The sequence below is a fragment of the Streptomyces sp. NPDC000878 genome (assembly GCF_053599695.1).
In genome coordinates this window covers 1-57,671 of the sequence record NZ_JBSFMT010000025.1, presented here as the reverse complement: position 1 = coordinate 57,671, position 57,671 = coordinate 1, and the positions used below count along the sequence as shown (strand labels likewise).

Below are 57,671 nucleotides of genomic sequence, written 5' to 3'. Positions count from 1 at the left end.
GATGGCCAACCCCACGCGCGACACCACCGCCGGCCGCGTCTACAACGACCTGCGCAACCTGGCCCGCCGCACCAGCCGGTCCACGGACGAGATCATGGTCGAGTACGTCCTCGAACGCTTCCTCTACCGCTTGGCCGCATCGCCCCTCGGCCGGGAACACTTCGTCCTCAAGGGCGGCCTGCTGCTGGCCCAGTTCGGCGCCCGCCGGATGACCCGCGACATCGACATCCTCGGCCGCTCGTTCCCCGGCACCGAAACCGAGATCGTCCACAGGATCGCGGCCATCGCCGCTACCGAGATCGACGACGGAGTCGTATTCGATCCCGCGACGCTCAAGACCGTGCCCATCCGCGAGGAGGACGAGTACCACGGCCTACGCCTGTCCATGGCCGGCTCCATCGCCCGCGCACGACTCAAGCTCCAACTGGATGTCAGCTTCGGGGATCCCGTCACTCCCGGCCCCCGGATCATCGACTACCCACAGCAGCTCACGACGGACAGCTTCCAGCTCCTTGGCTACCCACTCGCCACCGTCATCGCCGAAAAACTCTCCACCGCCGTCTCACTCGGCGACCTCAACACCCGCGACCGCGACTACGGCGACCTCTACCGCCTGCTCACCCTCAACGACCTCGACGGCCAGGAACTCACCACGGCGCTGACCGCCACTGCCACACACCGCGGCATCACCCTGAAACCCCTCAGCACCACCATCAGTGACCTCGGTGAGCGTCGCCAGACCTCGTACGCCGCCTGGCGCCGTCGGCAGGGCCCCGCGGCAACCGGTTACCCCGAACGCTTCACCGATGTCGTCCGGCAGGTGGCCGCCTTCGCAGACACGCTCCTCAGCGGCGATGCCTCCACCCGCACATGGAATTCAGCGAGCCTCACCTGGTCCTGAAAAAAGTTCGGCCGATCGATAAAGCCTTCTGGGTCCAAAACTCCGAACCTACTTACCACAAGGCCGCCAGAGATCCTGCCGGATCGCGCCGTGTGATCTCACCAGATCCCGTTCCCCGGATCAGTGCAACATGTCGCGATTCGACTCACCGCAGCCCGTATCGCACGTTCCAAGACACCCTCGCTTTCGGAGAAACTGCCAAGGTTTCAGAACCTGAGCGCTCGACCATTTCTTCCATGTAGAAGTAGGGACTAAGTCCCGCAGAAACCTTCAGGAGCATCACGATCCTCCCTTGATAGTTGACCAGCTTGGATTCGGCAGTCACCCTGCGCGCCAAATCAGGATCCAGCCCCTTCGTCTGCAGTATCTGGCAGATCCAAGACCAGTAGTCATTAAGACTTTTTCCCTACAGGACGCTCTCCCGCTCGATCCCAACAACATGGAACTCACGACACAAGACAGAGCTAACGGAGTCCAGCGTCTCGACTCGCTTCGCATCACGAGCGTTATCGGCAATCCCAATTGCGACGTAGCCGGTAACGTTCGACCCCATATTTGCCATCGCCGTGATCGTTCGACAGATCTTGCTGAATGACTCTGCATCGAACTCTCGCGAGGAATCCAGCTTCAGAAAACCCTGCTTGCAGTCGAACGTCTGCTGCTCAACAAGGGCATTACCGAGCAGCCTCTCAAGCTGGCTCGCCGACGACCCCGCCGGAGACCCGGCCGCCCGGCTGCGAGTCACTGTCCGTCACCGACTACGGCTACGCCTACCGGAGCTCCATGGATGAGCTCGCCCAGGATGCGGAAGACGCTTACAACGACATCATCGAAAACGGCGGACTTCCCACCGCCGGAGGTTCGTGAGCGATCCCCGGTCCGTCGCCCGGTGCGGATCACCTCGGTGCGTCTCCGGAGACTCCGGGTGAGCTGGTCTCCTCAGCGCTCGCGCCTGCCCGCCGTGCCACCGAGACGAAGTCCAGCTTCGCGCGCTGCAGTTCGTCCGGCCTCTCGTGGCGCCGTAGGCAGTCAACGAGGTGCTGGGCCGCCGCGGCGGCGTCGGGCGGGCCTTCCAGAAGCACCCCGCTCAGGGCACGTTGCAGCAGGACGTCGTCGTCGGCCTGCCCCCGCCCGTTCCGTTCGGTGAGGATCCGGGCGTCCGCGGCTCCGAGGAACTCCGCGTAGGTCTGACGGCGGAGGACGAACTCACGGTGACCGGCCTCGGCCCGGAGCGTCATACGAACCGATTCGAGCAACGCCTCCGCCTGCCGGTCGCCCGCGTGGCGTGCCGCCGCGGCCTGCCGGAGGCCTGCGCTGCGGGCGTACCAGCCGGTTACCACGCTGCCCGCGATCGCCGATCCCGCAGCGATCAGCGCGATTCCCCAGTCACTCATGCGGCCATCCTCGCGATCAGCCGCGATATGCCATACCCCCCTTGCCGAATGTGCGGCGTGGATCACTCCCGGTGGCCCCTGAACAGCGCGCGATAGGATCGGATCATGTCGCCCGACGACGCGAATGAACCCACCTCGACCTGGGGAAACAGCTGCGTCCGCCCCTCGGCCACCAGTAGGCTGGAGACTTCGGGCGACGGGCGACGGGCGACGGGCGACGGGCGACGGGCGACGGGCGACGGGCGACGGGCGACGGGCGAGCGGTTCTGTTCGCGGTGCGGTCTGCGGTTGCCCTGTATCGCCTGCTCGACGTTCTCCCCGTCTTCTCCGGTGACGACCGGGTCACCCGCCTGTTCACCCTCGTTCCCGGGTCCGACTTCGGAGCCGACACCCTCTCCGCGATCGACGCCCTCGGAGGCCGTACGGTGCCGTGGAGCGAGGCGTGCGGTCGCACGTACGACCTGGTCGTCGCCGCGAGTCCCAAGGGCGAACTGCGGATGCTGCGCGGCCCGCGTGTCCTCCTGCCGCACGGCGCGGGCTTCAACAAGTCGATCCCCGGCGAGGGTTCGGCCGATTCGGCGTCGGGGCTGGACCCGGCGTATCTGCGACAGGCCGACCACGAGGACGCTCCGCTGGCGCTGCACGCCCTGGCCCATCCCGACCAGGTCACCAGGCTGGCCGCCACGGACCCGCGAACCGCCCGGCACGCCAAGGTGATCGGCGATCTCACTCTGGAACGTGTCCTCGCCTCCACGTCCCGACGTGACCACTACCGCGCGGCGTTGGGCACCGGGGCCCGCACACTGATCGTCCTGGTCTCCACCTGGGGGGAGGAATCCCTCATCCGGCGACACCCGGGACTGCCTGCCCAGCTCGCCGCCCAACTGCCCCACGACGAACACCAGTTGGCGCTCGTCGTCCACCCCAACGAGCGCAGCCTGCTGGGGACGTACGAGCTGACCCAACGCCTCGCACCAGCCCTCGACGCGGGCATGATCCTGCCGGACCCGCACGAGGAGTGGGCCTCCGTCCTGATCGCCGCCGACGCCCTCGTCACCGACCACGGATCCGCCGCCCTGTACTACTGCGCCGCCCAGGACCGGCCCGTCGTGAGCGTCCACCGAGGCGGCGGCGAACTGATCCCCAGCAGCCCGATGGGCGAACTCATCGCTCGAATACCGCAGTTGGGGCGCGCCGAGAACATCGCCGACGCGCTGCGGGCGTATCGGCCGGGTCTCGGGCACGCCGCCGCCCAGGCCGCGTTCGCGCCTCCCGGCGATGCCATGGACCGCCTGCGGACAGAGATGTACGCCCTGCTCGGTCTCGTACCACCTCCTCACCGAGTCACGCCCCGCTTGTTGCCTCTGCCCGCACCCGCCGTGCGGGTACCCACAGCCTTCGACGTCCATGTGGAGACCACCGCGACCGACGTACGGATCACCCGGCACCCGGCCGGCACCGGGCCGCCGGGCCACCACCTGGCCGTCGAGCACGGCGCCGCCGTTGAACAACTCGCCCGCTCCGCAGGCCTGTTGTACCGCCGTCCGCTCCCGGCGTCCGCCGCTCCCGTAGACCTGGCCTGGACCGCCGACGGATGGACCCGACACACCCTGTCCGCCTACCCGGGCTGCCGCTCCGCCGCGGTGCTGCTGCCGTCCGGCGGGTGCCTGCTCAGAGTCCGCGGCCATGAGCAGACGTACGCCGTCCAGGTCGAGCCTCGGTCCGAAGAAGGCCGGGTCGTACGGGTCGACCCGGCCGTCGCGCTGTCGGCCGTACACGCCCGGCTGCTCTCCCCTCAGCCCGTCCCCCCGGACAGCCGCATGGTGCTGGACTGCCTCGTCGGAGAGCGGACCTTCCGCATCACCCTGCGTCCGGCCACCGGCACCGAAGCAACCCAGGTGATCTAGACCAGGCCGTTGCGCTGCCGGAGGGTCCGGGCCGTCGTGCGGTGTGCCTCGGCCTCCAGCAAGTGGCCTTCCGCTGTGTCCAGTTCGGCGAGTGCGTCGTGGACGCGGGCCAGATCGAAGCCCGCGCGCCGCCTGTCGGCCCGCCCGAGCGACTCCTGGTACAGGTCGCGGGCCTCGCCCGTCCGGCCGAGGCGGTGCAGGACACCGGCGAGGGCGAACGCCGAACGCCCGATCAGCCTCTCGCGCTTCTGCGCCACGAACCCTGCATGCGCCTCGGACAACAGATCACGCGCCGTCTCCAGGTCACCCACCTTCGCGCTCGCCTCGCCCATCCGGTAGGTCTGGAGCAGGACGCCGTAGGGGTTGGGGATCGCCCGGTGCATGTCGCGGGAGACGGCGAAGTCGGCCAGGGCCGCATTCCAGTCCCCCCGTGCGCCCTTGAGCATGCCCCGGTGCTCTACGGCCGACGCGGCCAGCTTGCGGTCACGTTCGGAGTCCCCCAGGAGTTCGAGGGCGGCCATCGCACCGTCGATCTGGTCCTGAGCCTCGCTCAGTTCCGCCGACTCCCACAGCGGTCTGGCCAATTGGCAGCGCGTGCGGACCAGCCACGCCGCGTTCCCTCCGTGCCGGACCGCCGAGTCGACGGAGCGCCGGAAAACCTTGGTCACCTCGGACTGGTGGGGGTGGTCCAGAGCGTGCGTCCACACAGGCTCGGACAGGGCCACGACCTCGGTGTCCATCCCCCGGGCGTGGGCCAGGCGCGAGCACGCGAACAGCACATGGCGCTCCTCGTTCAGCCAGTGGGCCGCACGTTCAGCGCGTTCGGACCGGACCTCCTCGTTCTCGGTCGCCTTTGGGTCCTCCAGCGGAGCGTCCGGCGCACCGGGAATCTCGTCGAGAACGTCCACCACGGTCAGCCGACGGCCCGCTGCGAACCGATCTGCCAGCTGAGTCTGTCGTACGAACCAGCGCAGCAGCCTCGCCTGGGCCTCGGCCACCTCGTCGTCCGTCAGCTCCCGGCGGGACCGGCGCAGGGCGTGTGCGCGCAGCGGGCCCAGCAGCCTCATCTGGCCGGCCTCCGTCAGGGACAGCAGCCGCAGGTCCAGTAATCCGGCGCGGTGCAGCTCGTCGAGGGCGTCCTGGCAGGCCTCCGGTCCCAGTCCCGACAGCGCGGTGGCGGAGTGGAGCGTGAACGTCTCACCGGGATGGTGCGGAAGCAGTCGGTAGAGCAGGGCCGCCGGCCGGGACAGATCGGCGTAGGCCGTGTCCCAGAGGTGCTCCACGCCGGACACTCCCTTCTCGTCCAACTCCGCCCGGAGATCGGCGAGAAGACGGGAGAGCGGACGCAGCTGGTGCACACGTACCAACTGGCCCGCCACGTGCAGCGCCGCGGGGAGGCCGTCGCACAACCGGACCACCGCCCGTGCCGCCTCCGGATCGGCGGCCAGCCGACGGTCAGGGACGATCAGCTCCAGCAGCTCTGTCGCCGCCCGCTCGTCCAGTGGTGGCAGCGCCAGATCCTCCACGGCGCCGGCTTCGAACTCGTGGAGCGGGCCGTGGCTCGTGACGATCACCACGCTGCCGCCCGACGCCGGGAGCAGGGGGACGATCTCCGAGGCGTAGCGCGCGTTGTCCAGCAGGAGGATCAGTTTCGCCTCGGAGGTCCTGTTCCAGTACTGGGTGCACCGGGCCGCGTACTGGGCAGCCACCCTGTCCGGCTCCACGTCGAGGGAGTTCAGCAACCGGGAGAGCACATCGCCGGGGTCCAGTGTGCCGTCCACCCGGAAGTCGTCGAGGTCGACGGACAACACACCGTCGGGGAAGGGGAAGCGGTCGCACAGGGTACGGGCGATCCGGTTGGCCAGCTCCGTCTTGCCCAGACCGGTCGGCGCGCGCAGCCCCAGGACGGGCGGACGGGAGCGGCTCCGCCATTCCGTGACGGCGCGCAGGGCGCGTTCCTGCTCCTCGTCACGGTTGACGAAGTTCAGCGGCTCCGGCGGAAGTTCGACCCTCACACGGCCCCCTCGATCACCCGCAGTGCCCTGCGCGCACTGCCCGACGATCATGCACTCTAGAGACTTTCCCCGCCCGCTGTCCGGTATCCCCGATCCCGAGACGGCGGTCGACGGTCAACGGACGCGCCCGGTCGAGAACCTCGCCGAGTTGCCGGGTAGGTCGGGAGGTCGAGTAGGGCAGGTGCGGACAGCCCTCGCCAAATCGAGGTGATGCACGTCACATGGAACCCGTCGGTGGCCGGATGGCAGAGGCAGGTATGGAACCACCCTTCCGGGCCCGCATTCGCGCGGGCGACGAGAACTCCTTCCGTGTGCTTTTCCAGGAGCACGGGCGGGCCGTGTACAACCACTGTTTCCGGCTGACCGGGGACTGGTCGGTCGCCGAGGACTGTGTCTCGCTGGTGTTCCTCGAAACCTGGCGGATGCGGGAGAAGGTCGAGCCGCACGGCGGCAGTCTGCTGCCGTGGCTGCTGGGGATCGCCACCAACGTGGTGCACCACCGCAGACGTACGGCCCGGCGGCACCGGGCCCTGATGGAACGTATGCCTCCGCCCGGCCTGTTGCCGGACTTCGCCGACGAGGTGGTCGGCCGGCTGGAGGACCAGGAGCGGATAGCCGCGGTGCGCAAGGCGCTTGACCAGTTGTCGCGGCCGGACCGCGAGGTGCTGGCGCTGTGCGTGTGGGCCGGGCTGGACTACGCCGCGACCGCCGAGGCGCTGGGGATACCGGTGGGCACCGTGCGTTCCCGGCTGTCCCGGGCACGGCGAAGACTGGAGAAGCTGGCGCTGAAGAATCTTGAGCAGGACCTGGAACCTGCGGCTGCGGAACGGCAGCAGACAGGTGACCGCCACGAGGCGGTCCGGCCGAGCAGTGGGAAGGGAGAGGGACCGTGGTGAGCAGGGACCGGGAGCAGGACGGAGACGTACGAGAGCTGCGCCGGCTGCTGGCCGTGCCGGCCGAACGGGACTTCCCCGACGGCCGACGGATCCAGCGGGAGGAACACCTGATGCGCAGTTGGCGGACGATGGCGGGGCAGCGTACGGGCGGGCGCGGGCGCCGGGTGGGGCAGCGGCTGGCGATGGGGCTGGCGGCGGCAGCGATCGCGGCGGGCGTGACGGTGGCGATGCCGGGCGGGACGGAGAGCGGGACGGACAGCGGGAAGAAGGCAGAGAAGGGGACCGAGCAGGGGACCGAGCAGACGGGGCCCGGGAAGAACACCGAGGTGGCACCGGCCGGCTTCGCGGTGGAGAAGAACTCGGACGGCACCCTGACCATCTACCTCAAGGAAGTCAGCATGTGGAGCGAGGGGGACGCGAAGCACTTCGAGGAGATGACGGCCAGGATCCGGGCGGCCGGCTTCACCGCGGTCGTCGAGAACATCCCCCCGGACGAGACCTGCGGGCAGGACCGGGGAGAGGTCATGGAGCCGGAGAAGACCGGTGACGGCGACTGGGACTACAGGTACGTCATGACGCACGCGGACACGTATCTGGTCACGGTGACGGAGCCCGAAGCCGACCCGAAGGGGTCCGGCACGAAGCAGCCCACCTTCTTCAACGACAGGTTCATCAAGGGCGAGGTCAAGCCGTGCGACCCCTCGTGAGCCACCGTTGGAAGAACGCGTGAGTCACCCCTAGAAAAACCCGTGCGTGCCAATCGCATGTGCCTGCCGAATCACGTGTGCAAAGGTTGGGACTACACCAACTCCTGTCCCCCCACCCGCACTTCAGGGAGCACCGCATGCTGCGCGGCATCGACGTGAGCGCGTACCAGTCCGACGCCTACGACACGGACGGCCTCTCCTTCGTCTTCATCAAGGCGACGGAGGGCCGTACGTACGTCAACCCCAAGCTGACGGCCCAGACGAAGCGGGCCCGTGACGCCGGCTGCGTGGTCGGCTTCTACCACTTCCTGTGGCCCGGCAACCTGACCGCCCAGGCCGAGTACTTCGTCAGCCAGGCCCCGGAGCGGGGGAACGCCGACATCCTCGCCGTCGACTGGGAGACGACCGGCGACGGCACCCACGCGTCGAACGCGGAGAAGGACACCTTCATCCGCAAGCTGAAGGAGCTTCGGCCCGACTGCCGGGTCGTCCTCTACTGCAACCGGAACTACTGGCTGAACATCGACACGACGTCCTACGCGGGCGACGGACTGTGGATCGCCGACTACGTGACGGCCGGTGAGCCCCGTATCCAGGCGAAGTGGCTCTTCCACCAGTACACCGACGACCCGGTCGACACGAATGTCGGTGACTTCGCGACCAAGAAGGCGCTGCAGGAGTGGGCGGACTTCAAGTAGCGGGTTCATCGACTGACGGGTGACGGTCGACATATCCTCGGCACAGCCGTACACCTGACCGGGGGCGTCCCATGGCCGAGACGGGCACATCGTGAACGGCAGCCGCCGTCCGGCCACCTTCTGGGCGGCGCTGGCGCCCTCGGACCGGGACGCGCTGCTCCGGGTGGCGAGCCGGGTGTCGTTGCCCGCCGACGAGCAGTTCCTGGCGCAGGGCGAGGACTCCGACCATCTGGTCGTGCTGCTGCGCGGCTGGGTCAAGGTCGTCGCCCAGTCGCACGCCGGCTACCGTGCGCTGCTCGCCCTGCGCGGTCCCGGTGAACTCCTCGGTGAGCAGGCGGGGTTGGAGCGCACACGCCGCTCGGCCTCGCTGCTCACGGCGACGACGGTCGACCTGCTGCATCTGCCGGCCGCCCGCTTCCAGGCGCTGGCCCGGGCCAGCGCCGGAGTGTCGGCGGCGCTGGAGCAGACCTTGTCCGGGCGGCTGCGCGAGGCCGACGTGCAGCGCACCGGCATCACCGAACCGGTCCCGGTGCGTCTCGCCGCCCTCCTCCTCGACCTGGCCGAACGCTGCGGGCATCCCGACCCGGACGGCACCGGCGTACGCATCACCCTGCCGCTCTCCCAGGACGACCTGGCGGGGCTGGTGCTCAGCTCACGCCGTACGGTGAGCCGGGTGCTGGAGCAATGGCGGGGCCGGGGCTGGATAGTGACGGGGCGTCAGGCACTGCTGATCCGGTCGGTGGACCAGTTGAAGGGGCAGGCGTTCGGCGGGTGAGCGTCAGCAGGAGGTGTAACTCACCCCTTCCTTGGGCGCCTTGAGGATGCGGTAGCCCTTCGTGTGGGTCAGCTGGTAGGTGATCGTCCAGTCGTCGCAGGTGTCGTCGGGGTTCGAGGCGGGGCCGTAGCCGGGGTCCTGGTGGCTGCGGAAACTCATCGTGGCGAGGGTGTACGTGCCGTCGCTCGACAGTCCGGTCAGGGCGATGTCGGACTCCCGCGTCGTGCTCATCTGCCGCGTCCAACCCTCCCTGCTCTTGGCCGAGTCGGTGTTCACCACCTTGGAGTGGGGGTCGTAGCGGCGCATCGCCTTGGCGTAGTCGCGTTCGTTGATCGCCCCGTAGAAGTGGGCGAACATCGTCGCCACCTCGCGCGCCTGCGGATCGTCGGCGACCTGGGAGAAGTCGACGCTCGCTCCGGGGGCCTCGGCCCGGTCCTCCGCGACCGGTTCCGCCGAGGGCTCCGGCGGATCGGTGAGGCCGGGGCCCGACTTGACGCTCGCGTCCGACGACGAGCCGGACGAGGACTCGTCGGAGGGCGCGTCCCTGAGCGCCGGGACGTACCTCGCGGCGGCCAGCCCCACGCCCGCGATGATCAGCAGGGCCACGACCACGCCGATCGCACGGGCAGCCGCCGAGAGACCCGGGTAGGAGGGGCCGGGGGTTCGCTGCGGAGGCCTGTAGGGCGGGGTGTAGGGCGTGTACGGCGTCGGCTGTGTGGGCTGGGTGTGCTGCTGAGGGGCCGGTTGCGGGAACTGGAACCCGGTGTTCGGCCGCGTCACCGGTCGCTGTTGAGGAGGCGTGACCGGCGGCCGGCGTCGCTGTGTCGGCGGAGGTGGAGGCGGTGGCGGCTTCTGCTTCCGGTGGGCTCGTGCCTGCTCCAGGGCCCGCAGCCACTCCGCCATCGGCGGGCGCGCGGCCGGATCGGAGGACCTGCTCTGTTCGGCGAGGTTCGCCAGGCCGGACGACACCGTCCGCAGCCCGCTGAGGTCGGTGCTCGTCTGGTGCCGGTTGAAGAGCCTGGTGGCGATCAGACCGAACTTGTACGTGTCCGAGGCCGGCGTCGCCTTCGCCGCCTCCGGCACCGCCCAGTCGTCCGTCTCCACCTGGGGCAGGACGTCCTTCCCCGCCAGCCGCATCGAGTCGCAGTCGATCAGCAGGCACTTGGGCGAGGGGTCCAGCATGAACAGGACGTTCTTCGGCGAGAGGTCGCCCACCCTCACCCGGTGCCGGTGCAGCCGGTTGAGGGTCGCCGCCAGGTCGATGAGCAGCCGCAGCCGGCGCCCGTCGTCGACGTCCAGCCCGAGCAACTGCGTGAAGCCGTCGTCGTTCAGCAGGAACTCCATGCCCTGCGGCTTCACCTTGCCCAGCCGGGCGCTGTCGAGTTCGAACTCCTCGGTGATCCGCTGCATCAGGAACCCGGTCACCGTCGTGCCGGGATTGGCGCGCGGCGACGGCTGCGTCGGCCGGACGCCGGTGTAGACGAGCGCGATCGGCCAGGTCAGCCGCTTGTCGAGGAAGGAGTGGTCGTAGCGGTTGCTCCGGCCCAACTCGTCGAAGAAACAGACCAGTTCGTAGAGCACCTCGGGGTCGCTTGACACCGTCGGCAGGTACTCCTTGTACGCGAGGTACTCACCGGCGAACCTCCCAGGCAGGTCGGGCACCGCGTACACGACGCCCTGTCCGCCGTCGCCCAGCCGGTGTGCCGCGAGGTCGCCGAGCCTGTCCCGCCCCACCCAGGAGATCGTCATCGTCGTCAACTGGGGCCTCCTGGTGCGTCGTTCCACGGCCACAGGGCGATCAGCGTGCGGTCGTCGTCGTAGGTCTCGCGGGAGAAGTCGAGCAGGTGGGCGAAGCCCAACGGCGGTACGGGCTGCCGCAGTCCGTAGTAGAAGTGCCGGGCCACCGCCCCCGTCCCGTCGCCCAGCGGATCGCCGAAGCCGTCCGTGCCGACGAGCAGGACCGTGCCCGGTTCCAGGGCGAAGGAGAGCGGGCGGATCACTCCGGGTACGTAGGGCAGCGGCTCCACCGTCGAGGAGTACAGCCCGTCCGTCCCGGCCGCTTTGCCGCCCGCCAGCGGGTAGAAGCGGTCGTGCTTGATCTGCCAGGCGCCCGAGTCGCCGATCGAGATCAGATGGACGAAGACACCCTGTTCGGTGGGTGTCGCCGTCCCGGCCACCAGGGTGGTGGCGAGCAGTCCGGCCGTCTCCTCGGCGCCCGCGTCCGGTCGGCGCAGGATGCGGCGGGCCTGTTCGACGAGCTGCCAGTGGACGGTGGACAGCAGTTTCTCCCAGTCGGCGACGAAGCCGCCGCCCTCGCCCCGCACCTGGGCGAGCATCTCGTCCACGGCGCTGCGGCAGGCCAGTTGGGACCCGATGTGCGGCTGGCGCGCGCTGGAGACGCCGTCGGCGACGGCGAACACCACGGTCCCGGTCTCCTGGTCCCAGGCCGCCGCCGCGTCGTCCTCACGGGGCCGTCCCTCGTAACGGTGCTGGTAGCCCCGTACGGAGGCCAGTCGCAGGGCCATGACCCCGGCCTGCCAGCCGTCGCAGACGGTGTCGGGGCGGTACGACAGCCCGCGCGGCGGCACGGTCTCGAACCGCGGGACCGGCGCGCCCACGGCGATGGGCTGCCAGCGGTCGGCGGGTGCGTCCGTGACCGTCTTGTCCTCCGTACCGTCCGAACTCCAGCCCGCGCCCTGGTCCTTCTCCAGGGCTGCCTGCCGCACCGGCAGGTCGGGGGTCGGGCCGGGCGGGGGTACGGAAAGTGTCTCCAACTCCGGCGGTGGCTCGCTCTGCCGTTTGCGGAATGGGGCCACGTCAGATCACATCGATCGCGACGGTGAAGCCTTCCGGCTTGTCGACCGTGAGCTGTGGGTTGGCCGAGCCGAGCGAACGGCCCGAGGCTATGATGCTCCTGGTGAGGGCGGTGCAGAACTTGGCGATGGCGTCGCCGACATCGACGCCCTTGTTCACGATGAACCCGAACTCCGGCTGCGTGGCGACCTCGTTGATGATCTCCGCGTCGGCGTCCACGATGCCGCAGGCGATGATGTTGGGCGCGCCCAGCGTCAACTGGCGGTCGGTGAGCCGTCGGTGGGCGTCCCGCCAGTCCTCGCCTCTGTTGGGCAGCCCGTCGCTGAAGAAGAACACGGCGGGCCGGTGCACCTGGTACCCCTCGGCCTTGAGGCCCTGGATGTCCCCGGGGATACGGGTGATCAGGTCCTCGAACGCGGTGGCGTAGCTCGTCATGTTGCGGGTGGACAGGCGCGGGAACTCGCCGGCGCCGCGCAGGTCGACGAGGTGGACCCGCTCGATCACGTCGTCCGAGAAGCCGAGTACGGAGAAGCGCACCTTGGCGGCGGCCATCGGCTCGCCGAGCAACGCCTGGTGCAGGGACCTCAGGCCGTCGTTCAGGTCGTCGATGTGCTCGTACATCGAGCCCGACTCGTCGGCGAGGACGTAGACGGGAAGCAAGTGCCCCCGGTTGCTTTCGATCATCGTCACTTGTCCTTAGCTGTACGTGTCCGATCCTGAACCGTTCTCGTCCGCTCCGCTGTCCTCGTCGCCGTCGTCACAGCGCGTCCTCCGCCGCCCGGAACCCGTCCGGTGCCGTGAGCGTGAACTGCGGGTCGCCCGCGCCGAGGCGCTGCCCGTAGCCGACGATCGTGTCCCGCAGGAAGGCGGCGACGCTGTGCGCCGCCGAGGCCGCGTCCTGGTGCGGGGCCGCCATGAAGCCGAACTCGGGACGGGTCGCCAGCGCCCGTACCGCCGAGGCCTCCGCGCCGCCCAGGCCGAGGGCGATCAGGTGCGGGGCGACCGAGTTGCCGCCCTGGTCGACCAGTTCGGCGTACGCGGCCCGCCAGCCCGTGCCCTCGTCGGGGACACCGCCGGTGAGGAGGAAGACGATCGGCCGCAGCACCTGCGTACGCTGCGTCTTCACCAGGGCGACGTCCTGCCGCAGCAGCGCCTGGAGGGTGCGGAAGGCGTGGGTGTACGACCGTCCGGGGCGGCCGGTGAGGATGGGGGTGCGGGTGCTGGGCAGCACCGTGTCCAGGGGCAGCCGCACTTCCGTGGCGGCGGCCATGCCCAGCACGCACAGCCGCAGCGCGGCGGAGACGGCCGGGGCGCCGGAGAGCGCGGAGTGCAGCGAGGCCAGGCCCCGGTTGAGTTCGTCGAGGCAGCCCCGGTCGAGGGACTCGTCGAGGACGAGATAGATGAGCGCGGCGCCGGAGAAGGCGGCCGGGGCGGGGGCCGACGCGGGAGTCGGTGCTGGGGCCGCGTCCGGCTGGACCGGCACCACCAGCGTGGGCTCGTACACCTGTGACTGTCCCTGGGCCGGTCCCGGTGCCGTCTGCTGCGGTGCCGCCGTGAGCTGCGCCGGAGCCGTCGCCGGGGCGTCCCACGGGCGCGCGCCCGGAAGTGCGGGCGCGGCCGAGGCCGAGAGGGGGACGTGACCGCCGGTCGCCAACCCCACCTGGCCGGTGAGTTGTTGGCGCAGCAGGTCGAGGTCGCCGGCGACGATGAGGCCCTTCTCGGCCATCACCGTGAACAGGCCCAGCGCGCGCTGGTTCTGGAGTTCGGCGGTGGCCATGCGGGCGGCCTCCAGCTGGCGGCTCATCTCGAAGGCGCCGGCGGCGTCGTCGGGGTGGGTGACCAGGTAGTGCCGGATGAGGCCCTCGCTGTTGGTGAGCATCCCGGCGAAGGAGTCGGCCTGTCGCTTCGTCGACTCGATCTCGTACCCCTGTTTGATGGCGTCGAGCTGGCCGCCACGGTGGGCGCCGCCGACCGCGGGCACGTGTTCGGCGGAGTCGCGGCGTTCCTGCCAGTCGGCGTCGATCAGCGACTCCAGGAAGCCCAGCGCCTTGGCGTCGGGGCGTACGGAGGCCCGGCAGCCGTCGACGAGCAGCCCCTGGGGCAGGTTGGCCGGGAGGGCGCAGAGCTGGTTCAGATGGCGTTGCAGCCCGAAGGAGTCCTCGATGGAGAAGAGCTGCCCGGCGCCGTGGAACAGGCTGGTGAGATGGCCGTGGACGATGGGCAGCGGGTCGGTGAGGCCCGCGCGGACGAATTCCTCGGCGCCCGTCCAGCCGTCGACGCGGAAGGTGAAGGAGAGGGTGACCTCGAAGGCGTGGACGCCGTCCCGGGAGACCAGGGGGTTGTTGCGCAGGACCGCGCTGCGGTGCTGGGGGCGCATGTCGACCTCGTACCGCGTGCGGTACTTGGAGAAGACCTGCCGGCCGGGGCCGAGGGGACGGCCGTCGAAGCAGACCACCTCGCCGGAGGCGGTGGCGTAGACGACGGCGAGGTGGGGTTCGCGCGCCTTGGTGGGGCCGACGGCGAAGCGCGGCACCGGCGACTGGTTGACGATCAAGGACACCGGCTGGGTCACCGGGCACCTCCTGGCCGATCGGGCGGAGCGGGCGGTCTCAGTCGCAGGGCGTTGCCGAGGACCGCCGCGGAGCGGGGCAGGGGACGGAAGCAGTCGCGTTCGTTCCAGTGCGCGACATGGCGCTGGAGGATCCGGCCCGCGCGGGGACTGCGCGCGGCGACGTCGTCGACGAGGACGCGGACCAGGTCGTCGAGGAGGAGCGGATCGGTCTCGGCCTGGGCGGCCCATTTCTGGAGGACGCTCTCGGCCTCCTCGCCGAAGAGTTCGCCGCCGATCACCTCGGCCCACAAGTAGCCGAGCAGGCGCCGCAGTTCACCGTCGGGAGCATCCGTCGCGGCGAGCCGCAGCAGGGTGGGGCAGCCGCGCAGGGCGACGCCGGGGGCGGCGGGTTCCTCGGAGACCAGACTGTCGGCGAGGATCAGGAAGACGAGGTGTCCGCAGGCACGGCTCTCCGCGGTGTGCGCCATCTCGGCGACGGCGCGCAGCACGACGAGCGCGTGTGCGGCCAGGTCCTCCTCCAGCAGGTCGGCGAAGCTGTCGCCGATCGCGATGGCCACCTGGATGTGGTCGACGGTGCCGAGCCGGGTGAGCGCGGCGACGGCGGCGGTGAGGTCGGCACCGCCCAGGCAGAGCCCGTAGGCGCGGGCGGCTGCCGCCTGGTACTGCCAGCTGCCGCTCAGGTACCAGCCGCCGACGAGCGTACGGACGCCGCCGCGCAGGGCCGGGTCGCGGGCGCAGACCCGCAGGGCGTACCCGATGGCCTCGCGGCGCTGCCAGCCGTTGTCCTCGTCCAGGACCCAGCCGGCGAAGACCTGGCTGGCGATGTACTCGAAGGCCTCGGTGGCGATCAGCCCGAGGGCGGTACCGGCGAAGCTGCGCACCTGCTGGGTGGGCGAGTCGACCAACTCGGCGAGCCAGCCGATGAGTTCACGCTGGATGCGGTACTCGGACCAGACATGCCGGATGATCCGGGGCGGATAGGCGGGGTCGCGGTACTCGGCGACCGTGCACGGCAGCCACCCGAAGTCCCCCCGGATCACGCTGCCCACCGTCCGGGCGCGCAGCTTCTCGGCGAGCAGCCGCCGGGACTGCGCGAAGGGGTCGTGCCGCAGCGGTACGGATCCCTGGTCGACGCTGGGTGTGAGGATGCCGCGTTCGCTGCGGAACCACTCCAGGAGCAGCGTCGCGGCGAGGGCCACGTCCTCCTGGGGCAGCCCGCCGAGGACGGCGAGGGCGGCGGCCTGGGTGCGCAGCACGGTGTCGCCGAGCCCCTCGAACCACTCCTCGGGCGTCTCGCCGCCGGCCCGGTCCATCCGGGTGCGCACCCGGTCGGTGTCGATGTCACCGGCCTTGTGCTCGTGCGCCAGCACCTCGGCGAGGCGGGCCGCGTCCCGGCACGCGGTGCTGTCGTCGAGGAGTTCGCGGGCGAGGTCCCCGACCCCGGCGGCGGCGAGCGCACGCTCGGCCTCCAACTCGCCGAGCAGATGGGCGAGATGGGCCTCCAGTACGGCGTCCAGCGCGCCGGGGCGGTCGATCCGCCGTACGTACTCTGCGGCCCCGCGCCCCAGTTCGGCCTCGGGTCCGGCGATCAGGACGAGCCGGGCGTCCGCGCGGCGCAGCAGCTCCTCCAGACCCTGGAGAAGGGTGCCGCTCAGTTCGTCGAGGTCGGGCGGCCGGTCCAGCAACAGGCCCGCCCCGCTGCCGAGTTGACGGAGATCGGTGAGCCGGCTCAGTTCGGCGACGGAGTCCAGCAGGAACCAGGTCTTCACCTGTGCGGCGATCAGCAGCCGCACCCCGGCCGCGGTCTTGCCCGCCCCGCCGGGCCCCCGCAGCACGACCGACCGCCGCTGCCAGGCGTCGGCCAGTACGTCGTCCCAGCGGGGCGGTGCCTGGAAGGCGTGCCGGACGGTCTCGACGGTGGTCGCGGACAGGGCCCGCATGACGACGTCCCGTTCACCGGACGCCACCTGGACGACGATCTTGTCGCCGTGGACCCGGTCGCCGCCGATGTGGGTCCACGCCTCGCGCAGTGTCCCGGCGCGCAGACTGCCCTGTCCGGTGCGGTTGGTGGCCCCTTTGGCCCACGTCCCGGCGCCGACGTTCTCACCGCCGCCGCCCGCGTCCCCCGGCTGGGCCCCGCCGTCGCCGCCACCCGGCGCACCGCCCTGCCCGTCACCGCCCGCCGGAGTTCCCCCGCCGTCACCGGCGCTGCCGCCGGGCGGCCCGGACGCGGGCGTGGGACTGGCGGGGGACGGTGTGGCGGCGGGCGTGGGGGCCGCGACGGGCACGGGTCCGGGCGCCGGGGTGCCGGGCGTGCTCACGGCCCGTCCACGGGCGGGTTGATGTAGTACACGTTGCCCGCCACGTCGTCACGGCCGACGGCCTTCGCCCCCTCACCCACGGCGAACTGACTGTTCGTCACATCCCGCACAGTGAGCGTGGGCGGCGGAACCGTGCTCCCCGAGTCGGTTCCGCCGCCGGCTCTTCCCGCTGTACCGCCCGGAGCGGAGGCTCCCCCTGTCGCTCCGCCGGGCGGCTCCCCCGGATCCGCGGGAAGTCCTGGTGGCGCCGCGTAGCCGGGTACGGTGACCCAGCCGCGGCGCGGTTCGCCGTGCTTGGTGACGAAGTCGGCCGGCAGATAGGCCGCCGGGTCGATGCCCGGGTAGCGGCCCAGCACGACCGAGGTGTGGACGCTCTCCGACACGACCAGCACCAGCTGGGCCCGCCGCGCCTCGGCGAGCACCCGCTTGACCGGCCCGGCGTCCACCAGCCGGGCCAGGTCGTTGATGGCCGTACCGGTCCAGCGCTCACCCATCCTGATCACGAGCCCCTGGTTGAGGCCGACCCGCAGCCGCATCCGGTGGTCCTCGTTGTACTTCGCCCGGTGCGCCAGCAGCGCGTCCTCCAGTCCGCGCTGGAGTTCGCGCAGCAGCCTGGTGGGGCTGGTGCCGACGGGGACCAGGATCAGCATGCCGTCGCCGCGGTCCTGGACCGGGCAGTCGGCGAGGCCGAGTCCGGCCCGGCCGAGCGCGAACCCGACCACCTCGTACAGCTCTTCGTGCAGGGTGGCCTGGGCGCTCTCCGGGCGCAGGCTGAAGTCCTCGATGTCGAGCAGCACGATCCAGTAGCTGAAGGGGTCCGGCGACATCATGACTGTCCTCCTGTGCTCCGGCAGGACCACGAGCCCCCCGGCGATCCCATGCAAAGGCCTGACTTGAGCAACGTCTACGCCAACTGGCGCACAGTGTGGCCGATTTAGCACATCGACATCTTTTCGGACATGACAGCACACTGGCGCATAAGAAGCGCCATGACGGATTCACGTGTTGGACGACCGAGCGAGGGAACTGAGACCCTGTGCGCCAATGGTCTGTTCCTCCAGGGCTGTTGCTGGGCGCGGTGCTCGCCCTGGCGGGCCTGCTCCTGGCGACCGTCCTCACCCATGACCCCCAGGACACGGCGACCCTCCGTTCCGCGACCCCCAGGTCCGCGACCCCTCGTTCCACCGACCTCAGGACCCAACCCCCGTCCCCGGTACCGGCCTTGTGGCCGACGCCCCGGAGCGTGCGCAGGGTCGAGGGCTCGGTACGGATCGGCGGGACGGTGGCCCTGCACTCCGACACCGGGACGGACGCGGCAACACTGGACTCCGTCGCCCGTACCCTCCGCGCGGCCGGCGTCCACCAGTTGCGCTACGGCGACCAGCCGCAGGAGGGCGAACTGCTGCTCACCATCGCCTCGGAGCCCCCTCGATCCTCTGACGAAGCGTCAATAACCTTACGGACACTCGGATTTGAGCCACGGGGGAAGCTCCCGCCCGGTGGCTACGCCCTCTCGGTCGGCAAGGACACCGAAGGCCGCCCCCGTGTCGTGCTCGCCGGCACCGACCCGGCCGGCGCCTTCCACGCGGCCCAGACCCTGGCCCAGCTCGTCCGTCCCGTCGGCTCCTCCGCACCCCGCGCGGCCCTCCCCGCCGTACACATCCGCGACTGGCCGGCCACCGCGGTCCGGGGCATCGTCGAGGGCTTCTACGGCACCCCGTGGTCCCACCAACAGCGCCTGGAGCAGCTGGACTTCGCGGCCCGCTGGAAGCTGAACACGTACATCTACACACCGAAGGACGACCCGTACCTGCGCACCCGCTGGCGCGACAGCTACCCCGCGTCCCGCCTGACTCCGTTGCGCACCCTGGTCCGCCGGGCGGCCACCAACCACATCTCCTTCGTCTACGCCCTCTCCCCCGGCCCCACCGTCTGCTACAGCTCCCCCGCCGACACGGCAGCCCTCACTCGCAAGTTCCGGCAGCTGTGGGATCTCGGGGTGCGGGCGTTCGCCGTGCCCCTCGACGACATCGACATCAGCCGCTGGAACTGCGCCCGGGACCGGTCGGCGTACGGCTCCGGCACGGCCGCCGTCGCCCGCGCCCAGGCCGATCTCCTCAACCGGGTCCAGCGCGGGTTCCTCGGCACGCGCAAGGGCGCGGCGCCGCTGATCACCGTGCCGACGGAGTACACGGGGTCCAGGGCCGGCGCGTACAAGAGCGCCCTCGCCGCCCGGCTCGACCCGGCCGTCACGGTGATGTGGACGGGCGCCCAGGTCGTCTCCCCGACGCTGCGCACCGCCCAGGCCCGCGCGGCCCGCCGCACGTACGGCCATCCGGTGCTGGTCTGGGACAACTACCCGGTCAACGACTACACGCCGGGCCACCTGCTCCTCGGCCCCTACGAGGGCCGCGACCGCACGCTGCCGGGCGTGGTGAAGGGCCTCACCGCCAACCCGATGAACCAGGCCACCGCGTCCGCCCCAGCCCTGTTCTCCCTGGCGGCCTACACCTGGAACCCGGCGGAGTACCACCCCGAGGCCGCCCTCGACGCGGGCCTCGCCACCCTGGCCGCCGGCGACCCCCACGCCCTCACGGCCCTGCGCGCCTTCGCCGACGTCAACCGCGCCTCGCGCGTCAACGCCGTACAGGCCCCGGAACTGGCCGCGCTGACGGCGGCGTACTGGCGGGGTGGCGCCGACGCCAGGAAAGCCCTGCGCACCCGGCTGACGGTCCTGGCCGGGGCCGAGGACACGGTCCCGGCCGCCTTCCGCGCCTCGGCGGCACCCTGGCTGGCCTGCGCGGGCGAGTGGGCCAGGGCCGCGCTGGGCGCGCTGGCCGTCCGGGAGAGCAAGGGCAGCCGCTCCGAGGTCCGGGCTCTGCGCGACGCCGCCCGCGCCCACACGATCGTCGACTGGCAGGGCCGGAAGCGCGAGGTGGAGGTCGGCACGGGCGTCCTGGACACGTTCGTGGCCCGCGCGCTGAGGGGAACGTGAGAGGGCGCCCACCGAGAATCCGGCGGGCGCCCCACACACGTACAACTCCGTACCACCGCACGCTACTTGTTCAGGTACGTCCAGAACTCGTCGAACGACAGGAGCTTGTCGCCGTCGAGGTCGCGGGAGGCGATGATGACCTCGGCCACGGACTCGGTGACGTTCCAGTCACCTGCCTGCGCCAGGGCGGACTTGAACTCGGCGGCCGTGATGAACCCGTCACCGTTCGTGTCGATCCGCTCGAACTGCTTGCGTGCTTCCTCGATGTCCGCCACCGGGACCCGCCCCTTCATGTACGTACTGCTGACGGGGTCAGATTAGCTGGCCAGGCGAGCGCGCAGCGCCGCGACCACCCACGTGAACTCCTCCCGGTGGGCGGCGGCGGGCCCCACGCCCTTCACCGTGGTCAGCAACTCCCGGTACCGGGCGAGCCGTTCATTGGAAGCGGACTCCATGCGTTCGAGTACGACGGCCGGGTCGCCGTCCCCCAGCACCTCCCGCAGGATCTCCTCCGCCTCGGGCGCCTCGGGGGCGATTCCCCGCTCACGGGCCTCCCCCGCCAGCTGCACCAGCCGCATGGGGAACCAGGTGGACCGCCCGGCGGCGGCACCGCCGCCAGCGCCCTGCTCCGCCGCGTTGAACTCGATCACCTGCCGCATCTGCGCCCGGAACTCCGGGTCCTGGACCAGCTCCGCCAGCTCCACCCAGGCGTCCACCTGCTCGGGGGTCGGGTCCTCCGGCAGGTCCACCGCGGTGGCCCGCATCCGGTCCCGGATCGCCGGATCCACCGAGTCGAGCCCGTGGAACAGCTCCTCCACGAACTCCTCCATGATCCGCTTCCGTTCGGCGGCCGACAGCCGCGCCAGCTTGTTCATGAGCGTCATCTCCTCCGCGGACGAACCGCGTCTCGCCACGGACGACAGCACCGCACGGGTCACCTTCAGCGTCCGGATCTGCGCGTCCAGCGCCGCCACATGCGCGGCGGCCACCTCCGCGACCGTCGTCTCCCCGGCCAGCACCGCGCGTACGTGGTCCAGGCCGAGGCCCAGTTCGCGCAGGGTGCGGATCAGTTCGAGGCGGGCCACGGAGCCGGCGTCGTACAGCCGGTAGCCGCCCGCCGACCTGGTCACGGGCGGCAGGGCGCCCTCGTCGGACCAGTAACGGATGGTCCGTACGGTCAGTCCGGTGGCCCGGGCCAGCTCGCCGATGGTGAGATATCCGGTGCCGTCGTCGATCATGTTCGCGAGTCTGGGCCTTCCAGTGGGTGGAGACTCAAGAGGCCGGGAGGGGCACTGTGGGGAAAGAGCTGAGGGACATTCTCGACGGCGTGGCGCGAGGCGTCTTCCCGCCCGCCGACGGCCGTACGACCGTCGTTCCCCAGGCCTGCCACCGCGACGCCGGAGTCCTCGCCTTCACCGCGCACGCGGTCGTCTTCACGGACGAGGACCCCGAGTGGGTACGCCGGACCCTGGCCGGCGTCGACAGCGACGCGCTCTCCGCGCCGATGAACCCGCGCTTCCTGGCCGCCCTGATGGACCGTACGGGCCGGTCGAACGAGACGATCGACCTGCTGGCGGTGGCTTCCCCGGTCCCGGGGGACCCGCCGTTGGCGTTGACGGAGATCGACGATCCCGGTCATCACCGGGTCACCCGGGCGCACCGGCACCGGGACGATGTCCGGGTGTGGGCGGCCGACGGTGGGGTGCTCATCCTGGGGCGTGGGGTCGCGGGGCGGCTGGAGGCCGCGGTGGAGGTGGTGGAGGGGGTACGGCATCGGGGGCTGGGGCGGGCCCTTGCGGGGGCCGCGCGGCAGCTGAGTGGTGGGGAGGTTGTGTGGGCGCAGATGGCTCCGGGGAACGCCCGCAGTGTGCGGGCGTTCCTGGGGGCGGGGTTTGTGCCTGTGGGTGGGGAGGCTTTGCTGCTCGCCCACGATTAGCTTCGCTGGATGGGTGGTTCTTTGGCCGCGGGTCCGGTGGGGGCTGGTCGCGCAGTTCCCCGCGCCCCTTTCGGGCGCCCCTTCGGGACGCTCCTCAAGGGGCTCCTTGACACGGCCCGGCCTCTGATCAGCGGAAGATGCCCGTGTGGCCCAGTGAGTAGCGGCCGGGCTGGGGGTAGACGGCTAGGCCGTGGGGGCCGTTGCCTACCTTGATGCGGGCCAGTTGTTTGCCGGTGCGGGTGTCGATGGCGTAGACCTCGGCGTCGTAACGGCCGGACAGCCAGAGGACCTTGCCGTCGGCGGAGACGCCGCCCATGTCGGGGCTGCCGCCGTCCGGCAGGTGCCACTTCTTGGTGAGCTTGTTCTGCGTGAAGTCGAAGACTGAGACGCTGCCCTCGCCCCGGTTGGAGACGTACATCTCGCGGGAGTCGCGGCTGACGTACAGCCCGTGGGTGCCCTTGCCGGTGGGCAGGAGGGTCGGCCGGGTGAACTTGTCGCCGTCCAGGACCCACATGCCGTCGGCCATCATGTCGGCGATGTAGAAGCGCTTGCCGTCCGGCGAGATCTTGACGTCCTGCGGCATCGCGCCCTCGTAGGGCAGCTTCTGCTGCGCCACGACCTCCATCTTCTCCGTGTCGACCTTCAACAGTTCGCCGCTGAACTCGCAGGACACGATGAAGTACCGGCCGTCGAGGGAGAAGTCGGCGTGGTTGACGCCGTAGCAGCTGACGGGCTCGGTCTTGACGGTCTTCATGGTGTGCGGGTCGCGGAAGACCAGCTCGCGGTCGAGGGAGGCCATGACGACGGCGTACTTGCCGTTCGGCGTGAAGTAGAGGTTGTAAGGGTCGTGCACGTCGACCGGCTTGCCCGCCTTCCCGGTCTTCGGGTCGATGGGCGTGAGGGTGTGGCCGCGGTTGTTGTTGACCCAGAGGGTCTTCAAGTCCCAGGAGGGCACGACGTGTTGGGGCTGGCGTCCGACGTGGATCGTCTCGACGATCTCGTACGTCTTCGGGTCGATGACGGACACGGTGTCGGACTCGGTGTTGGGCACGTACACGCGGGACGGGAAGTCCCGTACGACCGGGGAGAGTCTGTTGGGCCGGTCGGCGGCGTAGACGTCACGGGGGTGGAGGACGGGCGGCATCCCGGGCAGTCCCTGGACAAGGGGCTTGGCGGGCATGGCGGGTTTCACCGGTTTGACCGCTGCGAGGGTGCGGTTCGGCTGGTCCCGGGTCTCGGTGCCGCAGGCGGTGAGTCCGGCGAGGACGGTGAGGGCGGCTCCCGCGACAAGTGCACGGGCGACGGTGGTCGTGGTGGGCATCAGCTCAGCAGCTCCGTGGTGGTCACCGCGCGCAGGCCGCGGCGGTCGAGTTCGTGCAGGAGACCGGGCAGCGCGGCGACCGTGTCCGCGTACCCGAAGTGCAGGCTCACGATCGATCCGGCGCGGACGTCGGCCATGACATCGCGTACGACGGCGGGGGCGCCCGGCGAGGTGAAGTCGAGGGAGTCGACGTCGTAGGAGAGGACGTGCGGGTAGCCGGCCCGGCGGGCGAGCCGTTCGACGAGCGGGGAGGCAAGGGCGGCGCGCGAGGGGCGGAACCAGGTGCCGATGGACCCGGTGAGCGCCGTCAGCCGCTCGGCGCACCCCCTGATCTCGGCATCGGCTTCCGCCTCCGGCATGGCGTTGATGTCGAGGTGCCGGAGCGTGTGGTTGCCGAGTTCATGACCGCCGTCGAGGACACGGCGGGCGAGGCCGGGATGGGCGTCGAGCCAGGTCCCGACGGCGAACACGGTGATCCGGGAGCCGTGTTCCTCGGCGGTGGAGAGCAGCGCGTGCGCGGTGGCGGGGTCGCCGTTGCCGTGGAAGGTGAGGGCGACCCGGGGCCGGTCGCGGGGGCCGTGGAGGATCTGGGCGGGGTAGCGGAGGAGGGGGGCGGGAGCGGGGGCGGGGGTGCGGGGAGTCGGGGTACGGGACGAGGGGGCGGCGGGAGGAGCGGCGGCACCGCCGGTCGCGCACCCGGTGGTCAGCACCCCCGAGGCAACGATCCCGGCGCCCGCGCGCAGCACCGCCCGACGGTCGGTCGTGGTCACCCGCACCATTTAAGAGGGGTTGAGGAGGAAAACGGGCGATTAGCCCGATCGGCGGCCCGCCCACGCAACTTCACAGCCGTAGCACCACAGAGCTGTACGGCCGTAGCACCACAGAGCCACAGAGCCGTAGACGCCTACCTGTCGGCGACCCGCATCTCGAACCACGTCGTCTTGCCGCGCGGCAGCAGGTCGACCCCCCACCGGTCGGAGAGCTTGTCGACCAGCATCAGCCCCCGCCCGCTGATGTCCATCTCCTGGACCGGCATCAGACACGGCAGCCCACGCGAGGGGTCCCGGACCTCCACCCGGATCCAGCCCCGGCGCCGGCGCATGTGCAGGCCGAAGACTCTCGCGCCGGTGTGACGTACGGCGTTGCCGACCAGTTCGGAGACGAGCAGGACCGCGTCCTCCGTCATCTTGGGGGTGAGCCCCCAGTGGCGCAGCACGACGACCTGGGCGAGGCGGCGCGCGGTCGCGGCGGACTCGGGGCGGGACGGAAGCTGAACCTCGCGTTCCGTCGGGTTTCCGAACAACTCGAGCGCCTTGAGCGCCCGTTCGTCCTCGACCGCAGGCGACCACCGCGCTGCCGTCGCACGGCCGTGTCCCCGCGGCTGTTCCATGCCCTCCAGCCCCGCCATGCCCCCATCATGGCCGCCCGAACCGGCCGCCGGGGCCGTTCCCGAGGAATACGCCCCCCGGAACACGTCATTCCGATTCGACCCTCTGGCATATGCCAGAGGTATTTCGTTGGGGCCTAAAGCCCCTCCCACCTGCGACGGAAGCTCACTTTCGGGCAAGCGACAGGCCCCCTCGACAAGACAGGCTTAAGGTTGGTTTAAGGCTCCCATAAACCGCCCTATCGAGGGACCTGGAATCAGACATCGCGTCAACTGCAGGCGCTTTACAAGAACTTCGCCTTGCCGGGGCCCTCCGCCACGAAGCTCCGCATGCCGATCTCCCGGTCCTCCGTCGCGAACAGGCCCGCGAACCAGTTCCGTTCGATGGCGAGCCCCGTCTCCAGGTCCGTCTCCAGCCCCGCGTCGATCGACTCCTTCGCCGCGCGCAGTGCGATCGCCGGGCCCTGCGCGAGCTTCGCCGCCCAGGCGTGCGCCTCGGTGTAGACATCGGCGGCCGGTACGACCCGGTCCACCAGACCGAGCGACAGCGCCTCGTCGGCCTTGACCATCCGGCCGGTGAAGATCAGGTCCTTGGCCCTGGACGGACCGATCAGCCGGGACAGCCGCTGGGTGCCGCCGGCGCCGGGGATCACGCCCAGCAGGATCTCCGGCTGGCCGAGCTTGGCGTTGTCGCCGGCGATGCGGTAGTCGGCGCAGAGCGCCAACTCGCAGCCGCCGCCCAGCGCGTAGCCCGTGACAGCGGCGACGACCGGCTTGGGGATGCGGGCGACGGCACTGAAGGAGTCCTGCAGGTCCCTGGCCCGGGTGACCATCGCCGCGTGGTCCATGGCCTGCATCTCCTTGATGTCCGCACCGGCCGCGAACACCTTCTCCCCGCCGTACACGACGACCGCCCGTACGTCGTCCCGCCGGGTGGCCTCCTCCGCGAGTTCCTTGAGCCGGTCCTGGGTGGCGACGTCCAGCGCGTTCATGGGCGGACGGTCCAGCCGGAGCGTGCCCACACCTTCGGCGACTTCGAGATGCACAGTCATGGAGGCAGGTTAACGGGGACTAACGGCAACAGGGTCGGTGCGGTCGGTCACACTCGGCCGGGGGTCTGGGGGTTGTCCCCCAGGCAGACACAGCACGGGGACTAACGACAACGGGCCCGGTGCTGTCAGTCACACCGGGCCCGTCAAGAACGTAACTGGGCGCTACGCCTTCCACTTCTCCCAGGACATGTTCCAGGCGTTGAGCCCGTTGTCCGGGTCGACGATCCGGTCGTTGGAGTTCTTCACGATCACCACGTCGCCGATCATCGACCGGTTGAAGAACCAGGCCGCCGCGATCTTGCCGTCGTAGCCGCCGCGCACGTCCCGCAGGCCGATGCAGCCGTGGCTGGCGTTGTAGTTGCCGAAGGCGTCGCCGCCCCAGTAGTTGCCGTGGATGAAGGTGCCTGAGGTGGTCAGGCGCTGGGCGTGCGGCACGTCCTTGATGTCGTACTCGCCGCCGTAGCCGACCGTCTCGCCGTTCATCCGGGTCACTTCGAGGCGCTCTGTGATGACCATCTGGCCGTTCCAGGTCTCGTAGCCGGGCGCGCCGGTGGTGACGGGGATGGTCTTGATGACCTTGCCGTCCCGTCGTACGACCATCGTCTTGGTCTTGACGTCGACCGTGGAGACCTGGCTGCGGCCGATGGTGAAGGAGACCTGCTTGGCCTGCTTGCCGTAGACGCCCGGGCGTCCCTCGACGCCGTCGAGGGCGAGGGAGACCGTGACCTTCGTACCCGGCTTCCAGTATTTCTCCGGGCGGAAGTCGAGGCGGTCGTTGCCGAACCAGTGGCCCTCGACGTCGACGGCCGGTTCGGTCTTGACGGTGATCGCCTTCTCGACGTCCTCGGGGTGTGTGATGCCCCGGGTGAAGCGGATCGAGAACGGCATGCCCACACCGACCTTGGAACCGTCCTCGGGCGTGAACGTCCCGACGAACGTGTTCTTCGGGGTGAGGGTGGTGAAGGAGGACTCCTCCGCCGCCGTACGCCCCTCGGCGTCCTTCGCCACCACGTGCACCTTGTACGTGGTCGACGCGGCGAGATGTGCCGCGGGCGCCCACTTGGTGTCACCGGCGGTCAGCGCGCCCGCGACCGGGCTGCCCTTGGCGTCCTCGACCTTGACCTCGGTCAGTTTGCCCTTGGCGGCGCTGACGGTGAGGGCGCCGTTGGTGTCCACGGACTTGGCGCCGTCCTTGGGCGCGATGGTGACGACGGCCTGTGACTGCTGGGTCTGCGCGGTGGAGGTTTCCTTGCCGTTCGGCTTGGCGTCGTCGGCCCCGGAGCCCGAGTCGCCGCCTCCGCTGCACGCGGTGACGGCGACGAGCAGAACTCCCGTGAGCAGTGCCCCCGTTACCCCCGATATTGGTCGCGCGTTCAAGCTTTCTCCCCTCCCGTGGCCTGGTCAGGCCCACTTCCCCGGCGCGTCCCGCGCACCCCGGCGCATATTAACCACAAGGTCACACCCCCCGGCGGCCCTGAAATGTCACTGTTCCGTTCCAACATCATCGGATTGTCGGACCCGACTGTTTACGTCGATTCAGTGACCGCTACTTCACGGCGCCGCCCGCTTTCCACTCCTTCCAGCCCATGTTCCATCCGCCGAGCCCGTTGTCGGGAGCGACTTCCTTGTCCTTGCTGTGGACGACCTCGACGACGTCACCGATGAGACTCCGGTCGAAGAACCAGCCCGCCGGACTGTCCGAACTGCCGCCCTTCACATCCCGCAGCCCGACGCAGCCGTGGCTGACGTTGGTGTTGCCGAAGGCGTCCGGCGCCCAGTAGTTGCCGTGCAGGAAGGTGCCGGAGGTGGTCAGGCGCATCGCGTGCGGCACGTCGGGGATGTCGTACTCCCCCTTGCCGTCCTTCTTCGTGAAGCCGACCGTGGCGCCGTTCATCCGGGTCAGCTCCAGCATCTCGGTGACCACCATTTTCCCGTTGTACGTGGTGGTCCTGGGCGCCCCCGCCGTGATCGGCACCGTGGCGAGCAGCTCGCCGTCGCGCCGTACCTGCATGGTGTGCGCGGCGGCGTCGACCAGGGAGACCTGGCTGCGGCCGACGGTGAAGGTGAACGTCTTGTGCTGGATCCCGTACACCCCCGGCGCCCCCTCGACGTCCCGCAGCCCCAGCTCGACGGTGACCTTGGTGCCCGGGGCCCAGTACTCCTCCGGGCGGAAGTCGAGGCGGTCGGCGCCGAACCAGTGCGGGCGGATCTCGACGGCGGGTTCCGCGGTGACGCGGACGGCGCGTTCGACGGCCGCGCGGTTCTTCAGTTCCCGGTTGAACTCCAGCGACACGATCATTCCGGTGCCGACGGTGGCGCGGTTCTCGGGGGTGACGTATCCGATGAACCGCTCATCGGGCACGTACGTGGTGAAGGTCGTGTGCCGGGCCGAACGGCGTCCGTGGGCATCGAGCGCCACGACGTCGACCGTGTACCTGGCGGCCAGCGCGAGCCGCGCGTCGTCGGGCCGCCAGGACAGCCCGTCGTCGGAGATCCGTCCGGCCACCTCCGACTCCTGCGCGTCCTGCGCCCTGACGACCTCCACCGACTCCAGGCGCCCGCTGGGCACCCGTACGAGAAGGGGATGGTCGGGGCGCACGGCACGGCTGCCGTCGTCCGGGGAGACGCGGATCACGTCCTCCGGCGCCCGGGGTTTCCCGAACATCGAGTCCGTCCCGCCCACCCCCTCCGAAGTGCAGCCGGCGGCTCCGGCCAGCAGTCCTGCCCATGTCAGTACGGCGGCCAGCCCGGCCCTCGCGCGCCGAGCGCGCCCAGTTACGTGCCTCACGCAGGACCCAACGACGCGGCCCGCCCTGGGGAAACGTGAGTGCGAGCCATGCGCTGGGCAGAACAGGGGGGGAGAACGACGCGACAGGGCGCCGCAGCCGGGACGCCGCGGCCCCTGTACGTGCTTCGTTCCACTCGTTCCACGAGTCGCAGGAGGCGGAGAGGTGTCCAGCGCAGCCGAGGAGAAGGCGGTGGCGAAACAGCGCGCCGTCGAGGAGAGGCACCCCGCCGCCGTATTGCCCGACACCGTGCTGAACGGCGCACCACGCGCCGCGCTGCCCGCCGTACCCGTGTGGCCGGGAACCCCGATGCCACTGGGCGCACGTTTCCGCACGGGCCCGGACGGGGTGTCGGGCACCAACTTCGCGCTGTGGGCGGGCGGGGCGGAGTCGGTGGAGCTGTGTCTGTTCGGCGAGGTGGAGGAGGGGGAAGAGGGGCACGGGGGCGGCGGCGAGGTGGAGACCCGCGTCCCCCTCACCGAACTGACGCACGAGATCTGGCACGGCTTCGTGCCCGGGGTCATGCCGGGCCAGCGCTACGGCTACCGCGTACACGGCCGCTGGGACCCCTGGACCGGCGCCCGCTGGAACCCGGCGAAGCTGCTCCTGGACCCGTACGCGCGTGCGGTGGACGGCGACTTCGACCTGCCGCCCGAGGTGTACGGGCATGTCCGCGACTGGCCCCAGCAGCAGGTCACGGACACCGTGCGCGACGACCGCGACTCGGCGCCGTACGTCCCGAAGGGTGTCGTCGTCCACGACGACACCACCGACGACGAGTGGGAGGACGACCGCCGCCCGAAGACGCCGTGGGCGGACTCGGTGATCTACGAGGTCCACGTCAAGGGGTTCACGAAGCTGCACCCGGACATCCCGGAGGAGCTGCGGGGCACGTACGCGGGCCTGGCGCACCCGGCGGCGATAGAACACCTGGTACGGCTGGGCGTAACAGCGGTGGAGCTGCTGCCAGTACACCAGTTCGCGCACGAGGACCACCTGCTGCGCCGGGGCACGAAGAACTACTGGGGCTACAACTCGATCGGCTACTTCGCCCCGCACGCGGGGTACGCGGCGACGGGTACGGCGGGCCAGCAGGTCGGCGAGTTCAAGCGCATGGTGCGCGCGCTGCACGCGGCGGGCATCGAGGTCATCCTCGACGTGGTCTACAACCACACGGCGGAGGCGGACGAGAGGGGCCCGACCCTCTCCCTGCGGGGCATCGACAACAGGGGCTACTACCGCCTGCAGAGCGACGCGCGCCGCTACACGGACTACACGGGCTGCGGAAACACGCTGCACGTGGTCCAGCCGCACGTACTGCGCCTGATCACGGACTCGTTGCGCTACTGGGTGACGGAGATGGGGGTGGACGGCTTCCGCTTCGACCTGGCGGCGGCCCTGGCCCGCTCGATGCACGACGTCGACATGCTGTCCCCGTTCCTGGCGGTGATCGCGCAGGACCCGGTGCTGCGCCGGGTGAAGCTGATCGCGGAGCCGTGGGACGTCGGCTCGGGCGGCTACCAGGTAGGCGCGTTCCCCCCGCTCTGGACGGAGTGGAACGACCGCTATCGCAACGCGGTACGCGACTTCTGGCGGGGCGCGCTGCCGGACGTACGGGACCTGGGATACCGGTTGTCGGGCTCAAGTGACCTGTACGCATGGGGCGGCCGACGCCCCTACGCCTCGGTCAACTTCGTCACCGCGCACGACGGTTTCACGCTGCGGGACCTGGTGTCGTACGAGCGCAAGCACAACGAGGCCAACGGCGAGGGCAATCGGGACGGCACGGACGACAACCGCGCGTGGAACTGCGGCGCGGAGGGAGAGACGGACGACGAGCGCGTACAGGCGCTGCGCCGCCGCCAACTGCGCAACCTGCTGACAACTCTGCTGCTGTCGACGGGCGTTCCGATGCTGGTCGCGGGCGACGAACTGGGCCGTACACAAGGGGGCAACAACAACGCGTACTGCCAGGACAACGAGATCAGCTGGGTGGACTGGAGCCTGCTGGAGGACCCGGGCTGGCGGGCGCTCACCGAACTCACCGCCCGCCTCATCGAGTTGCGCCACCGGCACCCCGTACTCCGCCGCCGGGCGTTCTTCTCCGGCCGGGCCCATTCGGCGGACGGGCTGCGGGACTTGGCGTGGTTCACCGCCGGGGGTACGGAGATGACGGAACGGGACTGGTACGCGCCGGCGGCGACCCTGGGCATGTATCTGTCGGGCCGAGACATCCCGGGCCGCGACGCCCGGGGCGCCCCGATCATCGACGACAGCTTCCTGGCGATCCTGCACGCGGGCGACCGCCCGACGAACTTCGCGCTGCCGGGGGCGCCTTGGGCGGGACGGTACGAGGTGGTCGTCGACACGTCGCGGGAGGAGCAGGGGGAGGCGCCGGGGGTGGAGTACCGGGCGGGTGAGGAGATCAGGGTGGCGGGGCGGGCTGTGGTGTTGTTGCGGGTGGTGGGGTGAGGGGGGAATCGGCGCGGGAGGGGGTGGGTGCGGGTGCGGTGCGTTTTCGGGTGCGGGTGCGTTGTGGCTGGTCGCGCAGTTCCCCGCGCCCCTGAGTGGGTGGGGCTGGCGCCCGTTGACAGCGCGGAAGTGTGCGTCCCCTCTCGTCACCGGTGTCGGCCTGCCGCGGTGTGGTGGAGCAGGGCCGGGACGAACACGTCCCACAGGGGCTTCGGCAGGTCGTGGCCTGCTCCTTTCAGGATCAGGAGGGTCGCGCCGGGGACCGCGTCGCGCAGCGCGTGTCCGTGTGGGAGCGGGAAGACCGGGTCGTGGTCGCCGTGGACCACCAGGGTCGGCGCCTGGAGGGAGGCGAAGTCGCGGGACGATCCGTCGAAGGACATCGCGTAGTGGTTGACGAGGGTGGCCGCGATGTCGCGCGTGCGGGCCACGTCCCGCTCGACCAGCGCGCGCGTGGTCCGCTCGTCGAAGTAGGGCGAGCCGCCCGAGTACGCCTTCACCGACGCGACGACGTAGTCCACCACCGCGCCGGGATCTGCCGGGTCCGGGTCGGCGGGGATGCCTCCGGTCAGCTCGTCGGACGGTGGCGGGAGGTCGTCCTCGCCCGTGGACGTGGAGACGAACGTCAGCGATGCCACCCGGTCGGGGTGGTCCACCCCGATGACGAGACCGATTCCGCCGGACATCGACCGGCAGACGATGTGGGCGCGCTCGACGTCCAGGGCGTCCAGGATGCCGAGCGCGTCCCCGGCCAGGTCGGTGTACGTGTAGCCCGGCCGCCCGGGCGGATAGCTGGTGGACCGGCCGGTGTCACGGTTGTCGTAGCGGATCACGAAGCGGTCGCCGTGCGCGATCCGTTCGCACAGCTCGGTCTCCCACCACAGCATCGAGGCGGTCGCGCCGTCGATGAGCAGGATCGCCGGGTTCGCGGGGTCTCCGAAGGTCTCGACGCACAGCTCGACGTCGTTGATCCCGACGAGCTTCTCGTGATCGGTCATGAATGCCACGCTAGACCCGGAGGCCCAGCCGTCGTTCCAGGCCCGCCCGGCGGTCCGGCCACTCCTCCGCCGTGATCGAGAACATCGCGGAGTCGCGGAGCCTGCCCTCCTCGCCCGGTACCCATGAGGGGGACCAGCTCCGCAGTACGCCCTCGAAGTGCGCGCCCGTCTTTGCGATCGCGGCCCGTGAACGGTCGTTGCGGGCGTCCGTCTTGAGGTCGACGCGGGCCACGTGCCAGGTCTCGAACGCGTGCCGGAACAGCAGGTACTTGGCCTCGGTGTTCAGCCCGGTGCCCTGCGCCGAGGCCGCGAGCCAGGTGTAGCCGACCTCGATCGCGCACAGCCTGTCGCCGTCCGGCCAGAGCCGCGGTTCCCAGTAGGCGGTGGCTCCCACCGCGCGCCCCGACCCCCGGTCCACCTGCGCGTACGGAGCCAGCGACCCCGCGGCGGCCCGGGCGTGCTGGGCGTCGATGAAGTCGCCGACCTCGGCCGCCGGAGGCACCCAGGTGAACCGGTACGAGCTGCGGTTCTCCTCCGCCGCGGCGGCCAGGTCCGCCGCGTGCCGGTGGTCCAGTGGCTCCAGGCGTACGAGCGAGCCTTCAAGAACCGGTCCGTCCAGCGTGAAACCCATCGATCTCCCATCAAGGTCCAGGTCCAGGTCCAGGCCGACGCCGACCCGGTTCCGCAGCGTTCCAGAGTCGTTGGGTCCTGTCGCCCGAATTCCGCCCGGGTTCCGGTACGTGGACACCTTCTTGACGCCTCTGTCGTCCCCCTGGCACCGTCCATGACCATGAGGAACTCCGCCGGTCCCCGCCGCGCGCGCATCGCGCTCGTGGAACGGCGTCATGTCGACCTGTGCCGGCAGTCCAGCGCCATCTGTCGCTGAGCCCACGGTCTCACCGCTCCTCTTCTCCCTCCCTTAGGTGTCCCCTTCGCGGGCCCCCTCTGCCCTAAGGAACCCCCGCATGCCCGAAATATCCCGTCGTACGTTCGGTGGTCTCGTCGGTGGCGGTGCCGTCACCGCCGTTGCCGCCGCCGGTACGACTCCTGCCGCTGCCGCCCCCGCCGAGCGCCCGTTCCAGGCCCGTACCGCCGGACAGCACGGCAGACGGCGTCCCAACCTCCTCGTCATCCTCGGCGACGACCTCGGCTGGGCCGACCTCTCCTCCTACGGCGCCCCGCACATCAAGACGCCCCACCTGGACCGGCTCGCCCGGCAGGGGGTGCGGTTCACCGACTCCTACTCCGGGTCGGCGACCTGCTCACCGACCCGGTTTAGCCTCTACACCGGGCGCTATCCGGGGCGTACGCCGGGCGGGCTCGCCGAGCCGATCGCCAACAGGACGCAGGGGCTCAACCCTGAACACCCCACCCTGGCCTCCCTGTTGAAGAAGGCCGGCTACTCCACCGCGCTCATCGGCAAGTGGCACTGCGGCTGGCTGCCCGACTACAGCCCCACCAAGTCCGGGTGGGACGAGTTCTTCGGCAATCACGGGGGTGTGCTGGAGTACTTCTCCAAGCTCGGCCAGCTCGGCGACTACGACCTGTACGAGGGCGACGCGACCTACCAGGACCTGCGCTACTACACCGAGGTGCTGACCGAGCGGGCCGTCGAGTACGTCGGCCGGGACCACGGCGACCAGCCCTGGCTGCTCAACCTCAACTTCACCACTCCGCACTGGCCCTGGCTCGCCGAGGGCGACGAGGAGACCGGCGCCGAGATCGCCGCGAAGATCCGGGCCGCCAAGAGCCAGGCCGAGATCAGCAACGCCCTCAACCACTACGACGGCGGCTCCGTCGAGAAGTACACGCAGATGGTGCAGAGCCTGGACGCGGCCGTCGGTGAGGTGCTCGCCGCCCTGCGCCGCTCGGGGCAGGAGGAGAACACGCTGGTGTACTTCGCCAGCGACAACGGCGGTGAGCGCTGGTCGTACCTGTGGCCGCTGAGCGGTGAGAAGTTCGTGCTCCAGGAGGGCGGCATCCGGGTGCCGACCATCGTGCGCTGGCCCGCCGGGATCGACGGACGCCAGGTCAGCCACGTACCGAACTTCTCCCCCGACTGGACGGCGACCTTCCTGGAGCTGGCCAGTGCCCGGCCCGATCCGGCCTATCCGCTGGACGGCCACAGCCTCGCCGGGTATCTGCTGCGGGACGAGGAGCTGCCCGAGCGGGACCTGTTCTGGCGGGTGCGGGCCAATCGGGCGCTGCGGCGCGGCGATTGGAAGTACTACCAGGACGCCGCGAAGACCGATCATCTGTACAACCTGGCCGCCGACTCCCGCGAACAGGCCGATCTCGCCCCGGACCGGCCCGAGTTGCTCGCCGAGCTGAAGGGTGCGTGGGAGACGATCGCGAACGGACTTCTGCCGTACCCGAGTTAGGCCCTGTCCGACCCGGCAGGCTCAGCCGAGAATTCCCCGCTGGTACGCCGTCGCCACCGCCGCCGCGCGGTCCTTCACGCCCAACTTGCCGTACAGGTGGGTGAGATGGGTTTTCACCGTGGCCTCGCTGATGAACAGGACGCGGGCGATCTCCCGGTTCGACATGCCTTTGGCCACCAGAGCCTGTTGCAGCGCCAAAAACTCGATAGGCACTGTCAGTGGCGGCCCGTAGGCTCACATAGTTCCTTGGGTATCCGTAGCGATTCTTTGTGTGTTGTCACCCAGGTGTTCGATCTCCGTGCGTGCCGGATGTGAGTTCGTAGGTCGAATAGGTGACCTTTCGTGTGGGGTGTCGTTGATCGGATGACAGCATCGGCAGGGCGGGGAGGACGGGCGATGGGGCGGAAGGTGGCGCTCGCCGTGGGTGAGACCGTCCGGATTGCTTGTGCCCGTGGTGTGCTGCGTACCGGTGTGGATGAGCGGAGTGGTGTACTTCTGCCTGCCGTGGTGCTGGCGGATCGGGTCGGCTGGTGTGCCGCCCTGGTGTCCGGCATGAGCGCTGGTCTGCTGGCCGGGCACTGGAACGGCACTGATGTGGATGTGCTGGCCTCGGGTGAGGACGCAGGCGGGAGGGCGCTGCCGTCGAATGCGTGGATGGCGCTCCGCCGCCTGGGCTGGACCACCGCACCGCCGGAGGGCGTTCAGGTCAATGACCGGATCGTGCGGATGGCCCAGGAACAGGCGGGGCGGGTGCTGCGTTCGGCGAAGTGGCGTGCCGACCTGACCGCCGGGGTCCTGGGCACGTGGCCCGCCGACCCGGCCAGGCGGAGCGCGGACGATTGGGACGCGGTGCGTGCGGCGGTGCCCGACGGGAGGTATCTGCCATCCAGTGTCATCGCCTCCCGCACCCCGCAGATCGCCGCCTTCGCCAGGAAACACGGCCGGATGCCAGCTGACGTGTTCGAGGTGGAGGCCGTTCCCCGCGCGGCGCGCATGCTGCTCCTGTCCGCGTGTGACGGGCAGCAGGCCACCATCGAACGGCATGAGAGTGATCAGCACCGGGCCCTGTTGCGCCTCCAGCTGCCCACCCGTCCCGATCCGCGGTCCTACCGGGACGGGACGTGGGTGGCCTGCCCCATCAAGCTGCCGCCGACGGTTCCCGCGGGCGCGGTGCTGCACCTGCCCACCCTGCGCATCGGCCAGGGCCGCGTCCATGCCGATCTCGCCTACAGCCACCCCGTTCCCAAGACCGCCCGGACCGGACACACCGTCGCCCTGGGGGTGGACTGGGGCCTGAACACTCTGCTGTCCGCAGGGGCCGCCCGACTGCACGACGACGGCCGGATCACCGCCCTCGGCTCCGGTGCCCAGTTCCGGGCCGCCGGTGTGCTGGCGAAACAGCACCGACTGCGCCGCGCGAGCGAGTACCTGCACGCCAAGGCCGACCACTACCAGCGGCTCACCGAAGGCGACGGGCAGCATGTACTGGCCACCAGACACGAGACCCTGACCACGGAGATCCGGCACGTCAGCAACCGCCGCTCGAACCTCAACGACGCCCTGGCACGGGCCGCCGCCCGCTGGGCCGTGGACCAGGCCATCGCTGCCGGGGCGAGCGTCATCTACGTCGAGGACCTGCGGTCGCTGGAAGCCCGGGGAATGGGCCGCACTCACAACACCCGCCTCTCCCAGCAGGTACGCGGCACAATCGTGGACCGCATGCGGCACCTCGCCGCCGAAACGGGCATCGCCGTCGTCACCGTCCCGGCCCGCAACACCTCTGGGCACTGCCCCCGGTGTCTGGTCCCGCTGCGGCACCGCAAGGCACCCGACCGGCCCACCACGCCCGGCTGGAAATGGGCCAGCTGCCCCTCCTGCCACTGGCAGGGCGACCGTGACCAGGGAGCCTGGCAGCGCATCGCCGCCCGAGGCCTCACCCGCCAGACCAAAACCGTCACCGACTCCACCAGCGGTGCCATGGTGATCCGTACGGTCGTGGACAAGCTCGAAGCGGGCGCAGTCATCACCCCGACCACACCCAAGACCAAGAAGACCAGTCGGAACAACCGGTCCAAGACCGGCCCCACCCGGCACCGAACCACACGCCCCGCGCCCAGGCGACGCAGGGCACCCTCCCCCACCAGCCCCACGGGACCGGCGGGCAAGCGTCCGGAGGGACACGCACCAACGGACCGGCACCGGCTGCCCCGCGCAGCCAACCGGCACCAGGACGTGACAACAATCAGCACACCCACCAACCGGCACATGCCGCGAGGAGCACCACTGGGCGCGGGATTCCACCTGCACTCCCACGCCACCGCTCCACGATGGGAACACACCCTCGAACCAGACACTACGTCTGGCACAGGATCACCAAGTTGATTAGAGACGCTCGCCCTTGATGTCGACGACACGTGCAAACGCCAAGGAACCCGAAACCGCAAACACCCGCGGCCGTTCCGCCGTACGCACTCTGCTGCGCCTGTGGCCGTATGTACGGCCGGTGCGTGTACGGCTGTTCAGCGCCGCGTTCGTCGCCGTCCTCGCGTCGTGCATGGGGCTGGTGATCCCGCTCGTCCTGAAGTGGATGGTGGACGGTCCGATCGCCGACCGGGACTCCCGGGGTGTGTGGTGGGGGGCGCTGTGGCTGCTGCTGCTCGGGCTCGGTGAGGCGCTGCTGTTCGGGCTGCGGCGGTGGCTGGTGGCCCGGCCGCTGGCCGGGGTCGAGGCGGCGATGCGGGCGGATCTGTACCAGCGGCTCCAGCGGCTGCCGGTCGCCTTCCACGACCGCTGGCCGTCCGGACAGCTGCTGTCCCGGGCGACCTCCGACCTGATGCTGCTGCGCATGTTCCTCGCCTTCCCGCTGACGTTCCTGCTGGTCAACGCGGTGACGATCCTGGTCGGCGTGATCATCATGCTGGTCCAGGACTGGTCGCTCGGGCTGGTGATCCTGGGGCCCGCAATCCCCGTACTGGTCGTGTGCATCGTCTTCGAACGGCGCTACCACCTCGTGGCCCGGCGCGCCCAGGACCAGGTGGGCGACCTGACGACGGTCGTCGAGGAGAGCGTGCTCGGCATCCGCGTCATCAAGGGCTTCGGCCGGCACCGGAGCCAGGCGCGGGCGTTCCGCGAACTGGCGCGGACACTGCGCGGGACCGAACTCCACAAGGCCCGGCTGCTGTCGTCGATCTGGGCGGTGATCGTCACACTGCCGGAGCTGGCGATCGGGGCGGCGCTGGTACTGGGGACCGTGCAGGTCGCCGACGGCGACCTGTCGGCCGGCACCCTGGTCGCCTTCCTGTCGACGGCCCTCGCCCTCCGCTGGCCCGTGGACTCCATCGGCTTCCTCCTCGCAATGAGCCAGGACGCAGCCACAGCCACGGAACGCTACTTCGAGGTGATGGACGAGGAGCCGGAGGGGGGCGGCGCCCCCGAAGGGGCGCGGGGAACTGCGCGACCAGCCCCCACCGGGCCCGCAGCCGACAAACTACGCACCGGCGGAGCCCTGCCGCCACGTCCGGGCGCATCCGACACGCCCAGTGCCCCCGCTGCGGCCGACGGGACCGTCGGGGCCGGAAGTGCCGACGCAGCCGACGCAAGCCGCGGCCTCCGGTTCCACGACGTCACCTTCCGTTATCCCGACGCCCCCGCCGACTCCCCTCCCGTCCTCGACCGTGTCGACCTCCACATCCGCCCCGGCGAGTCCATGGCCCTCGTCGGTACGACAGGCAGCGGCAAGACGACACTGACGGCGCTCGTCCCCCGGCTGCACGAGGTGACCTCGGGGCGTATCACCCTCGACGGGCACGACATCTCCGCCCTGCCCAGAGAAGCGCTGCGCGCCCTCGTCGCCGTCGCCTTCGAGGAACCCACCCTCTTCTCGGCGAGCGTCGGCGAGAACGTCCTCATGGGCGCCGGGGACGAGGCGGGCGAGGCCGAGCTGCGGCACGCGCTCTCCGTCGCACAGGCCGATTTCGTGCACTCCCTTCCGCAGGGCACCGACACCCAGGTCGGCGAGCAGGGCCTCAGCCTGTCCGGCGGCCAGCGGCAGCGGCTGGCGCTGGCCCGGGCGGTCGTGGGCAAGCCCAGATTCCTTGTCCTCGACGACCCCCTGTCCGCGCTGGACGTGCACACGGAGGCCGCCGTCGAGGCCGCGCTGCGCCGGGTCCTCGCCGACACCACGGCCCTGATCGTGGCGCACCGCCCGTCCACGGTCCTGCTCGCCGACCGGGTCGCCCTGCTCTCCGGCGGCCGGGTCGCCGCCGTAGGTACCCACCACGAACTCCTGCGGACGAACGCCGAGTACGCCTGGCTGATGGCCGGCACGGACGAGGAGACCGACCGGGGCGACACCGCACACGGCACCGGCGGCAGCGACAGGACCGAAGGCACCGCCAGCACCGACAGTTTCGAGGAGGCCGCCCGATGACGGCGCCCACGACGACCGCGCCGACCCCCGACGACGAACAGCCCCCCGAGAACCCCGGGACTTCCGGCACTTCCGGGACCTCCGGGACCTCCGGGACCTCCGGGACCTCCGGGACCTCCAAGGCTCCCGGGACCTCCAAGGCCTCCGACCCGGGCACCGAGGCAGCCCCCACCTCCGATCCCCCCGCTCCCCGACTCCCCGCCTCCAACGACCCCTTCGACCAGGACGACCTCCCCACCCCCAAGGGCGCCACCGCCGGCCTGCTGCGCTCCCTCCTCGCCCCGATGAAGGGCCGGGTCGCCCTCACCGCCGTGCTCCTGCTGCTCCAGCAGGCGGCAGTCCAGGCGGGCCCGCTGCTCGTCGCGTACGCCATCGACAGTGCCGTGCCGGCCTTCCGTGACCACGACAACGGGCCGCTGATCGCCGTCGGGGTCGGCTATCTGCTGTGCGCGGTGGCCTCGGGCGGGCTCCAGTACTGGTTCATCGGGTCCGCCGCCCGGGTCAGCCAGGACGCGCTGCTCGATCTGCGCGGGCGCATCTTCCGGCACGCGCAGGCGCTCAGCCTCGACTTCCATGAGCGCTACACCTCGGGCCGGCTGATCTCCCGTTCCACCGCGGACGTGGAGTCGCTGCGCGAGCTGCTGAACGACGGGCTCCAGGAACTCGTCACCGTCGCCCTGTCGTTCGCCTACATCTCGGCCGTCCTGCTCTGGCTGGACTTCGGCCTCGGCGCGCTCGCCGTCGCGTCCTTCGTGCCCCTGTCCCTCCTCATCCGCTCCTACCGACGCCGGGCCGCCCGCGTGTACGGGCTGCGGTCCACCGCCATCGCCACCGTCATCGTCAAGTTCGTCGAGACGATGAACGGCATCCGGCCGGTGCGCGCGTTCCGCCGCGAGGCCGTCAACGACGCGGAGTTCGCGGTCCTCAACAAGCGGCACGAGCGCAGGAACGGCGACGCGCTGCTGGAGATGGCCCGTTACGTCGTCACCTCCCGGGTCGTCGCCAACACCGCTGTCGCGGCGATGGTGCTGTGGGGCGCCCACCGGGTCGCGGACGACTCCCTCGAACTGGGCGTCCTGGCCGCCGCCGTGCTGTATCTGCGCCGGCTGTACGACCCCATCGACCGGCTCGGCATGTTCCTCAACTCCTACCAGTCGGCCACCGCCTCCCTGGAGAAGATCTCCGGGCTGCTCGCCCAGACCCCCTCCGTCCCGGAGCCGTCGACACCACGGCAGCTTCCGGTACGGGAGTCCGCGCACCCGGGTCGCGAGGTCGTCTTCGACGACGTCCGGTTCACGTACCGCACCGGCGGCGAGGTGCTGCCCCGCTTCGACCTCACCCTCCCGGCCGGGCAGACCGTCGCGGTCGTCGGCTCGACCGGCGCGGGCAAGTCCACCCTGGCCAAGCTGCTCGCCCGCTTCTACGACCCCACCGAGGGGCGGATCCTCCTCGACGACGTCGATCTGCGGGACCTCGCCAACGCGGAGCTGCGGCGCGGGGTCGTGATGGTGACGCAGGAGGCCTTCCTGTTCTCCGGGAGCGTCGCCGACAACATCGCCATAGGCCGCCCGGACGCCGAGCGCGAGGAGATCGAGCAGGCCGCGAAGGCCATCGGCGCCCATGACTTCATCAGCGCGCTGCCCGAGGGGTACGACACGGACGTACGCAAGCGCGGTGGCCGTATCTCCGCCGGGCAGCGTCAACTGGTCGCGTTCGCGCGGGCGTTGCTCGCCGATCCGGCGGTGCTGATCCTCGACGAGGCGACCAGCTCGCTGGACATCCCGGGTGAACGGGCCGTGCAGCGCGCGATGTCGACGGTGCTGAACGGACGTACGGCCGTGGTCATCGCGCACCGGCTGTCGACCGTGGAGATCGCGGACCGGGTGCTGGTGATGGAGCACGGGCGGGTCGTCGAGGACGGACCCCCGGCCGAACTCATCGCCGGTACGGGCCGGTTCGCGGATCTGCACCGGGCCTGGCGGGACAGCCTGGCATGAGTTCGTGAGCCGCGAGTACGAGTATTCGCCAGCCACAAGCAGCAGGACACCAGACACAGGACGGGACCGGGGGACGGCAGAGCGATGATCGACGCGTACGAGGACCCCGGCACGCCCGACTCCCGGGGCCCCGCCCGCTATCTGCTCTGGCTGGTGCGGCAGCAGTGGCGGCGGTGTGCGCTCGGGGCGCTGCTGGGCAGCAGCTGGACGACGCTGATGGCGTTGACGCCGTATCTGCTGTCCCGGGCCGTCGACGACGGTCTCGAACCGGGCGACCAGGCCGTGCTGGCGGGCTGGGCGGGCGCGATTCTCGCCGTCGGGACGTTCAGCGCGTGGCTGAGCATCATGCGGCACCGCACGATGACCCGCATCCGGATGGACTCCAACTTCCGTACGGTCAAGGTGGTGATCGGGCAGGCCGTGCGGCTGGGGGCGGCGCTGCCCCGGCAGGTCGGGGCCGGGGAGGTCGTCACGATCGGCGTCGGTGACGTGCAGACGATCGCCCAGTCGCTGACCTTCGTCGGGCCCGGCATCGGCGCGATCATCTCCTACGGCGTGGTCGCCGGGCTGCTGCTGTCGGTGTCACCGACGCTCGCCGCCGTGATCCTGCTCGGCGTGCCCGTCGTCGCCGTGCTCATCGGACCGCTGCTCGGCCGGTTGCAGGGAGTTGAGGCGTCGTACCGGGAACGGCAGGGCGTCCTGACCGCCCGGATCGGCGACCTCTCGGGCGGGCTGCGTGTCCTCAACGGGCTGGGCGGGAAAGGGCTGTTCGCGGACGCCTTCCGGCGTGACTCGCGCCGGCTCCAGGAGCAGGGGTACCGGGTCGGGGCGGTGAGCAGCTGGATCCAGGCGCTCGGGGTCGGCCTGCCGACCCTGTTCCTGGCCCTGGTGACCTGGCTCGCGGCCCGGCTGGCCGCCCAAGGGGACATCTCCGTGGGCGAGTTGGTGTCGGTGTACGGCTATGTCGCCGTGCTGGTCGTGCCGGTGGCCTTCTTCATCGAGTGCGGTTTCCAGATCAGCCGCGCGCTGGTGGCCGCGAGGCGGGTCGTACGGTTCCTGGTGCTTGAGCCCGACAACGACAGCGGCAGCCTCGACGCGCCCGCGTCACCGGCCGCGCTGCACGACCCCGAGTCGGGCGTGACCGTCGTACCGGGGCGGCTGACCGCGCTCGCCGGTGCCCGGCCCGCCGATGCCGTCACCGTCGTCGACCGGCTCGGCCGGTTCGCGCCGTCGGCGGCGACCTGGGGCGGTGTACGGCTCGACGAGATCGCCCTGGCCCAGGTGCGCGCCCGCATCCTGGTCGCCGACAACGAGGCCGACCTGTTCGCCGGGACGCTGCGCGAACTGGTCTCCGGGCGCCGGGAGTTGAGCGAGGCGGCCATCGCGCGGGCGGTGCACGCGGCCGTCGCCGACGACATCGTCCTCGGGCTGCCGGACGGGCTGGACTCGGCGATCGACGCCCAGGGCCGCAACCTCTCCGGCGGGCAGCGCCAGCGCGTACGCCTGGTGCGGGCGCTGCTCGCCGACCCCGAGGTGCTGCTGGCCGTCGAGCCGACCTCGGCGCTGGACGCGCACACGGAGGCCGCGGTGGCGGACCGGCTGCGCGGCGACCGCATGGACCGTACGACCGTGGTCGCCGCCACCTCACCCCTGCTGCTGGACCGCGCGGACACCGTGTACTACCTGGTCGACGGCAAGACGGCAGCCGTGGGCACCCACCAGCGGCTCCTCGCGGAGGAACCGGGATACCGGGCCCTGGTGGCCCGCGATGCGGACGAGATCGACGAAGCAGACCAAGCAGACCAACAGGACCTGGCGGGCGAAGCGGGCCTGGAGAACATCGAGGAGTCCGTACGGTGAGCGCCCAACTGCCCGTCGCCGACGCGGCCGACGTCCGTCGGGCCGCCGTCCGGCTCATCCGTGCCGACGCGCCCGCCTTCACCGCGCTCCTGCTGCTGAACTCCCTCGCCGCCGGTGCCGGGCTCGTCGCGCCCTGGCTGGTCGGGCGGATCATCGACGAGGTGCGGGCCGGGGCCGGGGTCTCCGTCGTGGACCGGCTCGGGCTGGTCATCGTGGTGTGTGCGGTGGCGCAGTTGCTGCTGGCGCGGTGGGCGCGGTACGTGGGCTATCGATTCGGGGAGCGGACGCTCGCGCGGGTGCGGGAGGAGTTCGTCGACCGGGCTCTCGCGTTGCCCGCCTCCGTCGTCGAGCGGGCCGGGACCGGGGATCTGACCGCCCGGGGGACGGCCGACGTCAGTACCGTCGGCGCGACCCTGCGCGATGCCGGGCCCGATCTGCTCATCGCGTCGGTGCAGTGTCTGTTCATCGTCGGCGCCGTGTTCGCGCTCGATCCGCTGCTCGGCCTGTCGGCGGTGCTCGCGCAGGGCGGTATCTGGTTCGCGCTGCGCTGGTATCTGCGCCGGGCGCGCACCGCGTATCTCGCCGAGGGCTCCGCCAACTCCGAGGTCGCGGAGATCCTCGCGGCGACCGCGTCGGGCGCGCGCACGGTCGAGGCGTTCGGGCTCGCGGAGCGGCGGGTGGCGGTGAGCCGGGAGGCGCTGGACGAATCGCGCCGCAGGCGGCTGCACACGCTGTATCTGCGGTCGGTGTTCTTTCCGCCGGTGGAGGTGTCGTACGTCCTTCCCGTGACCGTCGTGCTGGTGCTGGGCGGCGCCTTGCACGGGCAGGGGGCGGTCAGTCTGGGCGCGGTCGTGGCGGCGGCCCTGTATCTGCGGCAGTTGGAGGCGCCCCTCGACGAGGTGCTGACCTGGATGGAGCAACTGCAAAGCAGCAGTGCCTCGTTCGCTCGGGTCGAGGGGCTCGGGCGGGCGCCGAAGGGCGGGTCCGAGGCATCCCCCGTACCCGTCGGCGACCGGATCGACGTGGTCGGTGTGCGGTATGCGTACGACCGGGGTGGCGAGGTGCTGCGCGGGGTCGATCTGACCGTGCGGCCGGGGGAACGGCTCGCTGTGGTGGGCCCTTCGGGTGCGGGCAAGACGACGCTGTGCCGGCTGCTCGCGGGGATCGACGAGCCGCGTTCGGGCACGGTCACCGTGGGCGGCGTACCGATCGCCTCGCTGGGGCCCGAGGAGCTGCGGCGGCAGGTCGTGCTCGTCACCCAGGAGCACCATGTCTTCCTCGGCACGGTCCGGGACAATCTCCTGATCGCCGAACCGGCCGCCACGGACGCCGAGTTGTGGGCGGCGCTGGCCGCGGTCGGTGCCGCCGACTGGGTGCGTGAGCTGCCGGCCGGGCTGGACACGGAACTTGGCCCCGACGGGGAGTCGACCGACGGTTCGCGGGCCCAGCAACTCGCCCTGGCCCGCGTGGTGTTGGCCGACCCGCACACGTTGATCCTGGACGAGGCGACGGCGCTGCTCGATCCGACGACCGCGCGTCACACGGAGCGCGCGCTGGCCGCCGTACTCGAAGGGCGGACCGTGATCGCCATCGCGCACCGGCTGCACACCGCACACGACGCGGACCGGGTGGCCGTGATGGAGGAGGGGCTGCTCACCGAACTCGGCACGCACGAGGGGCTGGTGGCGGCGGACGGGGCGTACGCGGCGCTGTGGCGGTCGTGGCACGGGGAGCAGCAGCCTGAGCCCTTGAAGGGCGAACTCTCCTGAAGGGTGAGCGCCCTTGAAGGGTGAATAGTCCGTATAGCGAACATGACCATCCGGGCAACGGACTGTTTCCAGCCAACTTCTTGACGCGGTCCTGACAGCATATGCGCTTGCCTGGCACTCTTCCCACGGCACCTTCACAGCAGATCCACAGTCACACCGCTGTGTTCTTCGCCGCGCATCCGCACGCACCTGTTCTGCCCCGGACGGAATGACCGCCGTCCGGTCCCCCCTGGCCGCTCGACCCGCGGCCACGCAGAAGGAGTCAGTGTTGAGACGCCAGTCCCACAGACGCACCCCCCACACAACCTCCCACACCAGCACCACCTCGTTCTCCCGCTCCGCCCAGCGACGGGTCGCCACCGGCGCCCTCGTCGCCGTAACCGCCCTACTGGCAGCGGCCGTTCAGTCCGGTGCCGCCACCGCAGCCCCGGAGAAGGCACCGTCGGCCGCGGGCAAGGTCATACCGGGCGCCGAGTCCGTCAAGCTGTCCCCCGCCCAGCGCGCCGCGCTGCTCGCCGAGGCCGACGCCACCAAGGCGGAGACGGCCGAGGAACTCGGGCTGGGCGCCAAGGAGAAGCTCGTCGTCCGTGACGTCCTCAAGGACGGCGACGGCACCGTGCACACGCGGTACGAGCGCACGTACGACGGACTCCCCGTCCTGGGCGGCGACTTGGTGGTCGACACCGCCAAGTCCGGTGCCACGGAAGGCGTCGTGAAGGCGACCCGGGCCACCATCAAGGTCGCGTCCCTGACGCCGAAGATCGCCGCCGCGAAGGCCGAGACCCAGGCGCTGGGCGCGGCGAAGGCGGAGGAGGCCAAGAGCCCCGACGTCAACAAGGCCCCGCGCAAGGTGATCTGGGCGGCGAGCGGCACCCCCGTCCTCGCCTACGAGACGGTCGTCGGCGGCTTCCAGCACGACGGCACCCCGCAGGAGCTGCACGTCATCACGGACGCCACGAGCGGCGTGAAGCTGTTCGAGTGGGAGGCGGTCGAGACCGGCACCGGCAACACGGTGTACAGCGGCACGGTCACTCTCGGCACCACGCAGTCCGGATCGACGTACAACCTGACCGACGGCACGCGCGGCAGCCACCGGACGTACAACCTGAACCGCGGCACCTCCGGCACCGGCACCCTCTTCTCGGGCCCCGACGACATCTGGGGCAACGGCCTGCCGTCCAACCTGGAGTCGGCCGGCGCCGACGCCGCCTACGGCGCCGCGCTCACCTGGGACTACTACAAGAACGTGCACGGGCGTTCCGGCATCCGGGGCGACGGCGTGGGCGCGTACTCGCGCGTCCACTACGGCAACAACTACGTCAACGCCTTCTGGCAGGACAGCTGCTTCTGCATGACGTACGGCGACGGCTCGGGCAACGCCAACCCGCTGACGTCGATCGACGTGGCCGCGCACGAGATGACGCACGGCCTCACCGCCAACACGGCCGGCCTCAACTACAGCGGTGAGTCGGGCGGGTTGAACGAGGCGACCTCCGACATCTTCGGCTCGACGGTCGAGTTCTACGCCAACAACTCCTCCGACGTCGGTGACTACCTCATCGGCGAGGAGATCAACATCAACGGCGACGGCACGCCGTTGCGTTACATGGACAGGCCGAGCAAGGACGGTTCGTCCAGGGACAGTTGGTACTCGGGCATCGGGTCGATCGACGTGCACTACTCGTCGGGTCCCGCGAACCACTTCTTCTACCTCCTCTCCGAGGGCAGCGGCACCAAGACCATCAACGGTGTCACCTACGACTCGGCGACCTCGGACGGGCTCGCGGTGACCGGCATCGGCCGGGACAAGGCGGAGAAGATCTGGTTCCGCGCGCTCACCACGAAGTTCACCTCGACCACCAACTACGCGGCGGCCCGCACCGGGACGCTCGCGGCGACGGGTGAGCTGTACGGCACGACGAGCGCCGAGTACACGGCCGTGCAGAACGCGTGGGCCGGTATCAACGTCGGCACCCGTCCGGGCGGTGGCGGTGGCACCGGGACCTCCTTCGAGTCCACGACCGCCGTATCGATTCCGGACAACGGTGCCGCCGTGACCTCGTCGCTCGCGGTCACCGGGGTCACCGGCAACGCGCCGACCAACCTGATCGTCACGCCGGACATCACGCACACCTGGCGCGGCGACCTCGTCGTCGATCTGGTGGCGCCGGACGGGTCGGTCTACACCCTGAAGCCGTTCAGTTCCTCGGACTCGGCGGACGACGTGAACGAGCCGTACACGGTCAACGCCTCCTCCGAGGTCGCCAACGGGACCTGGGTGTTGAGGGTCCAGGACCGCGCGGCCCAGGACACCGGCAGGATCAACGGCTGGAAGATCACCTTCCCGACGGCCTGAACACACCGCCCGTAAGGGCCCGTTCGGACACCGTTCAGGACCCGTGAACGACAGAGCGCCGCCCCGGTGGATCAACTCGCCGGGGCGGCGCGGCCTTTGCAGCTCCTGTACTGCGGTTTTGTTGCCACCGGGCCTGATCTTTAGCGCCGCTTTGCCAAGATCGCGCCGCGTTACACGCACGAAACGTTCACTCGGCAGTTGATTTTCGGCCAACATCACTTGAGGGTCCTGACATGTACGCGCCCCCAATGTCACTCTTCCACCGCACGCCGCAGCAGCAGCACTCCAACTTCACGACCAGCGCCGGACGATCACCCCAAGGCCGTCCGGATCCCCCACAGAGGAGTTCGCGTGACCCCCATCTACGCGCGTCACAAGCGCACCACGCTCGCCATCGCCACCGCGATCGCGGCCGGTGCCCTGATCACCACCGGTCTGACCACCGGTGCCTCCGCGGAGACCGAGCCGGCCGGCGCCAGGGCCAAGGCCGCCGCCGTACCGATCACCCTCTCCCCCGCCACGCGCACCGCGCTCATCAAGGAGGCCGCCGCCGAAGCCCCGGCGACCGCCGACGAGATAGGCCTCGGCGCGCAGGAGAAGCTGGTCGTCCGTGACGTCATCAAGGACGCCGACGGCACCCTGCACACCCGCTACGAGCGCACCTACGCGGGCCTGCCGGTCCTCGGCGGCGACCTCGTCGTGCACGAGAACGCGGCCGGCGAGACCCGGAGCGTGACCAAGGCCCAGAAGGCCGCCATCAAGGTCACCGACCTCACACCCGAGGTCACCACGGCCGCCGTCGAGAAGCAGGCCGTCACCCTCGCCAAGAAGGCCGGCTCCACCAAGTCGGAGGCGTCCAACGCCCCCCGCAAGGTGATCTGGGCCGCCTCGGGCACCCCGACCCTCGCCTACGAGACCGTCGTCGGCGGCCTCCAGGAGGACGGCACCCCGAACGAGCTGCACGTCATCACGGACGCGGCCACCGGCAAGAAGCTGTACGAGTACCAGGGCATCGAGACCGGCACCGGCAAGAGCCTGTACTCGGGCACGGTCTCCCTGGGCACGACGCTGTCGGGCTCGACGTACCAGCTGACCGACAGCACTCGCGGCGGCCACAAGACGTACAACAAGGCGCGCTCCGTAACCGACACCGCCGGCACCCTCTTCACCGACGCCGACGACACGTGGGGCACCGGCGCGGCCTCCAGCTCGACCAGCGACCAGACCGCGGCCGTCGACGCCGCGTACGGCGCGCAGGAGACGTGGGACTTCTACAAGAACACCTTCGGCCGCTCCGGCATCAAGAACGACGGCGTCGCCGCCTACTCTCGCGTCCACTACGGCAACGCGTACGTCAACGCGTTCTGGGACGACGACTGCTTCTGCATGACGTACGGCGACGGCGACGGCAACGTCAACCCGCTGACCTCGCTGGACGTGGCCGGCCACGAGATGACCCACGGCGTCACCTCCAACACGGCGGGCCTGAACTACTCGGGTGAGTCCGGCGGTCTGAACGAGGCGACGTCCGACATCTTCGGCACGGCGACCGAGTTCTACGCGGCGAACTCCAACGACGTCGGTGACTATCTCATCGGCGAGGAGATCGACATCAACGGCGACGGCACGCCGCTGCGTTACATGGACCAGCCGAGCAAGGACGGCGGCTCGGCCAACTACTGGTCCTCGACGCTGAAGAACCTGAACGTGCACTACTCGTCCGGCCCGGCGAACCACTTCTTCTTCCTCCTCTCGGAGGGCAGCGGTTCGAAGACGATCAACGGGGTCAGCTACAACTCCCCGACGTACAACAGCTCCACGCTCACGGGCATCGGCCGCGCCAAGGCCGTCCAGATCTGGTACAAGGCGCTGACCACCTACATGACGTCGACGACCAACTACAAGGGCGCCCGCACGGCGACCCTGTCGGCGGCCTCGGCCCTGTACGGCTCCAGCAGCACGGAGTACGCGGCGGTGAACGCGGCCTGGGCGGCGGTCAACGTCACGGCGTGACAACCACCGGCGAACGAACGGTAGTCGGCCGGTTCAGCAGGTGATCGGCGGGGCGGTATCCGGAACGAAGGCATTTCCGGGTACCGCCCCCGTCGTACGCGCATCCGCGTCCCGCACCCCCGCCGCACGGCCACCGGCACCCCCCGCCCTACCCTTGGGCCCATGTCCTTCACGTACGCGGAGGTCGGCGCGACCCGCGAGCGCGGCTTCCGTTGTCCGCCCGGCTTCCACCACCTGCATGTACGCACCCGCATAGGCGAGGGCACGGAGGTCTTCCGGCGCGCCTCCGAGGCCGTTCTCACCTGGGAGATGCACCGCGCGATGGGCGTGGGCATCGACGCGAGCGCCGAACGGGCGGCCCCGGACGTCGACGTCACGGTCACCCTCGCCGGTCTCATCAAGGCGCCCTGCCGTGTCGTCTGGACAGTGGAGGAACACCGGCGCGCGGGCTGGGCGTACGGCACGCTGGCCGGTCACCCGGAGTGCGGCGAGGAGTCGTTCGTCGTGGACCGCACGGGCGACGGCACTGTCTGGCTGACGGTCAGCGCGTTCAGCCGCGGCGCGAAGTGGTACGCCAAGGCGGCCGGGCCCGCGACACGGGGTCTGCAGCATGCTTATGCACGGCGGTGCGGGGTCGTCCTGCGGCGGCTGTGCGGGGAGTACGGCGAGGACTGAGCGCCGAGTACGCCGAGGTCGGAAGGGCTTGCGCGAATTCCTGGCCGGGAAACCGGCCCAACTCCCCCTTTCGTACAGGTGTGCTGCGCTAATCTCGCGGTCACACGTGCCACGCGAGAGACCAGGGCCCTCATGCCACCCCAGCACCGCAGCCGCACCGTAGCGATGGCCTATGCGGCGACCGGTATGGAACCGCCTCCGGTGGTCCCGCTGCGCAGGAGCGACCCCCGGCAGGCGGGCCCGTACCTGCTGGAGTCACTGCTCGGCAGCGGCGGCATGGGCCGGGTCTATCTGGGCCGGGACACCACCGGCGGGACGGGCCTCGCGGCCGTGAAGGTGATCCGGCCCGAGTACGCGGAGGACCCGCAGTTCCGCAAGCGGTTCGAGCGGGAGGTCGGCGCCCTTGACCGCATCCAGGGGGCGCACATCGTGCGGCTGCTGGGCAGCGGCTGCGACGAGGACCTGGTCTGGGTCGCCACCGAGTACGTACCGGGGCCCACGCTCGCCGAGGTCGTCGCCGCGCGCGGGCCGATCGGCCCCGAGGCGGCCTGGCGGCTGCTGGCCGACGTCGGGCGGGCGATCGAGGCCATCTGGCAGGCGGGGCTCGTCCATCGCGACCTCAAGCCGTCCAACGTGATCCTGGGTGCGGACGGCGCCCGCGTCATCGACTTCGGCGTCGTCCAGGCCCCCGACGGCACCGCGATCACCGTCACGGGCCAGAACGTCGGAACGCCCGCCTACATGTCCCCGGAACAGGCCAGGGGCCGCGAGGTCACCGCCGCCTCCGACGTCTTCTCGCTGGCCTCGACCCTGACGTACGCCGTCACGGGGCAGGCGCCGTTCGGTGAGGGGACGGGCGTCGACGTCCTGTTCGGGGTGGCCTTCGAGCCGCCCCGGGACGAGGTGCTCGACGTGGTGGGGACCGTCGACGCGGAACTGGCCGCGTTCATCCGCACCTGCCTGGACAAGGATCCCGAGCGGCGCCCCCTGCCGGAGACGGTGTTCAGGACGGCCATCGGCCACCAGCTGTCACCGTCGTCACCGGCACCGGTACCGGCCGCACCCCCTCGGAAGAAGCGCCCGAAGCCCCTCCAGCAAGCGGCACCCCCGCCCGCCGTCACCCCGGCCCCCGCCCCGCCCGGCGAACACGGAAAACCCAGGACCAGCAGGACCAGCAGGAAGGGCGGGAAGGGCGGGACCAGGAAGCTGACGCTGGTCGCCGTCGCGACGGCAGCCGCCCTGGCCGCCGGGGGCATCACCGCGGCGCTGCTGAGCCAGGGCGGCGACCGGGCAACGGCCGCCACCGGAACCGGAACCGACACCGGCGCGTCGGCCGCCCCGGACCTGATACCCGCCCCGGCCACGACGACGGACCCGACCGCCGCACCCACCACCCCGCCCGGCACACTCGCGCCCACCTCGTCGGCGACGCGGGACCAGGCAACGCAGCAGGAGCCGACCCAGGCGTCCGGCCAGAACCCCTCGACGCCGGACATCCGGTCCGCCGCCTGCGCCGCGGAACTCGCGACGGGCGCCGCCGGCGACTGCGTCAAGGCTCTGCAACTCCTCCTCGGCGGCCACGGCCTGTACGTCACGGTCGACGGCCGGTTCGGCCAGGAGACCCTCGCCGCGGTGCGGGCCTTCCAGACCGAGGCCAGAACCTCCGTGGACGGCAGGGTCGGCGCCCAGACCAAGGAACTCCTGTACGGCACGCCGCGCGGCGCGGCCCGCACCGGCGCGCTGACGGTGGCCGAGAGCACCAGCGGCGGCTCGACCGCCCGCTGCCTCGACGCCCGCGACGGCACCGTCGGGGTGTGGACCTGCCAGGGCACGGCCACCCAGAGCTGGGCCCTGTACCGCGTCCCCGGCCAGGACTCCCGGTACATCGTCGTCAACCAGAGCAGCCACCGCTGCCTGGACGCCGACGCGAGCACCAGCGGTACGAACGGCCAGCAGGTCGGCACCAGGGTCTGCACCGGCCTGGAAGCCCAGTACTGGCGCCTCGGCGACGCCGGCCAGTTCGGCGGCCAGACCTTCGTCAGCATCCCGAACGGCTACTGCCTGGACGCGGAGGCCGCCACCACGGGCCAGGAGGGCCGGACGGTACAGGGCTGGAGCTGCGCGGCCAACGGCAACCAGGCGTGGAGCTGGTCCTGACACACCGCCAGGACCAGCCGGCCAGGTCGTCCAGGGGTCACCGCATCAGCACCCCGGCCCCCTCCCCCACCTCCTCCGAAGGCACCGCCACCAGCCCCATCTCCGCGCTCGACGCCAGCAGTCGATGCGCCGGCAGGATCCGCACGGTGTAGCCGTAGGGCCCGGTCCGGTGCAGGGACAGCGGCCCCTCGTACAGCCAGCACCCTTCCAGGTCGGGGCCGCCGACCGGCTTCAGCGGGACCGTCGTCGCGTCGGTGATGCTGTCCTCCGAGTCGACCCGCCCCGAGACCGCCTGGACCTCGACGTCGTCCGGGGCGAGTTCACCGAGCCCCACCCGCACCCGGAGGGACAGCGTGCTCCCAAGTTCCGCCGTCAGGGAGGGGGCCGAGGTCTCGACATGGTCGACCGTCACCGTGTGCCAGGCGTGCCGGACCCGGGACTTCCAGGCCGCCAACTCCCTTGCCGTGTCCGGGGTCATGGTGCGGTGGGCGCGGGCAGCGGGGGCGTAGAGGCGCTCCACGTACTCGCGGACCATTCGGCCGGCCAGCACCTTCGGGCCCAGGTGGGTGAGGGTCTCGCGGACCATCTCGATCCAGCGGTCGGGCAGGCCCGTCTGGCCGTGCTCGTAGAAGCGCGGGGTCACGCGCTGTTCGAGGAGGTCGTACAGGGCCGCGGCCTCCACGTCGTCCCGGTGGTCGGGGTCCGTGCCCGTGCCGTCCGCCGTGGGGATCGCCCAGCCGAAGTCGGGCCGGAACCATTCGTCCCACCAGCCGTCCAGGACCGAGAGGTTGAGACAGCCGTTCAGCGCCGCCTTCATCCCGCTCGTCCCGCACGCCTCCAGCGGACGCAGCGGGTTGTTCAGCCAGATGTCGCAGCCCGGGTAGAGCTTCTGCGCCATCGCCATGCCGTAGTCCGGGAGGAACACGATCCGGTGGCGGACCCGCGGGTCGTCGGCGAACCGCACCAGCTCCTGGATCAGCCGCTTGCCACCGTCGTCCGCCGGGTGCGCCTTGCCCGCGACCACGATCTGGATGGGGCGTTCGGGGTGGAGGAGCAGATCGAGCAGGCGGTCCCGGTCGCGCAGCATCAGGGTCAGGCGTTTGTACGAGGGGACCCGGCGCGCGAATCCGATCGTCAGGACGTCCGGGTCGAGCACCCCGTCGATCCAGCCCAACTCCGCCGTACCGGCGCCGCGTTGACGCCAGGAGGCCCGCAGCCGTTCCCGTACCTCCACCACCAACTGCTCGCGCAGGGACCGTCGTAGCTCCCAGATGTCCTGGTCCGGGATGTCCGCGACCGCGTCCCACCGGTCCGAGCCGCCGACCGTCAGCGCGTCCTCGGTGCGCTCCGCGCCGATCTGCTTGGCCCCCAGCCTGAACACCTCCGGCGCGACCCAAGTCGGCGCGTGCACACCGTTGGTGACCGAGGTGATCGGGACCTCGGCGGGGTCGAAGCCGGGCCACAGCCCCGCGAACATCTCGCGGCTGACCTGCCCGTGGAGAACGGAGACCCCGTTTGCCTGGCGGCCCAACCGCAGCCCCATCACCGCCATGTTGAAGAGGTTCGGCTCGCCGCCCGGATACGTCTCCATGCCCAGACTCAGCACGCGTTCCACGTCGATGCGCGGGAGTTCGGCGTCGGGGCCGAGGTGCCGGGCGAGCAGTTCGCGGTCGAAGCGGTCGATGCCGGCCGGGACGGGCGTGTGCGTCGTGAAGACCGTGCCCGCGCGTACCGCCTCCAGCCCCGCGTCGAAGTCCAGCCCCTCGTCGCAGAGTTCGGCGATCCGCTCCAGACCGAGGAAGCCCGCGTGGCCCTCGTTGGTGTGGAACACCTCGGGGGCGGGGTGCCCGGTGAGCCGGCAGTACGTCCGGACCGCGCGCACTCCTCCTATGCCGAGCAGCATCTCCTGGAGGAGGCGGTGCTCGCTGCCACCCCCGTACAGCCGGTCCGTGACGCCCCGTTCGCCGAGGTCGTTCTCCTCCACGTCCGAGTCGAGGAGCAGCAGCGGCACCCTGCCCACCTGCGCCAGCCAGACCCGGGCCCGCAGCGACCGGCCGCCGGGCAGCGCCAGGGAGACCTGGGCCGGGGAGCCGTCGGGTTCCTTGAGGAGGGCGACGGGGAGTTCGTTGGGGTCGAGGACCGGATAGGTCTCCTGCTGCCAGCCGTCCCGGGAGAGGGACTGGCGGAAGTAGCCGTGCCGGTACATGAGTCCGACGCCGATCAGCGGTACGCCGAGGTCGCTGGCCGACTTCAGATGGTCCCCGGCGAGGATGCCGAGGCCGCCGGAGTACTGCGGGAGAGCGGCAGTGATGCCGAACTCGGGGGAGAAGTAGGCGACGGCGGCCGGGAGTTCGGCCCCCTCTCGCTGCGTCTGCGTCTGGTACCAGCGGGTGCCGGTGACGTAGTCGTGGAGGTCGTCGGCGACCGCGGTGAGGCGGCGCAGGAAGTGGCGGTCCTCGGCGAGTTCGGTGAGCCGCTCGGGCGAGAGGCTGCCGAGGAGCCGTACGGGATCGCAGTCCGCGTCGGTCCAGCGTTCGGGGTCGACGGACTGGAAGAGTTCGCGGGTCTCCGCGTGCCAGGACCAGCGCAGATTGCGGGCCAGGTCGCTGAGCGGCCGGAGGGGTTCGGGGAGAACGGGACGGACGGTGAACCGACGGATCGCCTTCACATGCCACCTCGGTGGTCGCGCGTCATGTCAAGCCTTACAGGGACGCACGGCCGTGTGCGTCCGTCATCAACCCCATGACGGTATCGGGGCGGAGGCGTACGAACCACGGGGCGTCGTGCGCGTCCGTAACGCCACTACCGGGTACCCGTACGGACGATATGGCCGGTTCCACCCCCGTAGGCCACCTTGTAACACTTCTCCCCGCACGAGAGGCTGCCCAGAAGGCCGCCCGGCGTTGGCGGCCGAGGAGGGGGAACTCCAACCATGAAACGGACGCGCACAAGACGTCTGCGCTGGGCGGCGGGCCTGACCGCCGTGACCACAGCCTTGGTGCTTTCGGCCATCGCACCGGCCCAGGCCGCTCCGCAGGGGCAGATAGTCGGCGCCGGTGAACCCGGCTCCGTCGACGGAAGTTACCTGGTCACACTCAAGGGAGGGACGGCGGCCCCGTCGGCGGACGGCAAGAGACTCGCCGCGAAGTACGGGGCGAAAATAAGCCACACCTACAGCACCGTCCTGAACGGCTACGCCATCCAGGCCGACGAGAGACAGGCCAGGCTCCTCGCGGCGGACTCCCGCGTGGCCTCGGTCGCCCAGGACACCCGGATCACCTACGACCAGAGCACGACGTACGCCGAGGAAACGGCGTACGCGCTTGCCCGCAAACGCGGCCAGCAGAACCCGCCGTCCTGGGGCCTGGACCGGATCGACCAGGCCGCGCTGCCGCTCGACGACAGCTACTCCTCGCCGGACTCGGCGGGCAAGGGCGTCACCGTGTACGTGATCGACACCGGTATCCGGATCTCGCACAAGGACTTCGGCGGACGGGCGAGCTACGGCTGGGACTTCGTCGGCAACGACAGATGGGCGGGCGACGGAAACGGCCACGGTACGCATGTCGCGGCGACGATCGCCGGGACGGCCCTGGGCGTCGCGAAGAAGGCCAGGGTCGTCTCCGTACGCGTCCTCGACGACGCGGGCGGCGGTACGACGGCGCAGGTCATCGCGGGCATCGACTGGGTGACGAGGCACGCCAGGAAGCCCGCCGTCGCCAATGTGAGCCTCGGCGGCTACCGCAACACCCAACTGGACGCGGCGGTACGGAACTCGATCGCGTCCGGGGTGACGTACACGGTCGCGGCCGGGAACGACGGGGCGTCGGCGGCGTCCTACTCCCCGGCCGCCGTCAAGGAGGCGATCACGGTCGGCGCGACCGGGTGGACGGACGCCCGGGCCGCCTTCTCGAACTGGGGATCGGCTCTCGATCTGTTCGCCCCGGGCGTCTCGATCACCTCGGCGTCGTACGCGAGCGACACGGGCCGGGTGGCCTTCTCGGGTACGTCGATGGCGGCGCCGCACGCGGCGGGCGCGGCTGCCCTCTACTTGGCGGAACGACCGAAATCCCGTCCGGCGCAAGTCGCCAAGGCGCTGACGTCCCTGGCGACGGCCGGGAAAGTCTCCGACAAGAAGGCCGGTTCACCGAACAAACTCCTGCGTACACCGCTCGCTTAGGGGCACTGTGCCGTTGTCGGCCCCGTCCGCCGGACGGGGCCGACGACGTTCGCGGACCTGGCCGATCCTGGGTGCAGACATACGCGCGAGTAGTTAGCAAAGTGCCGGATTGCCCACCCGAATAGGGTGGGAAGGCTCCCCCGGTACACGACTCAGTACGCCCGTTGGACACCCCTCCCCACATCCATCCGCCCACCCACGTTGACGCGGACAGGAGCGGTCATGCCCGCCATGCACCACTCGGCAGCACCTCCGACCCCCACCACCGGCACACCACCGATACCCCGGACGGCCACCGCCGTCCCGCCGGCACATCAGGGGACACCCTCCCCTGCCCCGGAGACACCCCCGAAGCCCCCCAGGACGTCCCCCACCGCCCGGCCCACGACTCCGGAGCAACCCTCCGGCACCGGTCGGACGACCCACGGCATCCCCGCCACCACCGCCCCGGCGCCCCACGACCCGCCCTCCGCGGCCGGTCACCCGGCACCGAGCACCGCCGCCACCGCCGCCACAGCCACCTCTCCGGCCACGAAACCGGCCCCGGCGGCCGAGCCCCTCCCCTCCAGCACGGACACCGCGGTCGGCCGTATCCCCGTCCTGGACGTCCGCCCCCTCGTCCTGAACGGGCGCCGTCCGGCGAAGGCGGTGGTCGGGGAGGCCTTCGAGGTCTCGGCCACGGTCTTCCGCGAGGGCCATGACGCGGTCGCCGCGAACGTCGTGCTCCGCGACCCGAAGGGCCGCCCCGGCCGCTGGACGCCGATGCGCGAACTGGCACCGGGCACCGACCGCTGGGGCGCCACCGTCGAGGCCGACGCGCCCGGTGAGTGGACGTACACCGTGGAGGGGTGGGGCGATCCGATCACCACCTGGCGGCACCACGCGGGCATCAAGATCCCGGCCGGGATCGACACGGAACTCGTACTGGCGGAAGGCGCGCAGCTGTACGAGCGTGCCGCCACCGGCGTACCGAAGAACAAGGGCAAACGGGAGGTGCTCCTGACCGCCGCCGCGGCCCTCCGGGACATCGAACGCCCGGCGCCGGCCCGGCTGGCGGCGGCCCTCACCCCGGCCGTGAACAAGGTGCTGCGCCGGCATCCGTTGCGTGAGTTGGTCACCGCCAGTGAGCCGTTGGCGCTGGTGGTGGAGCGGGAGCGGGCGTTGTACGGGGCCTGGTACGAGTTCTTCCCGCGCTCGGAGGGCACGCCCGCACAGCCGCACGGGACGTTCCGGACGGCCGCGCGGCGGCTGGAGTCGATCGCCGTGATGGGCTTCGACGTCCTCTACCTGCCCCCGATCCATCCGATCGGGCACACCTTCCGCAAGGGCCCCAACAACACCCTCTCCGCGTCCCCGGAGGATGTGGGCGTGCCGTGGGCGATCGGGTCGGAGGACGGCGGCCACGACGCCGTCCATCCCGCGCTGGGCACGCTGGAGGACTTCGACTTCTTCGTCGCCGAGGCCGCCCGCCACGGCATCGAGATCGCGCTCGACTTCGCGCTCCAGTGCTCGCCGGACCATCCCTGGGTGCAGAAGTACCCGCAGTGGTTCCATCACCGTCCGGACGGCACGATCGCGTACGCGGAGAACCCGCCGAAGAAGTACCAGGACATCTACCCCATCGCCTTCGACGCCGACCTGCCCGGCCTCATCGCGGAGACGGTGCGCGTGCTGCGGCACTGGATGGCGCACGGGGTGCGGATCTTCCGGGTCGACAACCCGCACACCAAACCGGTCGTCTTCTGGGAGCGGGTCATCGCGGAGATCAACCGCACCGACCCCGACGTGATCTTCCTGGCGGAGGCGTTCACCCGCCCCGCGATGATGCACACCCTGGCCCAGACCGGGTTCCAGCAGTCCTACACCTACTTCACCTGGCGCACCACCAAGACCGAACTCACCGAATACCT

General features: G+C 70.7%; 43 protein-coding genes and 1 pseudogene (1 of these 44 running past the window's edge). 23 read left to right on the top strand and 21 right to left on the bottom strand.

Annotation, left to right across the window (positions count from 1 at the left end):
* Together ACWDR4_RS22800 and ACWDR4_RS22795 are read left to right on the top strand one after the other, a co-directional pair.
* Positions 1 to 2 carry a 2-nt sliver of a type IV toxin-antitoxin system AbiEi family antitoxin domain-containing protein gene (locus tag ACWDR4_RS22800; RefSeq protein WP_450411043.1) on the top strand. Its footprint begins 613 nt before the window's first position, so a 2-nt sliver of its 615-nt coding sequence is all that appears in the window; its start codon lies beyond the left edge, outside the window; only part of the stop codon is in view: it crosses the left edge, with 2 bases visible at positions 1 to 2.
* A complete protein-coding gene (locus ACWDR4_RS22795) occupies positions 2 to 901 on the top strand; it encodes a nucleotidyl transferase AbiEii/AbiGii toxin family protein (protein WP_450411041.1) in 900 nt (299 codons plus the stop codon). The genes ACWDR4_RS22800 and ACWDR4_RS22795 overlap by 1 nt, the downstream gene beginning before the upstream one ends.
* 406 nt (positions 902 to 1,307) lie before the next feature.
* On the opposite strand, the gene ACWDR4_RS22790 is transcribed toward ACWDR4_RS22795, so the two are convergent.
* Complete coding sequence (locus tag ACWDR4_RS22790; RefSeq protein WP_450411039.1) at positions 1,308 to 1,646, bottom strand: RNA-binding domain-containing protein; 339 nt, start codon at positions 1,644 to 1,646, stop codon at positions 1,308 to 1,310.
* A 151-nt stretch (positions 1,647 to 1,797) separates the two neighbouring features.
* Entirely contained in the window at positions 1,798 to 2,295 is a 498-nt protein-coding gene (locus ACWDR4_RS22785; protein ID WP_450411037.1) for a hypothetical protein, read from the bottom strand.
* 275 nt (positions 2,296 to 2,570) lie between these two features.
* Between ACWDR4_RS22785 and ACWDR4_RS22780 the strand changes: the two genes are divergently transcribed.
* Entirely contained in the window at positions 2,571 to 4,202 is a 1,632-nt protein-coding gene (locus tag ACWDR4_RS22780; protein WP_450411035.1) for a translation initiation factor 2, read from the top strand.
* Here ACWDR4_RS22780 and ACWDR4_RS22775 read toward each other — a convergent pair.
* Entirely contained in the window at positions 4,199 to 6,217 is a 2,019-nt protein-coding gene (locus ACWDR4_RS22775) for an NB-ARC domain-containing protein (protein ID WP_450411033.1), read from the bottom strand. The genes ACWDR4_RS22780 and ACWDR4_RS22775 overlap by 4 nt on opposite strands.
* A gap of 257 nt (positions 6,218 to 6,474) precedes the next feature.
* Here ACWDR4_RS22775 and ACWDR4_RS22770 point away from each other — a divergent pair, with 257 nt between their 5' ends.
* From ACWDR4_RS22770 to ACWDR4_RS22755, 4 genes are all read left to right on the top strand, one after another.
* The gene (locus ACWDR4_RS22770) at positions 6,475 to 7,113 is read left to right on the top strand and encodes an RNA polymerase sigma factor (protein WP_450411032.1); all 639 of its coding nucleotides are present in this window, start codon (positions 6,475 to 6,477) and stop codon (positions 7,111 to 7,113) included.
* On the top strand, positions 7,107 to 7,820 hold the full coding sequence (locus tag ACWDR4_RS22765) for a hypothetical protein (protein WP_450411030.1): 714 nt from the start codon (positions 7,107 to 7,109) through the stop codon (positions 7,818 to 7,820). Before ACWDR4_RS22770 ends, ACWDR4_RS22765 begins: the two co-directional genes overlap by 7 nt.
* Before the next feature lie 137 nt (positions 7,821 to 7,957).
* Positions 7,958 to 8,518, top strand: a complete 561-nt coding sequence (locus tag ACWDR4_RS22760; RefSeq protein ID WP_450411028.1) for a glycoside hydrolase family 25 protein — start codon at positions 7,958 to 7,960, stop codon at positions 8,516 to 8,518.
* A 91-nt stretch (positions 8,519 to 8,609) separates the two neighbouring features.
* Positions 8,610 to 9,293 carry a Crp/Fnr family transcriptional regulator gene (locus tag ACWDR4_RS22755; RefSeq protein WP_450411026.1) on the top strand — a complete coding sequence of 228 codons (684 nt, stop codon included), beginning with the start codon at positions 8,610 to 8,612 and terminating at the stop codon, positions 9,291 to 9,293.
* Between the two features lie 3 nt (positions 9,294 to 9,296).
* On the opposite strand, the gene ACWDR4_RS22750 is transcribed toward ACWDR4_RS22755, so the two are convergent.
* The 6 genes from ACWDR4_RS22750 to ACWDR4_RS22725 all read right to left on the bottom strand — a co-directional run bounded on the left by ACWDR4_RS22750 (position 9,297) and on the right by ACWDR4_RS22725 (position 17,830).
* Positions 9,297 to 11,051, bottom strand: a complete 1,755-nt coding sequence (locus ACWDR4_RS22750) for a hypothetical protein (protein WP_450411024.1) — start codon at positions 11,049 to 11,051, stop codon at positions 9,297 to 9,299.
* The gene (locus ACWDR4_RS22745; protein ID WP_450411022.1) at positions 11,048 to 12,109 is read right to left on the bottom strand and encodes a protein phosphatase 2C domain-containing protein; all 1,062 of its coding nucleotides are present in this window, start codon (positions 12,107 to 12,109) and stop codon (positions 11,048 to 11,050) included. Before ACWDR4_RS22745 ends, ACWDR4_RS22750 begins: the two co-directional genes overlap by 4 nt.
* 1 nt (position 12,110) lies before the next feature.
* The gene (locus ACWDR4_RS22740) at positions 12,111 to 12,791 is read right to left on the bottom strand and encodes a vWA domain-containing protein (RefSeq protein WP_450411020.1); all 681 of its coding nucleotides are present in this window, start codon (positions 12,789 to 12,791) and stop codon (positions 12,111 to 12,113) included.
* A 73-nt stretch (positions 12,792 to 12,864) separates the two neighbouring features.
* On the bottom strand, positions 12,865 to 14,679 hold the full coding sequence (locus ACWDR4_RS22735) for a vWA domain-containing protein (protein ID WP_450411018.1): 1,815 nt from the start codon (positions 14,677 to 14,679) through the stop codon (positions 12,865 to 12,867).
* On the bottom strand, positions 14,676 to 17,000 hold the full coding sequence (locus tag ACWDR4_RS22730) for a hypothetical protein (protein ID WP_450411016.1): 2,325 nt from the start codon (positions 16,998 to 17,000) through the stop codon (positions 14,676 to 14,678). Before ACWDR4_RS22730 ends, ACWDR4_RS22735 begins: the two co-directional genes overlap by 4 nt.
* Positions 16,997 to 17,830, bottom strand: coding sequence for a hypothetical protein (locus tag ACWDR4_RS22725; RefSeq protein WP_450411014.1), 834 nt, complete (start codon positions 17,828 to 17,830; stop codon positions 16,997 to 16,999). The genes ACWDR4_RS22730 and ACWDR4_RS22725 overlap by 4 nt, the downstream gene beginning before the upstream one ends.
* Positions 17,831 to 18,036: 206 nt before the next feature.
* Here ACWDR4_RS22725 and ACWDR4_RS22720 point away from each other — a divergent pair, with 206 nt between their 5' ends.
* Complete coding sequence (locus tag ACWDR4_RS22720; protein WP_450411012.1) at positions 18,037 to 19,995, top strand: beta-N-acetylglucosaminidase domain-containing protein; 1,959 nt, start codon at positions 18,037 to 18,039, stop codon at positions 19,993 to 19,995.
* Between the two features lie 62 nt (positions 19,996 to 20,057).
* Here the strand turns inward: ACWDR4_RS22720 and ACWDR4_RS22715 are convergent, their stop codons facing one another.
* Entirely contained in the window at positions 20,058 to 20,270 is a 213-nt protein-coding gene (locus tag ACWDR4_RS22715) for an EF-hand domain-containing protein (RefSeq protein ID WP_450411138.1), read from the bottom strand.
* 42 nt (positions 20,271 to 20,312) lie between these two features.
* The gene (locus ACWDR4_RS22710) at positions 20,313 to 21,233 is read right to left on the bottom strand and encodes a helix-turn-helix domain-containing protein (RefSeq protein ID WP_450411010.1); all 921 of its coding nucleotides are present in this window, start codon (positions 21,231 to 21,233) and stop codon (positions 20,313 to 20,315) included.
* Positions 21,234 to 21,289: 56 nt separating this feature from the next.
* On the opposite strand from ACWDR4_RS22710, the gene ACWDR4_RS22705 reads away from it, so the two are divergent.
* On the top strand, positions 21,290 to 21,931 hold the full coding sequence (locus ACWDR4_RS22705; protein WP_450411008.1) for a GNAT family N-acetyltransferase: 642 nt from the start codon (positions 21,290 to 21,292) through the stop codon (positions 21,929 to 21,931).
* A gap of 127 nt (positions 21,932 to 22,058) precedes the next feature.
* Here ACWDR4_RS22705 and ACWDR4_RS22700 read toward each other — a convergent pair whose 3' ends face one another.
* The 6 genes from ACWDR4_RS22700 to ACWDR4_RS22675 form a co-directional block, all read right to left on the bottom strand.
* Entirely contained in the window at positions 22,059 to 23,252 is a 1,194-nt protein-coding gene (locus tag ACWDR4_RS22700) for a YncE family protein (protein WP_450411006.1), read from the bottom strand.
* The gene (locus ACWDR4_RS22695) at positions 23,252 to 24,031 is read right to left on the bottom strand and encodes a polysaccharide deacetylase family protein (protein ID WP_450411004.1); all 780 of its coding nucleotides are present in this window, start codon (positions 24,029 to 24,031) and stop codon (positions 23,252 to 23,254) included. Before ACWDR4_RS22695 ends, ACWDR4_RS22700 begins: the two co-directional genes overlap by 1 nt.
* A gap of 125 nt (positions 24,032 to 24,156) precedes the next feature.
* Positions 24,157 to 24,660 (bottom strand): ATP-binding protein, encoded by a 504-nt coding sequence (locus ACWDR4_RS22690; RefSeq protein ID WP_450411002.1) that lies wholly within the window; start codon positions 24,658 to 24,660, stop codon positions 24,157 to 24,159.
* Positions 24,661 to 24,923: 263 nt separating this feature from the next.
* Positions 24,924 to 25,691, bottom strand: a complete 768-nt coding sequence (locus ACWDR4_RS22685; protein ID WP_450411000.1) for an enoyl-CoA hydratase/isomerase family protein — start codon at positions 25,689 to 25,691, stop codon at positions 24,924 to 24,926.
* A gap of 162 nt (positions 25,692 to 25,853) precedes the next feature.
* Complete coding sequence (locus ACWDR4_RS22680) at positions 25,854 to 27,068, bottom strand: L,D-transpeptidase (protein WP_450410998.1); 1,215 nt, start codon at positions 27,066 to 27,068, stop codon at positions 25,854 to 25,856.
* A gap of 169 nt (positions 27,069 to 27,237) precedes the next feature.
* A complete protein-coding gene (locus tag ACWDR4_RS22675; RefSeq protein WP_450410996.1) occupies positions 27,238 to 28,479 on the bottom strand; it encodes an Ig-like domain-containing protein in 1,242 nt (413 codons plus the stop codon).
* A gap of 163 nt (positions 28,480 to 28,642) precedes the next feature.
* Here ACWDR4_RS22675 and glgX point away from each other — a divergent pair, with 163 nt between their 5' ends.
* Positions 28,643 to 30,949 carry a glycogen debranching protein GlgX gene (glgX, locus tag ACWDR4_RS22670; protein WP_450410994.1) on the top strand — a complete coding sequence of 769 codons (2,307 nt, stop codon included), beginning with the start codon at positions 28,643 to 28,645 and terminating at the stop codon, positions 30,947 to 30,949.
* 146 nt (positions 30,950 to 31,095) lie between these two features.
* Here glgX and ACWDR4_RS22665 read toward each other — a convergent pair whose 3' ends face one another.
* Together ACWDR4_RS22665 and ACWDR4_RS22660 are read right to left on the bottom strand one after the other, a co-directional pair.
* Entirely contained in the window at positions 31,096 to 31,944 is an 849-nt protein-coding gene (locus tag ACWDR4_RS22665) for an alpha/beta fold hydrolase (protein WP_450410992.1), read from the bottom strand.
* Between the two features lie 10 nt (positions 31,945 to 31,954).
* Positions 31,955 to 32,575 carry a GNAT family N-acetyltransferase gene (locus ACWDR4_RS22660; RefSeq protein WP_450410990.1) on the bottom strand — a complete coding sequence of 207 codons (621 nt, stop codon included), beginning with the start codon at positions 32,573 to 32,575 and terminating at the stop codon, positions 31,955 to 31,957.
* A 153-nt stretch (positions 32,576 to 32,728) separates the two neighbouring features.
* Between ACWDR4_RS22660 and ACWDR4_RS22655 the strand changes: the two genes are divergently transcribed.
* Both ACWDR4_RS22655 and ACWDR4_RS22650 read left to right on the top strand, forming a co-directional pair.
* Entirely contained in the window at positions 32,729 to 32,830 is a 102-nt protein-coding gene (locus ACWDR4_RS22655; protein ID WP_450410988.1) for a putative leader peptide, read from the top strand.
* A 79-nt stretch (positions 32,831 to 32,909) separates the two neighbouring features.
* Entirely contained in the window at positions 32,910 to 34,325 is a 1,416-nt protein-coding gene (locus ACWDR4_RS22650; RefSeq protein ID WP_450410986.1) for a sulfatase family protein, read from the top strand.
* Positions 34,326 to 34,346: 21 nt separating this feature from the next.
* On the opposite strand, the pseudogene ACWDR4_RS22645 reads toward ACWDR4_RS22650, so the two are convergent.
* Positions 34,347 to 34,508 (bottom strand): annotated as a pseudogene (locus tag ACWDR4_RS22645) (response regulator transcription factor); the annotation flags it as partial.
* Positions 34,509 to 34,877: 369 nt separating this feature from the next.
* On the opposite strand from ACWDR4_RS22645, the gene ACWDR4_RS22640 reads away from it, so the two are divergent.
* The 9 genes from ACWDR4_RS22640 to ACWDR4_RS22600 all read left to right on the top strand — a co-directional run bounded on the left by ACWDR4_RS22640 (position 34,878) and on the right by ACWDR4_RS22600 (position 51,581).
* A complete protein-coding gene (locus tag ACWDR4_RS22640; RefSeq protein ID WP_450410984.1) occupies positions 34,878 to 36,707 on the top strand; it encodes a zinc ribbon domain-containing protein in 1,830 nt (609 codons plus the stop codon).
* Positions 36,708 to 36,726: 19 nt separating this feature from the next.
* Entirely contained in the window at positions 36,727 to 38,754 is a 2,028-nt protein-coding gene (locus ACWDR4_RS22635; RefSeq protein WP_450410982.1) for an ABC transporter ATP-binding protein, read from the top strand.
* Positions 38,751 to 40,751, top strand: a complete 2,001-nt coding sequence (locus ACWDR4_RS22630; protein WP_450410980.1) for an ABC transporter ATP-binding protein — start codon at positions 38,751 to 38,753, stop codon at positions 40,749 to 40,751. The genes ACWDR4_RS22635 and ACWDR4_RS22630 overlap by 4 nt, the downstream gene beginning before the upstream one ends.
* 84 nt (positions 40,752 to 40,835) lie before the next feature.
* Complete coding sequence (locus ACWDR4_RS22625; RefSeq protein ID WP_450410978.1) at positions 40,836 to 42,611, top strand: ABC transporter ATP-binding protein; 1,776 nt, start codon at positions 40,836 to 40,838, stop codon at positions 42,609 to 42,611.
* Positions 42,608 to 44,380 (top strand): ABC transporter ATP-binding protein, encoded by a 1,773-nt coding sequence (locus ACWDR4_RS22620; RefSeq protein ID WP_450410976.1) that lies wholly within the window; start codon positions 42,608 to 42,610, stop codon positions 44,378 to 44,380. The genes ACWDR4_RS22625 and ACWDR4_RS22620 overlap by 4 nt, the downstream gene beginning before the upstream one ends.
* A 265-nt stretch (positions 44,381 to 44,645) precedes the next feature.
* The gene (locus ACWDR4_RS22615) at positions 44,646 to 46,736 is read left to right on the top strand and encodes a M4 family metallopeptidase (protein WP_450410974.1); all 2,091 of its coding nucleotides are present in this window, start codon (positions 44,646 to 44,648) and stop codon (positions 46,734 to 46,736) included.
* Positions 46,737 to 47,087: 351 nt separating this feature from the next.
* Entirely contained in the window at positions 47,088 to 48,749 is a 1,662-nt protein-coding gene (locus tag ACWDR4_RS22610) for a M4 family metallopeptidase (RefSeq protein WP_450410972.1), read from the top strand.
* A gap of 162 nt (positions 48,750 to 48,911) precedes the next feature.
* Positions 48,912 to 49,424, top strand: coding sequence for a DUF1990 domain-containing protein (locus tag ACWDR4_RS22605; protein ID WP_450410970.1), 513 nt, complete (start codon positions 48,912 to 48,914; stop codon positions 49,422 to 49,424).
* 132 nt (positions 49,425 to 49,556) lie between these two features.
* A complete protein-coding gene (locus ACWDR4_RS22600; protein WP_450410968.1) occupies positions 49,557 to 51,581 on the top strand; it encodes a protein kinase domain-containing protein in 2,025 nt (674 codons plus the stop codon).
* 37 nt (positions 51,582 to 51,618) lie between these two features.
* Here the strand turns inward: ACWDR4_RS22600 and ACWDR4_RS22595 are convergent, their stop codons facing one another.
* Entirely contained in the window at positions 51,619 to 54,249 is a 2,631-nt protein-coding gene (locus tag ACWDR4_RS22595; RefSeq protein ID WP_450410966.1) for a glycosyltransferase family 1 protein, read from the bottom strand.
* 264 nt (positions 54,250 to 54,513) lie between these two features.
* On the opposite strand from ACWDR4_RS22595, the gene ACWDR4_RS22590 reads away from it, so the two are divergent.
* Complete coding sequence (locus ACWDR4_RS22590) at positions 54,514 to 55,761, top strand: S8 family peptidase (RefSeq protein WP_450410964.1); 1,248 nt, start codon at positions 54,514 to 54,516, stop codon at positions 55,759 to 55,761.
* A 222-nt stretch (positions 55,762 to 55,983) separates the two neighbouring features.
* Positions 55,984 to 57,671, top strand: a 1,688-nt coding sequence (locus ACWDR4_RS22585; RefSeq protein WP_450410962.1) for a maltotransferase domain-containing protein, incomplete at its 3' end; no start/stop codon positions are given.

Bases quoted from the DNA above. Each gene is read 5' to 3' on its own strand.
- ACWDR4_RS22625 (WP_450410978.1), top strand. From the start codon at position 40,836: ATGATCGACGCGTACGAGGACCCCGGCACGCCCGACTCCCGGGGCCCC.
- ACWDR4_RS22785 (WP_450411037.1), bottom strand. From the start codon at position 2,295: ATGAGTGACTGGGGAATCGCGCTGATCGCTGCGGGATCGGCGATCGCG.
- ACWDR4_RS22725 (WP_450411014.1), bottom strand. From the start codon at position 17,830: ATGATGTCGCCGGACCCCTTCAGCTACTGGATCGTGCTGCTCGACATC.
- ACWDR4_RS22685 (WP_450411000.1), bottom strand. From the start codon at position 25,691: ATGACTGTGCATCTCGAAGTCGCCGAAGGTGTGGGCACGCTCCGGCTG.
- ACWDR4_RS22700 (WP_450411006.1), bottom strand. From the start codon at position 23,252: ATGCCCACCACGACCACCGTCGCCCGTGCACTTGTCGCGGGAGCCGCC.
- ACWDR4_RS22795 (WP_450411041.1), top strand. From the start codon at position 2: ATGGCCAACCCCACGCGCGACACCACCGCCGGCCGCGTCTACAACGAC.
- ACWDR4_RS22600 (WP_450410968.1), top strand. From the start codon at position 49,557: ATGCCACCCCAGCACCGCAGCCGCACCGTAGCGATGGCCTATGCGGCG.
- ACWDR4_RS22650 (WP_450410986.1), top strand. From the start codon at position 32,910: ATGCCCGAAATATCCCGTCGTACGTTCGGTGGTCTCGTCGGTGGCGGT.
- ACWDR4_RS22695 (WP_450411004.1), bottom strand. From the start codon at position 24,031: ATGGTGCGGGTGACCACGACCGACCGTCGGGCGGTGCTGCGCGCGGGC.
- ACWDR4_RS22635 (WP_450410982.1), top strand. From the start codon at position 36,727: ATGTCGACGACACGTGCAAACGCCAAGGAACCCGAAACCGCAAACACC.
- ACWDR4_RS22690 (WP_450411002.1), bottom strand. From the start codon at position 24,660: ATGGCGGGGCTGGAGGGCATGGAACAGCCGCGGGGACACGGCCGTGCG.
- ACWDR4_RS22770 (WP_450411032.1), top strand. From the start codon at position 6,475: ATGGAACCACCCTTCCGGGCCCGCATTCGCGCGGGCGACGAGAACTCC.
- ACWDR4_RS22640 (WP_450410984.1), top strand. From the start codon at position 34,878: ATGAGCGCTGGTCTGCTGGCCGGGCACTGGAACGGCACTGATGTGGAT.
- ACWDR4_RS22605 (WP_450410970.1), top strand. From the start codon at position 48,912: ATGTCCTTCACGTACGCGGAGGTCGGCGCGACCCGCGAGCGCGGCTTC.
- ACWDR4_RS22710 (WP_450411010.1), bottom strand. From the start codon at position 21,233: ATGATCGACGACGGCACCGGATATCTCACCATCGGCGAGCTGGCCCGG.
- ACWDR4_RS22665 (WP_450410992.1), bottom strand. From the start codon at position 31,944: ATGACCGATCACGAGAAGCTCGTCGGGATCAACGACGTCGAGCTGTGC.
- ACWDR4_RS22760 (WP_450411028.1), top strand. From the start codon at position 7,958: ATGCTGCGCGGCATCGACGTGAGCGCGTACCAGTCCGACGCCTACGAC.
- ACWDR4_RS22740 (WP_450411020.1), bottom strand. From the start codon at position 12,791: ATGATCGAAAGCAACCGGGGGCACTTGCTTCCCGTCTACGTCCTCGCC.
- ACWDR4_RS22655 (WP_450410988.1), top strand. From the start codon at position 32,729: ATGACCATGAGGAACTCCGCCGGTCCCCGCCGCGCGCGCATCGCGCTC.
- ACWDR4_RS22660 (WP_450410990.1), bottom strand. From the start codon at position 32,575: ATGGGTTTCACGCTGGACGGACCGGTTCTTGAAGGCTCGCTCGTACGC.
- ACWDR4_RS22630 (WP_450410980.1), top strand. From the start codon at position 38,751: ATGACGGCGCCCACGACGACCGCGCCGACCCCCGACGACGAACAGCCC.
- ACWDR4_RS22590 (WP_450410964.1), top strand. From the start codon at position 54,514: ATGAAACGGACGCGCACAAGACGTCTGCGCTGGGCGGCGGGCCTGACC.